Genomic DNA, 57,671 nt, shown 5'->3' on the forward strand with positions numbered 1-57,671 from the left:
CGCGCCGCAGACCCGGCCCGTCGCACCGCCGCAGCGGATCCCTCCGGCTCCGCAGCCCGGCGCGGGCGCGTCGGCCGGCGGCCCGGCTCGGCCCGATCGACGGCTGATCGTGCTCGGCGCGGCGGCCGTGGCGGTGATCGCGCTGATCGGGGTGATCGTGGCGCTGGTCACGATGTCCGGCGACGACTCTCCCGAGGCTCAGGTGCGCAGCGCCATCACCAGCTACACCGACGCGCTGAAGAGCGGCGATCTGGACGCGCTGCGCTCCACCACGTGCGGTCCGCTGCACGACTTCTATCAGGGCATTCCGAGCGACCAGTTCGCCGGCGTGCACAAGTTGTCGATGGAACGCAAGAACATCCCGGTGGTGGACAGCATCGACGCCATCCGCATCACCGACGGCACCGCCATCGCGCAGGCCACGGTCTACACCGAGGCCGACCCGGCGAAGCGGTCGGCACGCACCTTCGACCTGCAGCACACCGACGACGGATGGAAGGTCTGCGACCCGCCCTCGAGCACCCAGTAACCGCGCCGCATTGTGATAGCGGGCACGCATCGATGCCGGTCACGCACGTCACACCCACCTGGTCAATGGTCCGGTCCGGCAGTAGCATGGCCCGGATCATGAGCAGGGAGCAGACGATGGCGCGGCCGGAAATCGATGTCGTCCCGGTGACGCCGATCGGACAGCGTTTCCGGGTGCGTGACCACTACGAGGTCGGCCGGGAGAAGGTCAGGGAATTCGCCCGCGCGGTACAGAACCACCACGCGGCGCACCAGCGCGAAGCCGACGCACGCGCGCTCGGGTACTCCGGGCTGATCGCGCCGCCGACCTTCGCCTCGGTGATCGGGATGAGCGGGACGAGGGCGCTGCTCGACTCGGTGCTCACCGAGTACGACCTCTCGCAGTTCCTGCAGACCGATCAGGTCTTCGAGATCTACCGGCCCATCCTGGCCGGCGACCGGGTGCGCAGCGAGATCATCATCGAATCGATCCGGCAATTCGGCGACAACGACTTCATCCTGGTGCGCTTCTCGCTGAGCAACCAGCACGGCGAGGTCGCCATCGTCGGGTCGACCACGATCGTCGCGCGCCGCGGCGCCGATGTCGGCGCCACGCTCGACGACGTGGTGGAGAACATCATGATGCACGGCCGCCCGGTCGAATCCCGCAGCGCCGACTTCGCGCACAACGACGCGCTGGTGTCGCTCGGCGTCAGCCCGCTGGTGGAGCCGGAGCGGCACGAGTCCACACCCGTGCACACGCTGCCCGCCTTCGACGACCTCGCCGCGGGCGATCGGTTGCCCGACGGCGCGTTCCGGCTGACCCGCGGTGACCTGGCGAACTACGCGGGCGTGTCCGGCGACGCCAATCCCATTCACTTCAGCGACCACGCCGCGCAGCTGGCCGGGCTGCCGACGGTGGTCGCGCACGGCATGCTGACCATGGGCTTGGCCGGCGGCTACCTCACCTCCTGGCTGGGCGATCCCACCGCGATCCAGAAGTTCAGCGTGCGGTTCTCCGGCTTCGTCCCGGTCGCCGCCGACGCGGCTGGCACGGTCGAGTTCACCGGACGGATCAAGTCGCTGGACTCCGCCGCGCGCACCGCGACCATCCTGCTCGGCGGCACCTCCGAGGGGCGCAAGTTGTTCGGCCGCGCGCTGGCCGAGGTCCGGCTGCGCTGACCGGAGCGGATCACTCGCCGACGGCCGAGTGCATCAGGTAGACGTTGTAGTCGCTCCAGGTCGACATGGTGAAGTAGAGATCGGAGCCCGACGACCACGGGTGGATGAAGCCGCCGTACAACTCCGGATAGCTCAGCGCCGACACCGTCGGCGTGCTGTCGGACCACACCCCCTGCGGTGCGTCCGCCTCCCGGACGACGAGCGCGGCCTTCGTCGTGTCCAGGTAGCTCATCTGCCAGACGTCGCGGGCGGCGTCGTAGCGGACCGACAGTTCACCGACGGGGCCGTCCACGATCGGCGTGGCCGAGCCGAAGCCGCCGACAGGGGTCCAGGCGCCGTCTCGCCAGTACTGATAGGCGGTGGTGTTGAGCAGCTGGTCTTCCGGCACCCTGGCCAGGCCGACCGCGCCGAGGCGGGTATTGGGCGTGCCGAACATGTAGACGTAACCCCCGTGCGGCACCATCGCGCTGACCTGGAAGTTCGCCAGCCCGAAGATGTTGTCCCAGCGGGCGTGCGGATCCTTCGTCCAGGTCTGGCCGTGGTCGTCGGAGTAGGCGATGCCGCCGTAGTTGGTGAAGAACGTGCCCGGCAGGCTGTTCCAGGTCCGAATGGACATGTAGCTGAGGTACTGTCGCCCGCCCAGCGCGAAACCCGAGGTGGGAATGGTGGTGACCTCGACGTTGTCGAGCTTGCGGCTGGAGAGCACCTCGGCCGCGTGGCAGCGGTCGTCGGTGACCATCCGGTCGAAGCTCACCCCGTCGGCGAGATCGCGGTCGGTGCTGAAAGCCAGCACGTTGCTGCGCCAATCCAGCCCCATACCGCCGGGCGGATGGAAGCCGCGCCCGACGGTGTCGCCGAACGCCGTCGCGATCTCGCCGGGTGCGCTCTCCCACATGATGCCGAGATCGGTGCCGTCCACCTGCCAGCGTTTGTCGGTGCGGTTCACCGAGTTCGCGCCGGTCAGCTTCGCCACCTCGCGGGCCGGACTCAGGCGCGGGGCCGGGCGGGCGGGTGACTGCGCCGCGGGTTCGACCGGCGGCTGCACCGGCGGTGGTGGAGGCGGCACCTGGCCGGGATCGGGACCGGGGCCCGGGATCGCGAAGTGGAACGGTTTGGGATTGAGCAGGATCTCCGGAATGCCGAGCTGTGCGGCGAGACTCGGTGAGGGTGCGGGCAGATCGGTGAGATCGGGGCAGGGATTGGCGCAGGGGTCCGGCGGGAGTTCCATCCGCGTTCGCTTCGGCGCGGGTTCGGGCAGCTGCGCCGGGAGCACGGTGACCACCGGATAGGGAATCGGCACCTCCAGCGTCTTCGGCACCAAAGGCTCGTGAGTCGCCACCGGGTCGGTCGCGCACGGCCCGACTCCCGCGAGCGGGCCTGCCGCTTCGGGCTCGGCGGCGGCAGACCCGTCGGTGTACACGAGCATTCCCGCGCCGACCACGATCGCGCCGATCGCGGCGAACATTCGCATCGCCATTGCAAACCCCTCGAAATCCATTGCGGACACGAACCTTGCGAAGACGAACCAGGGGAACGACCCTACCCCGTTCGCCTTTCGAAAAGGGGCAGACCGACACGCCCAATAAAGAGGATGAATCTGCTTCATTTCCACGGCGAAGCGTCCCTGATTTGCTAGCGTCCATTTCGCGGCAACTCCAGTCGGGGAGAGCGGCCGTCGGAGCGCGTCTGCGCGCCTGAATTCGAAACCGTTTGCGCCGAGCGTGTTCCATCATGCGCGGCCCCGACCAAGAACGGATCACATGAAGAACGCACTCCTGCGCGCCTTGCTCGGCATCGGCTCCGCCGGTCTGCTCGCCACCGCCGTCGTCACCTTCGGGTCGCCCGTCGCCGCGGCAGATCCACTCACCGACCTGCTCTGCGGCTCCGGGTCCGCGCAGTTCTGCCCACCGCAGGCGGCGCCGCCTCAGGCCCCTCCGCAGCCGGGTAATCCACCGGCCCCGAACAACCCACGGCAGCCGAACAATCCGCCGCCGCAAGCGCCACCGAGCCCGTACTACAAGAACTGCACGGAAGTCCGCAACGCCGGTAAGGCTCCGCTGTTGCGCGGACAGCCGGGTTACGCCCCGCACCTGGACCGCGACAACGACGGAATCGCCTGCGAATAGGGCGCACCGGCCGATCCGGGAGCAGGATGGAGGACGTGACCAAGTCAGTTCTCCGCGTCGCACCCGCGATCGCGGCGGCGCTGCTGGCGGCGGGAGCGAGCGCGCTCGTGCCGTCGGTGGCGTCCGCCGCCGCGCCCCCGGCTGTCGCGATCGCCGGACCGCACGACGACCACCCGATCCCGCACAACCGGACCGGGCCGAAGGGCGACAGCGCGCGACCCGAGGAACCCGCCGAGCGGTCCCCCGAGATCTACACCGACTGCGACCAGGTGCGCGCCGAGGGCGCCGGGCCGCTGTACCGCGGGCAACCCGGCTTCAACGCGCACCTGGACCGGGATGGCAACGGCATCGCCTGCGACTAGTGCAGCGCCTGGAAGGTCAGGATCGTCCCGCCGATCCTGATCCGGTCGCCGTCGGCGAGCAGCACGCCGCTGTCGATCGCGTCGTCGTTGACGAACACGCCGTTGGCCGAATGCAGATCCTTGATGAGCAGACCGGAGCGACTCGGCATGATGTGCGCGTGGTAGCGGCTGGCTCGCGGATCCTCCAGCACCAAGTCGTTGTCGGTCATCCGGCCGATCCGCAGGCCGCCCTGCGCGATCGCCACCACGCGACCGTCCGGCATCCGCAGCTGGCCGGAGCGGACGGCGCGCGGCACCTCGGTGACCGTCTCGGTCATCGCCGCGGCCAGGCGTTCCACTTGCCGTAGTTCGACCGTGCTCAGCGGCTCCTGCCGCAGCACGCGCTGCTCCAGATCGATCAGCGCCGGTCCCGGATCGATGCCGAGCTCGTCGGCGAGCACGCCGCGCACCTTCCGGCACGCCTCCAGCGCGTCCGCCTGCCGGCCGGACAGATACAGCGCGGTGATCAACTGCCCCCACAGCGGTTCCCGCAGCGGGTGCTCGTTGGTCATCGCGACCAGCTCGCCGATCACCGAAGACGCTCGCCCGCAAGCGATCTCGGCGTCGATCCGGGCCGAAGCGGCCAGCAGCCGCTCCTCGTCCATGGCGGTGGCGAATCCGTCGGCGAACTGCAACCCGGCCAGATCGGCCAGCGCCCGGCCGCTCCACTCGCGCAGCGCGGAGCCGAACAGCTGCGCCGCCCCGGCGTGATCGCCCGCCTCGGCGGCGCGGGCGCCCGCCTCCCGCGCCGCCTGGAAACGGCCCAGATCACACGCGGTCTCGTCGATCTCCAGCCGGTAGCCCGACGACTCGGTGCGCAGCACCGCCGCCGGGTCGACGCCGGAATTGCGCAGCGCCTTGCGGATGTTCGAGACGAAGACCTGCAGACTGGCGGCGTAGGCGTCGGGCGGTTCCTCGTTCCACACCAGATCGGCGAGCGCGGCCGACGACACCGCGCGCCGCCGATTCACCGTGAGCGCGGCGAGCAGAGCTCGCGGTTTGGGCCCGCCGACGGCCACCGGCTCACCACCGACGAGCAGCCGAACGGGCCCGAGCACGCGCACATCCAAACTCATGTGCACCAAGCTGGGTGTATCAGGATCAGGCGCTGATCGAGCGTCCAGCCGACTTGAGATCGTTGCACGCCTCCACCACGCGCGCCGCCATCGCCGCCTCGGCCTTCTTCAGGTAGCTGCGCGGGTCGTAGGTCTTCTTGTTGCCCACTTCGCCGTCGATCTTCAGCACGCCGTCGTAGTTGGCGAACATGTGGCCGGCCACCGGCCGGGTGAACGCGTACTGGGTGTCGGTGTCGACGTTCATCTTCACCACGCCGAAGCGCAGCGAGTCCTCGATCTCGGACTTCAGCGAGCCGGAACCGCCGTGGAAGACGAAGTCGAACGGCTGCGCGTCGGCGCCGAGGCCGAGCTTGGCCGCCGCGACGCGCTGGCCCTCGGCGAGCACTTCCGGCTTGAGCACCACGTTGCCCGGCTTGTACACGCCGTGCACGTTGCCGAAGGTCGCCGCGAGCAGGTACTTGCCGTTCTCACCCGCGCCGAGTGCGTCGATGGTCTTCTCGAAGTCCTCCGGGGAGGTGTAGAGCTTCTCGTTGATCTCGGCCTCGACACCGTCCTCCTCGCCGCCGACGACGCCGATCTCGACCTCGAGAATGATGTTCGCGGCGTGAGTGGCCTTCAACAGCTCCTTGGCGATCTCGAGGTTCTCGTCGATCGGGATCGCGGAACCGTCCCACATGTGCGACTGGAACAGCGGGTTGCGGCCCGCGTTGACCCGCTCCTGGGAGATCGCCAGCAGCGGACGGACGAACGTGTCCAGCTTGTCCTTCGGGCAGTGGTCGGTGTGCAGCGCGATGGTCACGTCGTACTTGGCCGCCACCACGTGCGCGAACTCGGCCAGCGCCACCGCGCCCGTGACCATGTCCTTCACACCCTGGCCCGAGCCGAATTCCGCCCCGCCGGTGGAGAACTGGATGATGCCGTCGCTGCCTGCGTCGGCGAAGCCCTTGATGGCCGCGTTGATGGTCTCCGACGACGTGCAGTTGATGGCCGGGAAGGCGAAGGAATTGGCTTTGGCCCGACCGAGCATCTCGGCGTAGACCTCCGGAGTCGCGATGGGCACTGTAAGACCTCCGTGTTGTGCGGCAAAGACCTATTTTGTCAGCCTTCACCCTAAGGCAGCGGTGTTTCGCCTGGTATGCAGGGAGGCGGTGCGCAGTTGACGCACCGGTAATTTTGCGCACAGCACGAGCATTCTCAGGCGGAGCCGGTACTGTGGGGCCGGTAATTTGCGCTGGCAGCTTCCGACGCGGTGGCAAGCGATGCAGGCCAGCCGTATCGGGACAGGAGGCCACGTGATTCTGCAGGCAGCGACAGAATCGGTGACGAGCAACCTCGCGCTGACCGAGTTGCTCGATCCGATGCACCTGCTCACGGAAACGTGGCTGAAGGACGCGGTGCTGCCGGCCATCCTGGTCATCGTCTTCATCGAGACCGGCCTGCTGTTCCCGATCCTGCCCGGCGACTCGCTGCTGTTCACCGGCGGCCTGCTCGCCGCGCAGCCGAATCCGCCGGTGTCGATCTGGGTGCTGGTGCCCGCCGTCGTGCTGATCGCGTTCGCCGGGGACCAGTGCGCGTATTGGATCGGCCGGGCGATCGGGCCCGCGCTGTTCCACAAAGAGGACACCCGGTTCTTCAAGAAGCACTACGTCACGCAGACGCACGAGTTCTTCGAAAAGCACGGGCCGAAGACGATCATCCTGGCCCGCTTCGTGCCCATCGTGCGCACCTTCATGCCGGTGCTGGCCGGCGTCTCCAAGATGGACTACCGCAAGTTCGTCGCGTTCGACATCGTCGGCGCGCTGCTGTGGGGCGGCGGTGTCACGGTTCTCGGCTACTTCCTGGGCAATGTCGCGTTCATCCGGGACCACGTGGAGGCGATCTTCTTGCTCATCGTCTTCGTGTCGATCCTGCCCGGCATCACCGCGGTGGCGAAGAAGCTGCTCGGCCGCAATGCCACGGCACAGGAGCAGACCGAGGCGGAACTGACCGCTTCGACCAGCGAATCCACCCGCTGAAGCCGGTGACGACGGAATCGTCGCCCCTAGCCGTGGGCAGTTTCGATCCACTACTGTCGGCGGGCCCCGCGCTCGTCTGGACGGTGGTGCTGACCTTCGTTTTCCTCGAATGCGCGGTGATCCTCGGGCTGTTCCTGCCCGGTGACTCGATGCTCATCACCGCGGGCATCGTGATGGCCTCGCACGCCTCGGGGGAGGCGCACGTCTGGGCGCTGTCGGTGGGCGCGATGGTCGCGGCCATCGCGGGCAACCAGGTGGGCTACGTCATCGGACACCGGACCGGACGGCATCTCGTGGCCCGCAAGAACGGCAGATACATCAACGTCCGCAATCTGCAACGGGTCGCGGAGCTGCTGCATCGGCACGGATTCGTCGCGGTGCTGATCGCCCGGTGGATCCCGTGGGTGCGCACCCTGTGCCCCTCGGTCGCCGGCGCCGCTCGGATGGACCATCGCAAGTTCACCATCGCCAGCACCATCGGCGCGATCGTCTGGGCGCCGGTGCTGTTGCTCATCGGGTACTACGCGGGCAATTTCCTGCAGCGCGTGGAATGGCTGATGCCGATCGTGATCGGCACGCTGGTGGTCGGCCTGGTCATCGGCACGGCGCTCGGCGTGCGGCACTACCGGCAGGAAATGTCCCAGCCCGCCGAGGACTTCGCGCTGGAAACGGCTCCGAGCGCCGTGCTGGAGCCGGAAGGCTGATCCGCGGTCACAGCCCCGCGGCGCTGACCTGGTAAGCCGCCTCCATGAGCAGCCAGCCCGACAACTGCACCGACATGTCGCGCCCCGGCACCTTCGACGAGGTGACCGAGCCGCCGGAGGTGAAGTAACCGGCTCCCGCGCTGCCGCCGGGCAACTGCGCGGGCTTGCTCCAGTCGTGCCCGAACAGTGGCTCGCCCTCGACCTGCAGCCGGTTGGCCCATGCCGCCTTCGCCGACGCGGTGACGATCGCGGCGGCCGCACGGCGATCGGCGACCTGCTGCGCGTCCTCACCCGGCAGCATCACCGCGACCAGCGCCAGGTACCGGGCCAGGATGCCGTTGAACAGCCCGCCGTCACCGCCCCCGCCGCCGTTGACCACGCCATTGGTGGTCATGTGCTCCTCGACCGCCGCGAGCAGCCGGTGCACGCGCTCGGTGTGCCTCGCTTCGCCGGTCTGCACGGCCAGTTCCGTCTCCAGGCCGAGCACCACGCCCTGGCAGTACGTGAACACCGGACGCTCGATCTCGCCGGAGGGCAGGTGGATGCCGTCGAGGATCAACCCTGTCTCCGGATCGCGCAGCGTCGCGTCCAACCAGTCGGACATCTCCTGCGCGCGCTGGACGCGCCCGAGACGCAGCAGCGCGATCGCGGCGGGACCGTTCGCCGGTGCGTTGAAGTAGTCCGAGCCGATGCGCCACGGCAGGCCGCCGCCGACCTCCGGTTGCCAGCCGTCGTGCAAACGCTTCTCCAGCGCGACCAGCGCGCTTCGCACGTCGGCCCCTTGGGTTCGCTCGGCGCGTTCCAGCGCGATGGCCAGCCAGGCCATGTCGTCGTAGTATCGGTTGGTCCAGCCGGTGATGTTGCGGAAGCGGTGCGAGCGCGCCAGCGCGGCGATTCGCCTGCGGCGCAACGGCGTCGGCGCCCGGTTCGCGGCGTCGATCGCGCACTCGATCAGGTGCGCCTGCCACCAGTAGTGCCATGCGCCGAAGATTCGCTCGCGCTTGGTCGCAGGCCAGCCGACCACGCCGAGTTCGGTGCCGGGCAGCGCCCACAGCGCGCGCAGATGCCGGGAGACGATCGACGATTCGGCCATGTCGGCCCGTTCGGACCACAGCGTCGCGGGCGCGACGGGTTCCCGGCCCGCCGGTGCACGGCCGGCCGGCGGACGCGGTGCCGCGGAGCCCGTCTCGGCGTGCTCCACGCTCGGCACCTCGATATCGTCGCTCCGCGAGGTCATGGGTCAATGGTGCCAGGCCAGAACGCATTCATGCGCCCGATTTGTTACGAAAGCGATGTGCAATCGTGCCGGTGGGCTTCGGTGATCGAAGATCGCCTGCTCAGGGGATCGAACGCGGCCAGGAACTCACCATGCGGTCGTCAGATCGGCGTGTTGCCGGATCCAGGCGTGCATCGCGATTCCCGCGGCGACTCCCGCGTTGATGCTGCGGGTGGAGCCGAACTGCGCGATCGACACCGTCATCACGGCGGCCTGCTTGGCGTGGTCGGTGACACCCGGGCCTTCCTGGCCGAACAGCAGCAGGCACGCGCGCGGCAGCGTGACGGTCTCCAGCGGCACCGAGCCGGGCACGTTGTCGACGGCGACCACGGTCAGTCCGGCCTGCTCGCTGAACGCCAGCAGTTCGCCGATGTCGGCGTGGTGGCGGATGTGCTGGTAGCGGTCGGTCACCATGGCGCCGCGCCGATTCCACCGCCGTCGCCCGACGATGTGCACGGCCGCGGCGGCGAAAGCGTTCGCCGTGCGGACCACCGTGCCGATGTTCGCGTCGTGCCCGAAATTCTCGATCGCGACGTGGAACGGATGCCTGCGCCGGTCGATGTCGGCCACGATCGCCTCGCGGCTCCAGTACCGGTAGGCGTCGACCACATTGCGGCGGTCGCCGCCGGCCAGCAGTTCGGGATCCAGGCGCGGGTCATCCGGCGGCGGCTCGGCGTGCTCGCTAGCCCACGGACCGACGCCGTTCGGGTGCTCGCCCCATTCCGTCGGGCCCGGTAGATCCTGCTCCGCCGCGTCCGGCACTGGGTGACTCACCCCAACGATGCTAATTCCGGCCATCGTGCCCGCGGCCGGTGGCTCAGTAGCTGGACGAACTCCCCGCGAACGCGCCTGCCAAGGCGAGCACCAACATCAACAGCAGGAACAGCAGGCTCAATGCCATCAGCGCGGTCGCGATGATGCCGCAGATGTATCCGGCGTTGACATTCCCCCGGCCACCGATGGTCCCACCGGAGGCGTCGATCTCGTTGAGCGCCCGCTTGCCCATCACCCACGCGAAAGGCCCCATGAGCTGGCAAAGCACGAGACTCAGGATGCCCAGGATCAAGATCGTGGTGGATTGCGGATGGTCCGGTGCTCCGTAGGCCCCATAGGCTGGATAACCGTACGGCGGCGGCTGCGGCGGGTAGCTCATCAGCAGGATCGTAATGGGTGCCGGTGGGGGTGCGCACACACCACTTTCGACGGGCAGCTTCCCTCCGCCGCCGCGTCCTGGCGGTATTACGACTCGAGAGCCGACGTCGCTGTGGTTTGTCGGCCTGGTGTGCCAAACTGGCCCCAACGCGGTATCCGTGCGGGGAGGGGAGGAAGCGATGACCGTCGAAGTGAACTGGCCTGATCATCTGCTGACCCTGGAGGACTGGATCGCGCTGCCGGAGGACAGCAGCCGAAATTACGAGCTTGTCGAGGGGGTTCTGGTCGTGTCACCGAGGCCGGTCGTGCGTCATCAATTCGCGGTCTGGCAGCTCGCGGCGCAAATCCACCCTCAACTACCGAAAGAGCTCGCTGCGGTAGGTGAAGCCGAGTTGGTTGTCGATCCGGCGCAACCCCCTACGGTGCGCGTGCCGGACGTCTTGGTCATCCGCCGCAAAGCGCTCACCGACGATCTCGCACGCGTGCATCCGGAGGATGTGAAACTCGCCGTCGAAATTCTGTCGGCTGGTTCCCGGCGAACCGATCGTGTCACCAAGTTCTTCGAATACGCCGAAGTCGGCATCGAGCACTATTGGCTCATCGATCTCGATGAACCGGCCAGCCTCAGCGCCTACCGACTGATCGACAGCGACTACGAGCTGGTCGCCGAGCGGTCGGGCTCGGTGACAGTCGATCTGGCGGGAACGCCGGTCACGATCGACCTTGTCGCCCTGTCGAGCGATTATCTCGGCGAATAGGTCAGCACCGCCGAAGGTGTGCGGGCCTATCCTGGAGGTCTGGCACTCGGGGTGGAGGCTGGTATGGATCACGAGCGGATACTGCGCACGGTGCTCGGGGTGACCGCCGGGTATCTGATCCTGCTGGCGCTGTGGTTGGGGTGGGTGGTGCACCGGACGCCGTCGGGAACCGTGCCGTATCAGATCGTGGCGCTGGTCGGGTTGTTCGGCTCGTGCCTCGGCGTCGGGATGATGCTTGCCGGGCGGCCGTCCAAGGCGGATCGTCAACTGTGGCGGCACGGCCTGGAAGGGTGGGCGACGGTCGAGGGCGTGCACCCGCTGGAGCGCACCGATCATCACACCGAACTCACCGAGCTGGATCTCGAACTCACCGTCCCCGGCTCCGAAAGTTACCGTGGCACGGTGGTTTTCGACGCCACACCGGCCGACAAACCCCGACTCGCGGTCGGTGAGATCCTCTCGATCCGCGTCGACCCGGCGAACCGGGATCGCATCATTCTGGTGCTGTGAGCACCGGCTTCACATGCGCCTTCGGATCGGCGAGCAGGTACTGCGCGGCCGCGTAGGTCGCCAGGATCACGCCTTCGGTCACCCGGCGCGCCCGCTCACCGCGAGCGAACAACCGCCGCACCACGATGAGTCCGTCCGACACGGTGAACAGCAGCGCGCCGAGGCCGAGGCGACTGCGCGGATCCATGCCGGGAACGTTCACGCCCGCAATGTTTTTCGTGGCGGGGGCCAGCGCGGGGTCCGACGCGAGCACGGCTGCGGCGCCCAAGGTGACGCCATAGGCGGTCAGCGGAGCGGCCACCGTGGGAGCTTTCTTCCGCAGCACCCCGGCCACCCCCAGCCAGGCGGCCACCCGTGGTACGGCCGCCCCTGCGGTGGGCCTGCCACCCATCCGCCACCACAGCGTGGTGTACCCGGCCTGCATCACCGCGAACGACGACGCGCCCGCGATCAGCCTGCGGTCGTCATCCGGATCTATGAGCAGGATGTCGCCGACCGTCGCCGCGCCGAGCGACCCGATCAGCACCGTGCGCTCGGTGGACGGCAGCTGCCCGCCTTCGGTCGCCACATCCGCCGCGAGCAGCGGCATCAGCAGCGGCTTGGCGATCCACTGCGCCTTCTCCCGCCCGGTGACCGCGCCGTAGACGGTGAGCGCCGCCGCCGCGAGATACCCGGCTCGAAAAGGCCGCATGCTCAGAAGCTCGGCTCGGCGGGTGCGGGCGGCAGCGTGACGACCTGGCCCGCGTAACTCAGGCCGGCGCCGAAGCCGAGCAGCAACGCCGTCTGCCCGCCCTTGGCCTTGCCGGTGACCAGCATCTCCTCGATCGCGAGCGGAATGGACGCGGCCGAGGTGTTGCCGGTGTTCTCGATGTCGTTGGCCATCGGGATCTCGTCGGCGAGCCCGAGGTTCTTCTTCATCAGCTCGTTGATCCGTGCGTTGGCCTGATGCGGGACGAAGACCTCGATGTCCTCCTTGGCCACGCCGGAGACCTCGAGCGCGGTGGACAGGGCGCGCGGCAGCGTGACCGCGGCCCACCGGAAGACCCGAGGGCCTTCCATCCGCAGCGACATCCGGCCGACCGGATCCACGGCCGGGTCGAGACCTTGCATGGCCTGGGCGCGCTGCATGTATTCCAGGAAATCGATGTCCTGCATGATCGCGGCGGCGTTCTCACCGTCGCTGCCCCAGACGGTGGGCGAGATGCCGTTCTCGTCGCTCGGGCCGACCACGACCGCGCCCGCGCCGTCACCGAAGATCATCGCGGTGCCGCGGTCGGTGGGGTCGAGCCCGACGGTCATCGTCTCGGCGCCGATGAGCAGCACGTACTCGGCGGAACCGGACCGGATCATGTCGGCGGCCACGCCGAGGCCGTATCCGAAGCCACCGCAGCCGGAGGTCAGGTCGAAGGCGGGCACGCCGTTCATGCCGATGTCGTAGGCCACCTGCGGCGCGCCGTGCGGGGTGAGGGTCAGCCAGCTGGAGGTCGCCAGGATCACGGCGCCGATCTTCGAGCGGTCGACGCCGCTGTTGACGATCGCGCGTTCGCCCGCCGCCGCCGCGATCGACCGCAGCGTCTCGTCGCCGCTGATCCAGCGCCGGTTGCGGACACCGGTGCGCTCGTAGATCCACTCGTCGGTGGAATCCAGCACCTCGCAGACCTCGGCGTTGCTGACCAGGCGTTTGGGTCGGTAAGCGCCGATTCCGAGCATCGCCACGTTCTCGCGGCTCCTGTTGACTGCAATGCTCACCACTGGTGACTCACACGACCCTTCACCTTCGAAGACTTAGACCATCGTCCAGGCTATCCCAGGGCGAGATCCTTCAAGCCGAGGATCGACCGGTACTCCAGGCCTTCCGCGGCGATCACCTGGTCGGCGCCGGTTTCCCGGTCGACGACGGTGGCGACGCCGACCACGGTAGCGCCCGCGTCGCGCAGCGCGCGCACCGCGGTCAGGGGTGAATTGCCGGTGGTGGTGGTGTCCTCGACGACCAGCACCCGCTTGCCGGCGACATCCGGGCCTTCGATCTGGCGCTGCATGCCGTGCGACTTCGCGGCCTTGCGCACCACGAAGGCGTCGATCGGGCGGCCGGGCGCGTGCAGCACGGCCAGCGCCACCGGGTCGGCGCCCATGGTCAGGCCGCCGACGGCGTCGAAGTCCCAGTCCGCGACGAGTTCGCGCAGCAGTTTGCCGATCAGCGGGCCCGCACTGTGGTGCAGGGTGGCGCGGCGCAGGTCGACGTAGTAGTCGGCCTCCTTGCCCGAGGACAGGGTCACCCGGCCGTGCACGACGGCGAGCTCGCGCACCAGCGCGGCCAGCCGGTCCCTGTCGTTGGTAATCACGTCGATCATGTCAAGTCCTTCCGCGTGCGTCGAACAGCCCGCGATCGAGCCGGGCCCCCAGGGTTCGCGGGATCATTCCGGCGACGGTGGTGAGCGCTTTGTACTGCATACCGGGCACGCTGAGCACCCGGTCCTTCTCCAGATCACGCAGTGAGCCGGCGACTACCTGCTCGACGCTCAGCCACAACGCTTTCGGCAGCGAGGGCATCGCGATGCCTGCTCGCCGGTGGAATTCCGTACGGACGAATCCCGGGCACAGGGCTTGGACCCGGACTCCGGTCCCGGCCAGTGCTCGCGCCAACCCTTCGGTGAAGGATACGACGTAGGCCTTGGACGCCGAGTACGTCGACCCTCGTCCTGGAATCAGGCCCGCCACGCTGGCCACGTTGACGACGCGGCCGTTGGCCGCCGCGATCATCGGCGGCAGCGCCGCCCTGGTGAGCCGCATCACCGAGGTGACGTTGACGTCCAACTGCGCCTGCAATCGCTCGGGCGGCAACGTCCAGAACTCCCCGGACTGCCCGAAACCCGCGTTGTTGACCAGGAATTCGACGCCGTCGGCCAGCCGCGCCGCGACCCGCTCGCGGTCGTCGGCGGCGGCGAGGTCGGCGACGATCAGCTCCGAGCGGGTGGCGAAGCGGTGCTCCATCTCGGTCGCGATGGCGGTGAGCCGCTGCTCGTCCCGAGCCACGAGCACCAGGTCGTAGCCGAGCGAGGCCAGCCTGGTCGCGTAACCGCGGCCGATACCGGAGGTAGGTCCGGTGATCAGAGCCACAGGACGGGTGGCGCCGGGCAGCCGGGGATGCTCGGTCATGACGGCGCGATCGATCGCAGCCGCTGCGGCCCGGCCGCGGTGGGCGCGCGGCCGGTCACTTCGGCACGGGTCCCTGGTAAGGGCGGAAGCCGGGATGGAACGGTCCACCGGGCGGGTCGGTCGGCCGCTGCCGCGATTCGGGGTCGTTCCGGCTCTCGGCGTCGCGCTCCTCGCGCGGCCGGGGCTTCTCCTCGTCGCGCACGCGGGCGCGCGTGTTCGGCACGACGGCGAGCGACGGGCGGCGCGCCGGTTCCGGTCGCTCGGCGTCGTCGGAGTCGTCTTCGGACCGTTCGTCGTCGGCCTCGGGGCGGTCGCCCGCTTCACCCTCGGCGTCCCGGTCGCCCCGCTGACGGGCGCGGGGGCGCGCCGGTTCGGGTCCGCCGTCGTCGAAGCGCGGCTCGCTGACCGGCGGCAGCACGTGCAGCAGGCCGGACAGGCGCAGCACCGCGTCGATCGCGCCTTCCCAGTCCTTCGGGGTGGTGCCGACCAGCAGCATGCCCAGCGTCCAGTTGCCCTCGCTCCAGAGCATCTGCACGGTGTCGGGCAGGTTCTCGATAAACGCGACCATGCGCTGATCGACAGCGTGCCTGGCGATTTCGGGATTGGTCGCGAAGACCACGCGGTCACCGATGGCGCCGAGCAGTTCCAGATCGTGGTCCTTGGGCGGGGCGGCGGTCTTCAGCCGCATGTCCACGTCGATGTCCGAACCGATCTGACGGCGCACCGCGACCAGCGTCGCGGAGTCCTCCAGGTCGAACAGCACGAACTTCTCGCCCTTGCGGATGCCGGAGACCACGTCGACCGCGGAGAGATAGCCCAGTTTGGTCAACGCGCCGCGCCGCCACGTGGACGGCAGCGCGGGTTCCACGGACACGTAGGTATAGCCCTGCGACTTCGCCCAGACCTGTCGCGCGTGACCGGTCCGCTGCCGCTGGAGCCGATCGAAATACAGCAGCACGATCGCGCCCACGAGCGCGATCGCCGCCAACCCGAACCACATTGCCGTCATCGCCGCCTAGCCTAATGGTCCCGGCCGGACATGGTCCGTCATTACCCCCGGCGCTTCGCGCCCCCGGCGTCCGGCGCGGCTCATCGCCCGCCGCCGGGCAGCGAGGTGCCGATGATGACCTTCGCCTGGATCGACCCGTCCGCTGCCTTGTCCCCCTGGATCAGCACCAGCTCACCGGTGGCCAGATCGGAGACTCTGGTCCCGGACAGCGCGATCACCTGGGTGTTCGCGTCGGTGCGCACCGTAATGGTGTTGCCCATCACCGAACTCACCGTCAGGGTGCCCCCGTCGTTGGCGGTGATGGTGCCCATGGTCGCGCCGAGGCCGTCGACATCGCCGAGGCCGGGCACACTGGGCAAACCGCTCGGCGGGGTGGGCTGCGCGGTCCTGGTTCCCGGCGAGGGTCTCGTCGTGACGCGCGTCGTGGAGGCCGCCGCGGTGTCGGCCGAGCCGGAATCGCCCGACCCGAGCAGCACGCCCGCGACCACCCCGATCGCACCGATCAGCAGAACCACGCCGAGACCGAGGGCGATCCACAGGCCGGTGTTGCGCCGCGGCGGCGGTGGTCCCGGCGGCGCCGCACCGGGCGGCATCGCGCCGCCGGGCGGACCCGCCGCACCCGGGACGGTGTCGGGATAGGCGGCCCACTGGGGGTCGTAGGCCGGGAACTCACGTGTCGCGTTCGCCCCGGGCGGGCCCCAGGCTCCGTAATGCTCCGTCGGGGGATATTCCGACGGAGCCCCGGTGCCGTACGCGTCGAGGTACTCCGTGGTGTGCGCGGGGCCACCGTATCCGGACTTGCCCGGCGGACCCAGGTGTTCGGTCGGCGCATCCTCCGGCCGCTGTCCCCAGGGATCGTTCGGGTTGGTCATGGCTTCCAGCGTAGGCCGCGTACGTTCGCGCGCACCCGTACCACGTGGACCGGTGCGCCTGCGGCTCGGTGGGCGTTCGTTCCGGCATCGATCTCACCGTGCTGACGGTGGGGCGAAACACCTTGTGCGCGAGCGAGCTTCGACGAAAGGCGAGCGGCCTCGTCCGCGACGAGGCCGCTCACTCACTCACCTGCCGACGATCAGGCCGTCCCCGCCGGGGCTGACGGACACCTTGACGCTGTCGCCGTCGGCGATCTCGCCCGCGAGCAGTTCCTTGGCGAGGGAGTCGCCGATGGCCTGCTGGATCAGCCTGCGCAGCGGACGCGCGCCGTAGCTGGGGTCGTAGCCGCGCACCGCGAGCCAGAACCGCGCCGAATCGCTGACCTCCAGCTTCAGCCTGCGCTGCGCCAGCCGCTTCTGCAGCTGCTCGAGCTGGATGTCGACGATCTGCTCGAGCTGCTCCTCGTCGAGCGCGTGGAACATGACCACGTCGTCGAGGCGGTTGAGGAACTCCGGCTTGAAGGCCGAGCGCACCGCGTTCATGACGAACTCCTTGTCACCGCCCGCGCCCAGGTTCGAGGTCAGGATGAGGATGGTGTTGCGGAAATCCACCGTGCGGCCCTGGCTGTCGGTGAGCCTGCCCTCGTCGAGCACTTGCAGCAGGATGTCGAACACATCCGGGTGCGCCTTCTCGATCTCGTCGAACAGCACCACCGTGTAGGGCCTGCGCCGCACCGCCTCGGTGAGCTGACCGCCCTGGTCGTAACCGACGTAACCGGGCGGAGCGCCGACCAGCCTGGCGACCGAGTGCTTCTCGCTGTACTCGCTCATGTCGATGCGGACCATGGCGCGCTCGTCGTCGAACAGGAAGTCCGCCAGCGCTTTCGCCAGCTCGGTCTTGCCGACGCCGGTGGGGCCGACGAACATGAACGACCCGGTCGGGCGGTTCGGGTCGGCGACACCGGCGCGGGCCCGGCGCACCGCGTCGGACACCGCCTGCACCGCCTCGGGCTGACCGACCACGCGGCGGCCGAGCTCGTCCTCCATGCGCAGCAGCTTCTGGGTCTCGCCCTCCAGCATCCGGCCCACCGGAATGCCGGTCCAGGAGGACACCACCTCGGCGATGTCGTCCGGGCCGACCTCTTCCTTCAGCATGACCTCGCCGTCGCCCGCGGTGGCCGAGGCCTGCTCGGCCTGGGCGAGCTGCTTCTCCAGCGCGGGGATCCGGCCGTAGCGCAGTTCGGCCGCCTTGCCCAGGTCGCCGTCGCGCTCGGCGCGCTCGGATTCACCGCGCAGCGCTTCCAGCTCCTCCTTGAGCGTGCGCACCTGGTCGATCGCGTTCTTCTCGTTCTGCCAGCGCGTGGTCAGCTGATTGAGCTTCTCGCGGTCGTCGGCGAGTTCGCCGCGCAGTTTCTCCAGCCGCTGCTTGGACGCCTCGTCGGTCTCCTTCGCGAGGGCGACCTCTTCGATCTCCAGGCGGCGCACCGCGCGCTCCACCTCGTCGATCTCCACCGGGCGGGAGTCGATCTCCATGCGCAGCCGCGAGGCCGACTCGTCGACCAGGTCGATCGCCTTGTCGGGCAGGAACCGGGAGGTGATGTAGCGGTCCGACAGCGTGGCCGCGGCGACCAGCGCGGAGTCGGTGATGCGCACGCCGTGGTGCACTTCGTAGCGCTCCTTGATGCCGCGCAGGATGCCGATGGTGTCCTCCACCGACGGCTCGCCGACCAGCACCTGCTGGAAGCGCCGCTCCAAGGCGGCGTCCTTCTCGATGTGCTGGCGGTATTCCTCCAGCGTGGTGGCGCCGACCAGGCGCAGCTCGCCGCGGGCCAGCATCGGCTTGATCATGTTGCCCGCGTCCATCGCCGATTCACCGGTGGCGCCGGCGCCGACGATGGTGTGCAGCTCGTCGATGAACGTGATGATCTGGCCCGCGCTGTTCTTGATGTCCTCCAGCACGGCCTTGAGCCGTTCCTCGAACTCACCGCGGTACTTCGCGCCCGCGACCATCGCGCCGAGGTCGAGCGCCACGACGGACTTGCCGCGCAGCGACTCGGGGACGTCGCCAGCCACGATGCGCTGGGCGAGGCCCTCGACGATGGCGGTCTTGCCGACGCCGGGCTCGCCGATCAGCACCGGGTTGTTCTTGGTGCGCCGGCTCAGCACCTGCACCACCCGGCGGATCTCGGTGTCCCGGCCGATGACCGGATCGAGCTTGCCGTGGCGGGCGGCATCGGTGAGGTCGGTGGAGTACTTCTCCAGCGCCTGGTAGCTGCCCTCCGGATCGGGGCTGGTCACCCTGGCGCTGCCGCGGACGGCGGTGAACGCGGCACGCAGCGCGTCGGCGGTGGCGCCGTACTTGGTGAGCACCATCGTGACATCGGAGTCGCCCTCGGCGAGACCGACCATCACGTGCTCGGTGGAGACGTACTCGTCACCGAGTTCCGTGGCCAGGCGCTGCGCCGCGGTGATCGCGGCGAGCGCCTCGCGGCCGAGCTGCGGTGTGGTGGTGGCGCCGGTCGCCCGCGGCAGCCGGTCCACGATGTCCTGTGCCTCGCGGCGCACGGTCGCCGGATCCGTTCCGACGGCCTTCAGCAAGGGCGCGGCGATGCCGTCGGTCTGGTCGAGCAACGCCACCAGCAAGTGCGCAGGACGGATCTCCGGGTTGCCCGCGGCGGAGGCCGCCTGCAGGGCGGCGGTCAGCGCCGCCTGGGTCTTGGTGGTGGGATTGAACGAGTCCACGAGTCACCTTCCTACTGGTCGAGTCGATTCGCACGGCGCCGAGCGCGTTCGCCGAAGCTGTCGCTGTCGTCCCGCTCCGCCTTCGGCTCGGCGCCGTTCTACCCGTCCAACGTTCTAAAGGTTGAGTCTGTTCCGCTCAAGTTTGGAATTCTCCGCCGCGCCGCAGGCGATCCACCGGATGTGTCGAACGCTACGCTCCGGCACCGGCGAATGCGACGCCCCGCCACACCGCCCATGCGGTGATTCCGCACGTCGGCGGCTTTCGGACGCCTACGATGACCTCGGCCGTCAGTTGTTGCAGCACTCTTCACCCCGACTCGAGGAGCGAATGGATGCGCGCGATCGTGGTACGGAAGTTCGGAGCGAAGCCGGAACTAGCCGAAATGCCGATGCCCGAGCCGGGGCCGGGCACCGTGCGGGTGCAACTCCAGGCGGCCGGGGTGAACCCCTTCGACCGTAAAGTGGCCTCCGGCCTCCTGGACGGCAAACTGCCGCACGACTTTCCGATGATCCTCGGGGTGGACGGGGCCGGCACGGTCGCCACGGTCGGCGCTGGCGTCAGCCGTTTCGCCGTCGGGGACCGGGTGGTCGGCAAGTTCCTCACACCGCCGGTGGGCCACGGCAGCTTCGCCGAGTACGCGGTGCTCCCTGAGGGCGGCACCCTGGTGCCGATTCCGCCCGGGGTGCCCACGGTCGCGGCCGCGGCGCTGCCGACCGCGGGGGTGACCGCGCAGGACCTCGTGGACGCCACCCACATCCAGCCGGGCCAGACCGTGCTGATCGTGGGCGCGACCGGTGGCGTCGGCTCCTTCCTGGTGCAGCTGGCCAATATCGCGGGCGCGCACGTCATCGCCACGGCGCGGGGCGACTCCGCCGATCAGATGACCCGCCTGGGCGCGGCCGAGACGGTGGACTACACCGCGGGACCGGTGCGCGACCAGGTCGCCGCCGCCCATCCGGACGGCATCGACGTCCTGTTCGATCTGGTGAGCCCGCCGGAGGCGCTGGCGGAGCTGACCACGCTGGTCCGCGACGGCGGCACGGTCTACTCCACCACTTTCGCCGCCGACGAGGACGCGTTGCGCGCACGATCGCTGCGGGGCGGCAACATCGAATCCAAGGGCAGCGCACCGGAACTGGCCCGCCTGATCCAGCGGGTGGCCGCGGGCGACGTGGTCGTGCCGATCGACGCGACCGTCCCGCTCGCGGAGGGACCAGCGGTCATCGGAGCGCCAGGAGCACGCGGCAAGACCGTGCTCGCCATCTGATCCGTACCGGCCCACCGCGCCGGGTCGGCGTCCCGCGCGACCACCAGGAGGTGTGTGATGAGGACCCGACCGCCCCAATTCGGCCTGTTCCTGATCCCCGAGGCCGACGACTTCCGCAGGCTCGCCGAGCTGAGCGCGTACGCCGACGTGGCGGGGCTCGACCTGATCGGCATCCAGGACCATCCCTATCAGCGCAGGTTCCTCGACACCTGGACGCTGATCACCGCGCTCGCCGCGCGAACCGAGCGGATCACCTTCTTCCCCGACGTGGCCAACCTGCCGCTGCGCCACCCCGCTTTGCTGGCGAAGTCGGTCGCGTCGCTCGACATCGTCAGTGACGGCCGCATCCAGCTCGGCCTCGGCGCCGGCGCGTTCTGGGACGCCGTCGCCGGGATGGGCGGACCGCGCCGCACCGGAGGCGAGGCGGTGCGCGCCCTGGAGGAGGCGATCACGGTGATCCGCGCCTTGTGGAGCGACGCGCGATCGGTCCGGGTGCCTGGCTCCTTCTACTCCCTGGCGGGCGCGCATCCCGGCCCGCTCCCGCGACACCGGCCCGGCATCTGGCTCGGCGCGCGCGGGCCGCGCATGCTCGAACTCACCGGCCGCGCCGCCGACGGCTGGGTGCCGTCGGCCGCTTGGGCGCCGCCGGAGTTCCTCGCCGAAGCCGGCAGGCGGATCGATGACGCCGCCGCCGCGGCAGGCCGGGACCCGCTGACGGTGCGGCGGGTGCTGAACGTGTCGGGGACCATCACCGCCGACGGGGCCGATCGCGGCTTCCTGGAAGGCCCGCCCCAGCGCTGGGTGGACGACCTGCTGGCCTTGCACCGCGACCAGCGGATCGACGGATTCGTCTTCTGGCCGACCGAGGGGGAACCGGTCGAGCAGATCCGTCGTTATACCGAGCAGGTCGTGCCCGCGGTGCGTACCGGCGCCGGGAGCTGACCGGCCGGAGACCGCATCCGCCGGTACCGCATCGGCGCGGAAATCCGGCCCGGCCCGCCCGTGGCCTCGGTACCGGACGGGTCAGCGGCATCCGCCGTTTGCCCACCGATTACCGTTTGCCCGGGTCTTGGGACTGATAGCCACACGACCACGGCATTTTCGGGGATACTTGTCGGCGGGAGACCGCCGGTAACGGGTATGTCCCCGGGCAGAACTGAGGGAAAGGAAGCTCCACGTCGTGGATGCGCGTTCGGCTGCGCTGGTCCGCGCCAATTTTCGTTCGGTGATCGAGTCGCCGAATGGACCCGAGCGGTTGGTCAGTGCGTTCTACGGACATTTGTTCGCCGAGAACCCACGGTTGCGCGAGTTGTTCCCACCGGCCATGGAGATGCAGGCCAAGCGCATCGCCACGGCCATCCAGTACGTCCTCGATCACCTGGAGGACTGGGACCGGGCGCAGAAGTTCCTGGAGCAACTCGCTCGCGACCATCGCAAGTACGGCGTGGAGGCCGCGCACTACGACATGGCGGGCCGCGCGCTGCTGGCGGCGTTCCGCGTCTACAACGGCGCGGCCTGGGACCGGAGCCTGGAAGAGGGCTGGCGCGACATCACCATCCTGATCTCCGCGTCCATGGCCATCGGCGCCAACTCCGACAAGTCGCAGCCGGTGTGGGAGGCCACCGTGGTCGGTCATCGCCGCGTGCTGGATGACCTGGCCATCGTGCGGCTGCAGTCCGACGGGCCGGTGCCCTACCAGGCCGGGCAGTACGTGCCGGTCACCATTCCGCAGCGGCCCAAGATGTGGCGGTATTTCTCCCCGGCCATCCCGTCCAACCCGTACGGCGAGATCGAGTTCCACGTGCGCAAGATCCGCGGCGGCTGGGTCAGCCCCGCGATCGTCAACGAGACCAGGGTGGGTGACCGCTGGCGCATCGCGGGCCCGCTCGGCGGACTACACGTCGACCGGGACAGCGGCCGCGACGTGCTCATGATCGGCGCGGGCACCGGCATCGCCCCGTTGCGCGCCCAGCTGATCGAGATGGGCCAGCGCGGCATCAACCCGCGGGTGCACTTCTTCATCGGCGGCCGCTATCCCTGCGACCTGTACGACGTGGAGAACATGTGGCAGCTCTCGCAGAGCAACCCGTGGCTGACCATCGTTCCGGTGTGCGAGCAGAAGAGCAATCCGTGGTGGTATCCGCATCCGCCGCAGGACGCACCGTACGGGATGCACCGGCGCCTGATCGGTAACCTTGGCGCCGTGGTCGCGAGCTTCGGCGCGTGGGCCGATCGCCAGATCCAGATCGCCGGATCGGCTCGGATGATCGCCGACACCCGGCGCGCGCTCCTCGCGGTCGGCACGCCGGAGCAGAACATCAGCTGCGACCCTGTGTAGAAGAAGGAGGCCCCGTTGGGGGATCCGAGCATGCTCGGTAACGGTCATCAGGCGCCGGAGTGGACTTCGACCGTGGTCGGTCATCATCGCCTGCGCCACGATCTCGCGGTGATCCGCCTGATCGGTGAGTTCGTGCCGTTCGCCGCCGGACAGTCGGTCGAGGTACGGGTGCCGCAGCATCCCGGCGTGCGCCGCAGGCTGTCGCCCGCGCTGCCACCGTCACTGGACGGCAAGCTGGAGTTCCACGTGCGCACGGTGCCGGGCGGCTGGTGCAGCGGCGCGATCGTCGCCGACACCCAGCCCGGCGACGAGTGGCGGATCGGCGCTCCCGCCGGCGGGTTCTGGGTGGACCCGGACGGCGACGAGGTGGTGATGATCGCGGGCGGCACGGGATTGGCGCCCATGCGCGCCCAGATCCTCGAGCTGGCCCGCAAGCCGTCGCCGCCGCCCACCTACCTCTTCGTCGGCGGGCGGTCACCCCGCGACCTGTACGCCTCGGACATGCTCTACCTGCTGGCCGCCGAATTGCCCTGGCTCACCGTGATTCCGGTGGTGGAGAACCCGCACGACCCGAACTGGGTCGACGAGTGGTACGAGCAGTCCCGCGTCGACATCGGCTTCGCACCCGACGACCTGCTCTACGGCACCCTCGCCGACGTCCTCGGCTCGCACGGCGCGTTCGCCGAACACCAAGTCCTGGTCTGCGGCTCCCCCGCCATGGTCCAGACCACCGTCGACCGCCTCCTCGAAACCGGAACCCCCCCGCAGCGAATCCAATTCGAGGGGCTCTAACCGAACCGTGAACCTGAGCCGAGTGAACTACTCGGCCAGGGCAACGGCACACCGTTGGAGCCGACTGCCCGAACCCACGCAACCACACTGGTGGATCACCGGTCTCGAGCAAAGCGCCCATCAAGCATCCGAAGCGGTTCCATCAGCGACGACCCCGGAACCCCACGGCAACGAGGGAACCCCTGGTTAGCGCGATCACCACTGACGCAACCAAACCAGCTCAACCACCGGTTTCGAGCGAAGCGAGACCGAGCATCCGCCGTTCGCAGCGCCGCAGGCGCTGCAAATCGAACACAGCAGGCGCTGGACTAATAGAGCGGATCGTGGCGGATGTTCTTCGCGAGCGTGCCCGCTGCCATGAGGCGGAACTTGGTGGTCTGCACCATCGACGGTGAACCGACGATCTGCACGTCACGGTCGGACCAGGCGCCGTAACTGGCGACCACCTTGCCGATCTGGCCGGTGACCCGTGGTTCCACGCCGGGCCATGTGGTGCGCGGTTCCTCCGGTTCGGCGTACCACCAGGGGTTCTCGTCGTGTTCGCTCACCGGCGTGACCGTGAGCCAGCGGTTGGCCATGGCCAGCTTGCTCAAGGTTTCCAGGTCGTAGAGGTCGCACGGGTGGTGGCCGCCGACGAACAGGTGCACCTTCGGGTTGGTCCGCCGCATCGCCATCGCCATCAGCTGCGCACGCAGCGGCGCGATGCCGGTGCCGCAGCCGACCATCAGCATCTTGCGTTTGGCGTTGCGCGGAACGCCCAAGCCGCCCAGCGGTGAGCCGAGCAGCCACTGGTCGCCGACGGCGGTCTGGCCGACGATGGCGGAGCTGACCCAGCCGCCCAGCACGCTGCGGACGTGGAATTCGATCTCACCGTTGGCATTCGCGGGCACGGCGGGCGAGAGGTAGCGCCACATGCGCGGCCGTGACGGGATCTGCACGCTCAGGTACTGGCCCGCGGCGTAGCGCATCGGCTGATCCAGTTGCAGCCGGACGACGACCAGGTTGCGCAGCACCTCGCGGCGTTCGATCACCGTTCCGGTCCACGCCGACGGCGTGGTCTCCTTCTCCGCGGCGCCGATCATGGTGTCGGAGATGATCTTCAGGCCCTCGTCCCAGGCCCGGTCCACCTCGTCGGTCCACATCTCGGTGCCGGCGAACACCTTCACGGCGGTCTTCAGCGCCGTGGAGACGGCGGCATAGTGCGCGGGCTGCACACCGTACTTGCGGTGGTCCCTGCCGAGCTGGGACAGGAAGGGCAGCAGCTTGTCGGGCTCTTCCAACCGGTCCAGCGCGTAGGAGATCGCCTTGACCAGCCGGTCGCGCTGGAGGTCCATCGCGGCGGGAAAGAAATCGCGGACGTGCGGGTAGTCGGTGAACAAGATCGCGTAGAACGATCTCGCCAGTTTCTCCGGCCCCCCATCCTCCGCAGCAACCGCCTTGAAAGTAGTTCTGATCAAAGCGACAGCGCGTGAATCCATCGGTATCACAACCCCATTTCGCACTCGTTCACGAACCATGCCGGCGAGTGAGGTGCTGCGGGGCCACTCGACAGCAGCCGATGGAAAGGAGTGTAGGCGAGGTTTGCCAGCAACGGAATCTTTCGAAGGAACATCCCGCTCGGAATTTCGTCGAAACGAGGATATTCCGGGAGACACGCCAGAGAAACCGACTGAGAGACCGTAGATTCCACAGGTAATTGGTCTTCCACACCCCGGATCGACAAGGGACACTTAGGAAATTACGTCCCGACTGGTCTGTTCTAGCGACTTCGGGGCAACACCACAACTGGCGCAGATGGATCGAATCGGGCAAACCGATACGGTTGCGTAAGCGAGTCTATGGTAGAAATTCCCAGTTGATTCGACAACGAAATGACCTATGTCTAGCCGCTTCTGTCGAACATGTTCTGGTTTATTCTCAGCAAATCTGTGACACACAGGGCGCGAACGACGAAGGCCCCGGCGCCGGATCGCGAAGTGCGACCGAGGCCGGGGCCGTCGTCGTTTCGGTTATCGTCTGCGCTGGCCGTCTTCGCGACGGTGCCGCGGCTGCCAGACGACCAGCGCGGTACTGCGCTGCTGCGGAACGAGATCCGGGCGGTAGGCCGCCCGCGTCCGCTCCAGCTCGGCCGACAGTTCCGCCACCTGCCGACGCAGCTCCTCCACCTGATTGGTCAGTTCGATGATGCGCTTGATGCCCGCCAGGTTGACGCCCTCGTCCTGGGACAGCCGCTGCACCTCGCGCAGCAGCTCCACGTCCCGGGCCGAGTAGCGCCGACCACCGCCCGAAGTACGTTGCGGCGTGACCAGTCCCAGACGGTCATACGTGCGCAGCGTCTGCGCGTGCATGCCGGCCAGCTGGGCCGCCACCGAGATCATGAAGAACTCGGCCCGCGACCCGCCGGACGCGTTCTTCGGTTCCGAGGACATCACGCACCTGCCCATCCCGCACGTGGATCGAAGCCGCCCGCTCGCTCCGCCTCCTGATAGCGCTTCAGCGCCTCGATGGCGTTGTCGTCCAGCTTCTGCGGCACGGCGACCTTCACCGTGACCAGCAGATCGCCCGCGCCACCACCGCGCTTGGGCACGCCGCGGCCGCGTACCCGCAGGGTACGGCCGTCCGCGGTGCCCGGAGGCACCTTGACGCCGACCCGCCCGTCCAGCGTGGGCACCGAAACCGTGGTGCCGAGGACCAATTCACTGTAACTGACCGGAAGCACCAGGGTCAGGTCGTCGCCGTTGCGGCCGAAGACCTTGTCCTGGCTGACGTGCACGGTGACATACAGGTCGCCCGAAGGCGCCCCGCGCAGCCCCGCCTCGCCCTGACCGGCCAGGCGGATGCGTTGCCCGTCACCGACTCCGGGCGGAATCCGCACCGTGATGGTGCGCGTGCGGTTCTGGATGCCGCTGCCCTGGCAGTCGAGGCACGGGTCGTCGATGATCGACCCGCTGCCACGGCACTCGTCGCACGGCTCGCTGAAGCCGAACGCGCCCTGGTTGCGGCTGACGATGCCGGTCCCGTTGCAGATCGGGCACACTCGCGGACTCGTGCCCGGTTTGGCTCCGCTGCCGTGACACGTGGTGCACGGCGACGGGCTGGTCATCCGCAGCGGAACCGTGACGCCCTGAGCCGCCTCCCGGAAACCGAGCGTGGTCTCGGTCTCCACGTCGGCGCCGCGGCGGGGGCGGCTCGAGGTCCGCGTGCCGCCGCCCCGGTTGAACAGACCGCCGAGCAGGTCGCCGAGGCCACCTTCGGCGGCACCCGCGGCGCCGCCGAAGAGGTCCCCGAGGTTGAACTCCTGCGAGAAGCCGCCGCCCGCGCCGGACCCGAACCCACCGCGACCGTAGCCGCCACCCGCGAAGAGCTTGCGGGTGTCGTCGTACTCCTTGCGCTTGGCCGGATCCGACAGGACGGCGTGCGCCTCGCTGACGGCCTTGAACCGCTCCTCGGCTTTGGTGTCACCGGGGTTGGCGTCCGGGTGCAAGTCGCGGGCGAGCTTGCGATAGGCCTTCTTGATCTCGTCCTGCGAGGCGCCGGAGGAAACACCCAGCTCCTTGTAGAAGTCCTTTTCGATCCACTCCCGTTGGCTCACCGAGCATCTCCTCCTCTCGCGTCCTTATTGTTCGTTCGCGCCGGCATCAACATCCGATGCCTCTTCAGTCGGTGGAACAGCGTTTTCCTTCACATCGGCCACGCCGTCGGTTACCCCGACGAGCGCGTGCCGAAGCACCCTATCGCCGAAGCGATAGCCCTTGCGCATCACAATGCCGATCACCGGGTCGTGGCCGGAGCCCTCGTGCTGCACGGCCTCGTGCAGGGTCGGGTCGAAAGGCTCGCCCTCCGAACCGAACTCCTCGAGACCCTGCTTGAGCAGCGCGGCCGACAGCTTGTCGGCCACCGACTTCAGCGGGCCCGCCTCCAGGTCACCGTGCGCCCGCGCGCGGTCGAGATCGTCGAGCACGCCGAGCAGCTCGGTGACCACCGACGCCTTGGCGGCATCGATCGCGGCCTTGCGGTCGCGCTCGACCCGCCGCCGGTAGTTGGCGTACTCCGCGGTCAGCCGCTGCAGGTCGGCGGTGCGCTCGGCGAGCTCGCCGCTGATGGTGTCGGCGAGGGCGTCGCCGTTGCCGGTTTCCACGCCCTCGTCCGCCTGCGGGGCCTGCGCGGCCGCGGCGCCGTTGTCCGCGGCCTGCTGCCGGACGTCACCGGTCTCCGGATCGATCTTCCGGTTGTCGACGAAGGTGATCGGCTCCTTCTCGGAGTTGGCCTCGGTCACTTCTTCTCCGTGTCGACCGGCTCGTCCACGACCTCGGCGTCCACGACCTGGTCATCCGACGCGGCGCTGGACGCGCCGTTGCCCTGCGCGGCGGCGTCCGCCGCGGAGGCCTCGTAGATGGCCTGGCCGAGCGCCTGCGACTCGGTCGCCAGCTTCTCCACCGCCGCCTTGACCGCGGCGATGTCGGTGCCCTTCAGCGCCTCGTTCGCCTCGGCGATGGCCGCCTCGACCTTGGTCTTGACGTCCGCGGGGACCTTGTCCTCGTTCTCCTTGATGAACTTCTCGGTCTGGTGGACCAGCGACTCGGCCTGGTTGCGGGTCTCCGCCTCCTCGCGACGCGCCTTGTCCTCGGCCGCGTGCGCCTCGGCGTCCTTGATCATCCGGTCGATCTCCTCCTTGGACAGGCCGGAGCCGTCCTGGATCTTGATCGTGTTCTCCTTGCCGGTGCCCTTGTCCTTCGCGGTGACGTGCACGATGCCGTTGGCGTCGATGTCGAAGGTGACCTCGATCTGCGGCACGCCGCGCGGGGCCGGCGGGATGCCGGTCAGCTCGAAGGAGCCGAGCAGCTTGTTGTGCGAGGCGATCTCGCGCTCACCCTGGAACACCTGGATCTGCACCGACGGCTGGTTGTCGTCGGCCGTGGTGAAGGTCTCCGAGCGCTTGGTCGGAATGGTCGTGTTGCGCTCGATGAGCTTGGTCATCACGCCGCCCTTGGTCTCGATGCCCAGCGACAGCGGGGTCACGTCGAGCAGCAGGACGTCCTTGACCTCACCCTTGAGCACACCGGCCTGAAGGGCGGCGCCGACGGCGACGACCTCGTCCGGGTTCACGCCCTTGTTGGGCTCCTTGCCGCCGGTCAGTTCCTTGACCAGATCGGAGACGGCGGGCATACGGGTGGAGCCGCCGACGAGCACCACGTGGTCGATGTCGGACACCTTGATGCCCGCGTCCTTGATCACGGACTGGAACGGCGCGCGGGTGCGGTCGAGCAGGTCCGAGGTGATCTTCTGGAACTCGGCGCGGGTCAGCTGCTCGTCGAGGAACAGCGGGTTCTTGTCCGCGTCGACGGTGATGTAGGGCAGGTTGATCGAGGTGCTCTGCGAGGAGCTCAGCTCGATCTTGGCCTTCTCGGCGGCCTCACGCAGCCGCTGCATGGCCATCTTGTCCTTGGTCAGGTCGATGCCCGAGCTGGCCTTGAACTTGTCGACCAGCCACTGCACGACCCGCTCGTCCCAGTCGTCGCCACCGAGGTGGTTGTCGCCGGAGGTGGCGCGGACCTCGACGACGCCCTCGCCGATTTCCAGCAGCGAGACGTCGAAGGTGCCGCCACCGAGGTCGAAGACCAGAATGGTCTGTTCCTTGTCGCCCTTGTCCAGGCCGTAGGCCAGCGCCGCCGCGGTGGGCTCGTTGACGATGCGCAGGACGTTCAGGCCCGCGATCTGGCCTGCTTCCTTCGTGGCCTGCCGCTGGGCGTCCTCGAAGTAGGCGGGCACGGTGATGACCGCGTCGGTGATCTCCTCACCGAGGTAGGCCTCCGCGTCGCGCTTCAGCTTCATCAGCGTGCGGGCGCTGATCTCCTGCGGCGTGTACTTCTTGCCATCGATCTCGACGGTCCAGTCGGTGCCGATGTGCCGCTTGACGGAGCGAATGGTGCGGTCGACGTTGGTGACAGCCTGGTTCTTGGCCGGCTGGCCGACCAGTACCTCGCCGTTCTTCGCGAACGCGACGATCGACGGGGTGGTGCGCGATCCTTCCGAGTTGGCGACGACGACCGGCTCGCCGCCTTCGAGAACGGCGACGACCGAGTTCGTGGTCCCGAGGTCGATTCCGACCGCACGAGCCATGGTGGTTCCTCCTAATTGACGTACCAATGTGTGTCGGTGCCGGGCGAAAACCGCCCTGTGACGCCGCGAAGGACGCCGCGAGACCTCGCCCCTAGCACCTCACGGAGCACGGCCCCAGCAACACTGAGCGTGGTCGGCTCAATCCTGCCCCGCAGGAGTCTCGGAGTCAACCGAAACTTGAGTCCTGCACGCTCAATCTTGTCGAATAGCTCAACGGGCGAGTCGCGCGTTTAATTCCCCGGAGGCGGCACGTAGCTGTGATCTGCGTCATAAATCGAGGGCGCTGGACGGCCCCCTGAGCGAGTGCGGCCGGGATCGTGGCCGCAGTAGGGTGACGGCGGGGCACCCCATCCGTGCGCCGTCGATCCGAGGAGTCGCCATGAGGGCCGCCGTCGTCACCGCCGCCGAATTCGAGGTCACGGAGGTGCCGACGCCACGGCCCGGTCCGGGGCAACTGCTGATCGACGTGGCGCGCTGCGGTATCTGCGGCTCCGACCTGCATGCCCGCACCCATGCCGACGAACTGGCCGACCTGGCCGTGGCCACGGGCTACGACCACTTCATGCGTTCGGATCAGAGCGTGGTGCTCGGCCACGAATTCAGCGGCACCGTGGTCGACTACGGGCCGGAGTGCAGGAAGCGGTGGAAGACGGGAACGCCGGTGGTGGCCCTGCCGATCGTCCGGCACGGCGGGCAACCCCACCTGGTCGGACTGTCGACCGCGGCGCCCGGCGGTTACGCCGAACAGGTGGTGGTCCAGGAATCGATGACCATGCCGGTGCCCAACGGGTTGTCCGCCGAGCACGCCGCGTTGACCGAGCCGATGGCGGTGGCCTGGCACGCCGTGCGCAGGGGCCGGGTCGGCAAGGGGCAGACCGCCTTCGTCATCGGTTGCGGGCCGATCGGCCTCGCGGTGATCAGCATGCTGAAGGCCGCGGGCGTGCGCACCGTGGTGGCCAGCGACTTCTCCCCGCGCCGACGGGAACTGGCCACGGCGTGCGGCGCCGACGTCGTGGTGGATCCGGCGACCGAGTCACCCTGGACGGCCGCACCGAAGAAGGGACGGATCAACGGCGTCACCGACATCCTCGGACTCGGGTTCGACACCATGGAACGCTTGCGGCGGGTGCCGAATCTGCCGTGGTGGTACGTCTTCCGCCTCGCTCACACGGTGAACGCGGGACCCGCCGGTCCGGTCGTCTTCGAATGCGTGGGCGTACCCGGGATCATCGATCAGATCCTCGCCGCCGCGCCTCCGCTGTCACGCGTTGTCGTGGTCGGGGTCTGCATGGAGACCGACCGCTTCCATCCCGCCATGGCGATCAACAAGGAGATCGAACTGCGGTTCGTGCTCGGCTACGACCCCGGCGAGTTCCGCGACACCCTGCACATGCTCGCCGAGGGAAAGGTCGACCCGAGCCCGCTGATCACCGGGACCGTCGGGCTGGACGGCGTCGCGGACGCCTTCGCCGCGCTCGGCAACCCGCAGCGGCACGCGAAGATCCTGATCGACCCGCGCGCAGCGGGCGCCGCCACCGCCTGAGCTCGATCAGGGCGCGGCGGCCAAGACCTCGTCGGCGATCTTCTCGTCCAGCGTCACCCGCACCAGCGCGGCGGCGAGTTCGGCGGTGTGGTGATCCGGCGCCAGCCGCGCCAGCCGGTCGGGATCCTCCGGCAACTGGACGCGCTTGGCGCCGCGCAGAGCGCGTTCGTCGAAGTGCGGCCGGACCCAGGTCCAGATGTCCTGGATCTCGCGCAGGAAAATATGGGCTCCGGTCGGACCGATCCCGTCGAACTCTTGCAGCAGTTCCGCGGCGCGCTGCGGGTCGTTGTCCGCTTTCTTCGCCAGTTCCCGCAGGTCACCGTGGTAGCGATCGAGCAGGCGCAACGCATTGTGGTGCAGTCGCGTCGCGGTGCTCTCGTCGTAGCGGCGGTAGTTCCCTCGCCCCAGCGCGTCGACCAACTCCTGCCACTGCGCGTCCGCGACCCGGTGCGGCGTCCGGTAGCCGCTGCTGATCAGTTCTCGCGTGGCCCCGATCGCGATCTCCGCGGAGATACGGGCGCTGAGCAGCTGGGAAAGCATGAGCAACTGGAAAAGTGCGGCCGGTTTGTCGTCGAGGGTGATGCCCGCTTCCTCGGCATATCCTGTGCCCGCACGGACGAGCAATTCGTGTACGACGTCCTCTTGGCTCATCGTTACCTCCTCTCGCTACCACGGCGCATACCCGGCCCCACGGCGACTACACCGGCGGCGGTGAGCGGGGAATACGCCCGTCGCCGCAGGTCACGGCGCTTCGGAGGCGGTATTCACCGGCCGATCATTCCGGCAGCACGCTCAGCGTGCCTTCCGCGCTGCGAGCGGCGGTCAGGCACGCCGTGGCGGTGAATTGGTCGGCGAGCGGGTGACGCGCCCGCGCGCGCCATTTCCGCACCGCGGCCATCGCCTGGGCGCGCTGCGCCGGCAGCGGCGCGTCGGCGGGGAGACCCAGGCGCAGATGCGGTGCGATCCCGGAGCCGCCGATGAGGCGGTGCAGCTCGGCGAGAACGTCGGCGGGCAGCGCCAGTTCGTCGGTGCGCAGGCGGCCGAGCAGGCGCAGCTCGGCGAAACCGTGTACGTCCGCGAGCAAGGTGCGCACCCTGGGCAGCAGGCGATCGGCCTGGGTGCCTCGGTAGGCGGTCAGCACCCGGGCCAGCGCGGTCAGCGCGGAGTGCGCCTTGAGCTGATCGGCGCGCTGACCGAACTGCACGTCCAGCACCGAGCGCAGTTCGTCCACGCCGCTGCGACTGGTCAATTCGGCGGCAAGGGTGGCCGAGTCGCGCACGCCGAGCCGAATCAGCGTGACCGCCATCCGGATGCCGAACAACCCGAACCGCTCGGCGAGCTGGGCGCGCAGCTCCGGCGGGACCGGAAGCGGCACGTCGGCGCGCGCGAAACGGTCCGCCGAGAGCAACGCGGCGCTCAGGTCGTCGACCGGGACCCGCGCCAGCGCCTCGAAAGCCGCGAACTCCTGCTGACGCAGCGTCGCCGCGGCGAACGCGAGCAGCCCGGCGACCGGGATCACGGCCTGGCACAAGCCCGTCCGTTCCAATTCCCCGGCGAAACGCGCGGCGACCTCACGCGCCGAGTGCAGCGCGTCGATGCGGCCGGCGCCGATCTCGTCGGCCCGCGAGACCACCCCGACAATGCCCAGCGGACCCGGCGCGCCCGGTCCGCCGTTGGCGGCGGCGGTGCCCGCGCCGACGCGCTCGAGGAACTGCACGTCCGTCGCGTCCAACCGGCGCAGCAGATAGACCACCGCGTCGGCGCCCGGAATGGCGATGCTCTGCTCGGACCGCTCCTCGTCCGCGCCGGGGGTCAGCAGACGCGCGGTGCGCCGCGAGACCTCGCGCGACAGCGACGAGGTGCCGGGAGTGTCGATGATGGTGGTGTGCGCGAGCGTCGCGGCGGGCCACTCGACTTCGAGATGGTCGACCTCGCGCGGGGCCGGGGCGTTCCAGTTCAGTCGGTCCAGGTCGAAGGTCAGCCCGTGCGTCCCGCTGCCGCGGCGGACCACTACGTGCGCGCGGGCGCCGTCGGGGGCGTAGGCGGTCACGCTGGGCGTGGAACCGTACCGGTACCAGGTGACCACCCTGGTGCACTCGGTCGCGTCGGTGGGAGCGATGTCCTGTCCGACAAGCGAATTCAGCAGGGTGGATTTGCCCGCCTTGATCGAACCGGCGAGCGCGACCCGCAGCGGCTGATCCAATCTGCGGGCGCAGTCGGCCAGCAGGGCGCGCGGCCGCGGCTCCCCCGCGAGCGCTGCCTGCGCCGCCCCGACCAGCCGATGCGCCTCGGCGACGATTCCCGGCACCGCGTCACCATCACGTCTCACGGGGTTACCGTACCGGCGGGTCCCATCGGTAGTGCGGTCTGCATGGCATCGGCGTAGCGGCGCAGTTCGGCGACCACGCGCAGCTGCTGTTCCAGCTGCGCACCGCGTTCGGCGCGGCGGGTGGCCACCATGTTCGCCGCCTCCTGCGCGGCCCGCAGCGACTCGTCGATCGAGCGCAGACTGCGTTCGGCGACGCCGGCGTAGTGGTCGCGCAGGGCGCGGTGGATCCGGTGCAGCCGATCCTTCGACTCCTTGCCCGCCTGGAACGCCACATCGTCGACGAAACGGCGCACCGCCGCCTTCGCTTCGTTGCGCCGCTTGGCCAGCCTGGCCTGCTTGTCGTCGCGGAACGCCTTGCCGCCCACGATCAATCCCGCGCCGATCGAGATCGGGTTGAGCATCGCGAGGCCGGCGAAGGTGCTGGCGAGCCCGACCATGAGCACGCCGCCGTAGGAGCCGCGCATGCCGACGAGCAGCTTGCTGCCGAAACCGATGTCCGGCTCGAGATCGGCGAGCGTGCCGGTGACGGCGCGGCCGGTGTCGGCGCCGGCGCCGGGGCGCACGTCCGGCAGGTCGACGGCGCCCAGTTCGGCGAAGTGCTCGGCGACGCGCTCGGCGAGCTGGATCGCGCGCGCGTGGGTCCACAGCAGGTTGTCGCCGAGCGCGGTGTCGACGGTGCCGGTGAGGTGTTCGGCGATGCGGTCCCAGTGCCGGCCTGGATCGTGCTCGTCGATCCATTCCTCGGTGGTGCGCGCGAGATTGCGCAGGCGGTCGCGCAGATCGTGGTCGACGTCCCCGGCCAGGTCGGTGATGCCGTCGGCGAGCGTCTGCTGCCAGGCGGCGGTCCTGCGGTGCAGTTCCTCCGCCGCGGAACGGGCGGATTGCAGCTCGCGTACCGCCGCCGCGCCCTGCGCCGGATCGCGGACCGCGACCAATTCACTGCCGAGAGCCAGCGCGAGATGCTCGGCGGCGGACCGGATGTCGCGGGCGACGGCGGTGCGAGTGGCCAGCTGATCGCGCGCGACCACCTGGTCGCGCAGGAAGGTGTACAGCACGCCGAAGCCGGATTCGACACCCAACTGCGGGTCCTGCAACCGCATGGCGTGACTGCGCAGCAGCGACGACACCGGGATCATCGGCACGTCCAGGCGGGCGCGCGCGAGATGGCCCAGATCGGCTTCGTGCACCTGACGCCAGTGCGGGTACAAGTCGGTCTTGGTGAGCAGCAGCGCCACCGTCGGGCACAGTTCCCGCACCTGCCGCAGGAACGCCAGCTCGGGTTCGGTGAGTTCGGTCGAGGCGTCCGAGAGCACCAGCACCGCGTCCGCGGCGGGCACCAATCCGAGCACGCCTGCCGCGTGGGCATTGCCGTGGCCGCCGACGCCCGGGGTGTCGATCAGCACGATGCCATCGGCCAGCAGCGCGTTGGGGATCTGCACCTCGAGGCGCACGATCCGCCGCCCCTGCGCGATCGGGGCGCGCTGGTCGATCGCGCCGATCTCCGCGATCGGCACCGCCACCCTGGTCTCCGCGCCGCTGGAGTCGCCGTGCGCCGCGAGCACCAGCTCCGCGCGCGGCTCGGGACCGTGCGCGAGCAGCATCGGGACCGCCGTGGTCGCGTCGTCGCCGACCGGGCAGATGTCCAGGTTCAGCAGCGCGTTGACGAAACGGCTCTTGCCCTGGTCGAGCTGCCCGGCGACGACGATGCGCCGCCGCGGGTCGCGGACCCGGTCGGCCGCCACTTCCAGGCGGCCGACCAGATCGTTGCGGCCGGCGGCGCGGGCCGCCGCGATGGTTTCACCGAGTACCGACAGCAGCGGTACCGCCGGTGGAGTGGCGTTCGGCGCGGGTGTCCCCATCGCGGTATGGACCTCTTTCCGTATTACCGGGCAACTGTCAGTGCAGGAATGTATCGCCACCCAGCTCGGCGCCCGCCGAACCGCTGAACTCCGTGCCCGCGTGGCTCTCGCCGAACAGGCCCGCGTCGGCCTGGCCGCTGGCGGAGCTGTCCAGGCCGGAACCGAAAGCGCTCGACACGTCCAGCGAGGACCAGGTGTGCGCGGTCGAGCCGACGCTGCCGCCGAGACCGGCGCCGGTGTCCACCGCACCGTGCGCCGCGCCGCCGGCCGAGCCAGCCAGCCCGGCGCCCGCGTCCGCCGCGCCGCTCACGCTCGAGTGCGCCGCACCGCCGAGTCCGCCCGTGGCGTCGAGACCCGAGGACAGGCCAGAGCTCGCGTGCGAGCCGACGCCGCCGTCCAAACTCGAACCGAGATGCGCTCCCGCGCTCGACGCGCCCTCGAGACCACTCGACAGACCCGCGCCCACATTGCCCGCGCCGCCGAGGCCGGTTTCCAGACCCGAACCGGCCGCGCCCTGGATGCCGGTGGAGAGGCTGGAACCCGCGTGCGAGCCGACGCCGCCGTCCAAACTCGAACCGAAGTGCGCTCCCGCGCTCGAGGCTCCTTCGAGGCCACTCGACAGACCCGCGCCCGCGTTACCCGCAGCGCCGAGTCCAGTCTCCAAGCCCGAACCGAGATGCGCTCCCGCACTCGACGCGCCATCGAGACCACTCGACAGACCCGCACCCACGTTGCCCGCAGCGCCGAGTCCGGTCTCCAGACCCGAACCGGCCGCGCCTTGAATTCCGGCGGCAAGTCCTGCACCGGCTTCCGCACCCGCGCCCAGTCCAGTCGACAGGCCCGAAGCGAGCCCGGCCGAGAGGCCCGAACCCGCCTGAGCGCCGGCATCGATGGCGCCGGTCAGCCCGGTTCCGAGGCCCGTACCGGCCTGTACCGCGCCGCCCACGCCGGTGGACAGGCCCGTTTCCAGGCCGCTGGCACCGTGCGGCCCCGCATCGAACGCGCCACCGAGCCCGCTCTGCAAGCCCCCGCCGACCTGCCCACCGGTGTGCAGCGAGCTGTCCAGTCCACCGCCGAGTTCCGCGCCGGTGTTCACGGCCGCGCCGAGACCCGTCGCGAGCCCGGTCTCCAGACCCGCCGTCGCCTGTGTTCCGAGGTTTCCGGCACCGCCGACGGCGGAGGAGAAGTTGCCTCCGAGCCCCGCGGCCGCGTTACCGGAACCCTGGGCCGCGGAACCGATTCCGCCGGTGAGCCCGGTGGCCGCCTGCCCGCCGGAATCGAGCGCGCCGCCAAGGCCTGCCTCCAGACCGGACCCGATCTGCGCACCCGCGTCGGCCGCCCCGTGCAATCCGGTGGACGCTCCAGCGCCGAGACCGGCACCCGCCTGCGCGCCGCCTCCCAGCGCCGCGTCCAGACCGGTGGTCACCTCACCGGCGCCGTTCAGCGCACCTTCCAGACCCGCTCCGGCGCCGAGGTCACCCGCCGCACCCGCAGCGCCGCCGAGCCCCGCACCAAGACCGGCGGCCAAGTCCGTCGCGGCACCCGCAGAACCATCCACAACCCCTCCCAGGCTCGTCCCCAGACCGGTCGACGCATCAACCGCACCCCCGAGCCCAGCCTGCACACCGGTGCCAACGCCCGCGGCCGCATCCGCAGCGCCACCGAGATTCGCACCGAGACCAGCGGTCAAGTCCATCGCAGCACCGGCCGAACCATCCACAGCCCCACCAACATTCGACCCCAAACCGGTCGACGCATCAACCGCGCCCTCCAGCCCAGCCTGCACACCGGCACCGATACCCGTCGCCGAATTCGCGGCGCCGCCCAGCCCCGCATCGACACCGGCGGAACTATCCACAACCCCTCCCAGGTTCGCGCCCAGGCCGGTTGTCGCGTCCACGGCTCCTCCGAGGCCCGCACCGAGGCCCGTGGTGACATCAGCCGCGCCGTCTAGCCCCGCACCGAGACCGGCATCGACAGCACCCGTGATGCCCGCGCCGAGATCGGTTGTCGCGTCGACGGCCCCTTCGAGTCCCGTACCCACACCGGTGCCGAGGTTCGCCACCCCGCCAATCGCGCTGTCGATACCCGCCGTGAGATCGGTCGCCGCACCCGCGGCTCCACCGAGTCCCGCACCCAGGCCTGTGCCGACGTCAGCCGCACCACCCAAGTTCGCGCCGAGGCCGGTCGTCGCGTCGACGGCGCCTTCCAGACCAGCGCCAGCCCCCAGCGCCGCATCCAAACCCGTGGCCAGGCCACCCGCGGCGGCGCCTCCGACACCCGCGCCGACATCAGCGGCACCATCCAAGCCGGCACCGAGCCCGGTCGTCGCATCGATGGCGCCTTCCAGGCCGCCACCTACCTGGGCACCAGCTCCCAGCGCCGCATCCACGCCTGTAGCAAGGCCGCCCGCCGCATCGACAGCTCCGCCGAGACCCGCGCCGAGGCCGGTCGACGCGTCGGCAGCACCCTCCAGGCCCGCGCCGAGACCTGCGGTCAGATCAGTGGCCGCACCCGCGGCCCCGCCCAGACCCGCACCGAGACCCGTGGTGACATCAGTCGCGGCGTTCAGACCGGCACCGAGTCCCGTCGTCGCGTCCACAACGCCTTCCAGTCCAGCGCCGACACCGGTGCCGAGCCCCGCGGTCACATCGGTGGCCGCGCCGAGGCCGGTTTCGAGGCCCGCGCCGATACCGGTGGTGAGGTCCACCGCGCCACCGACCGTGCTATCCAGACCAGCTCCGAGGCCGGTCGTCGCGTCCACAGCGCCCTCGAGACCCGCGCCGAGGCCCGAGGTCACGTCGGTCGCCGCGCCGAGACCACCTTCCAGCCCCGCGTTCAATCCCGCGGAGATGTCCGTGGCGCCCTGCACAGCACCCTCCAGACCTGCGCCGACACCCGTGGTGATGTCCGCCGCGCCACCGATGGCGGTTTCCAGGCCTGCGCCGAGGCCGGTCGTCGCGTCGACGGCACCTCCGATACCGGCGCCCAGACCTGCCCCGAGGTCAGCGCCCGTCTGCACAGCGCCGCCGAGGCCTGCGGTCAGATCGCCCGCGGCGCCCGCCGCGCCTTCCAGACCCGCGCCGAGCCCGGTCGTCAAACCGGTCGTCGCGTCGATCACCCCGCCGAGGCCCGCGCCCAGATCTGCGCCCGCCTGCGCACCGGCGCCCAGAGCGCCTTCCGGGCCCGTGGTCAGACCGGTCGCGGCGTCCACCGCGCCTTCCAGCCCAGCGCCCAAGCCCGCCGCCACGTCCGCCGCGCCTTCCAGGCCCGCGCCGAGGCCCGCACCCGCGCCGATCGCCGCGTCGATACTGGTGGAGAGGCCGGTCCCCAGTCCGGCGGCGATGTCTCCCGCCCCTTCGGCGTCCAGATCGAGGCCCGCGCCGATGCCGCTGATCACCTGGGCGCCCGCGCCGAGCAGGCCGCCGACGGCGGCGGACAGGTCGGCGCCCGCGTTCACCACGGTGTCGAGGCCCGCGGCCAACCCGGCGCCCAGACCCGCGCCGATCTCCAGCCCGGTGTCGATCGCGGTGTTCAGTCCGCCACCGACGTCGACGCCCGTACCGACACCGAGGTCGACATCGAGGCCGCCACCCGCACCGCCGCCCAGATCCACGCCGAGATCGGCGCCCAGGTCGACTCCGGCATCCGCCACCGCCGCCGCGCCAACGGTGCCCGCCGCGCCGATCGCGGCGGCCGTGCCGGTCTGCGCGCCCGCCGCCACGATGGACTGCAACTGGGAGCCGCCGGTGACCAGCGCCGACTCCGCGACCATCGGGGCGCAGAGGGCGATGTCCTCGGGGGTCACCGCGCTCAGGCCCGCGGCGGCCAGCGCCTGGGTCGGGTTGGCGCAGTACGCGACCGCGGCTTCTTGGTTCCGCAGCAGACCGAGGATGAACTCCAGAATCGCGTTGGGTGTCATGAGAATCTTCTCCTGAGTCCCGGCGGACCTCGCTGATCCGCAGTCGTTGGAATGCAAATCACGCTAGGAGCGCATCGCGTTACGCCGAAACGGGGCGAACCCCTACTACCGGCCGTGGCCACCCGATAGGGGTAAGAGCGAAATTAGGGGAAATTCCCTAAACGTGCCCCTAACGAAGTAACGGCGGATGGCCAGCAACCGACAGAACGGTTGCGTCGGCAACTACAACGCCCAGCGCACCAGCTCGATACACAGCAGCGACACCGGACCTGACAGCTTCTCGAACGGGGTTCTCGAATGACACAGCGCCTGGCGCTCGGCATCACTGTCGGGGCGTCGAATTCGGTCGCCGTGGCGGCTACGGAGGATGGCGACGACGGCCTCGGCCCGTCCGGCGGCGGCTTTCTACGCTCGCATCCGAGCGTGCTGCGACTCTCGCCGGACATGGCGCCCACGCTCGGCGCGGGCGCTCGCTCCGCCGGCCGCCATTCCAGCGACGTTCTGCTGGAGGGCTTCCTCGCCAGGGTCGGCGACCCGGTGGGCATCCTCGCCGAGGACGGGTCGTCCTATTCCGCCCCCGACCTGGTAGCGACCTCGATCGGCTGCCTGGTCGACGAGATCGCCGCCGAGACCGGGCGCGGCGGCGTCCAGGCGACGGTCGCCTGCCACCCGGCCTGGTGGTCGCGGCACACCGTCGACATCCAGCGCGACGCGCTCGAGCGGGCCGGGCTCGGCGAGGTGACGCTGGTGCCGGAGCCGACCGCCGCGATCCGCTGGCTCGACGCCGCGCACGGCAGGACCGGCGACGGCGCGGTGATCGTCCTGGATCTCGGCGCCTCGGGCTCGACGGTTTCGGTGGTACGCACCGGTGAGCACGCCAGCCTGCTCGGCACACCGTTGCGCAGCACCGACGTCGCCGGCGCGGAATTCGATCTACTGACCATGCGCTATGTCCTGGCTAACGCGGTGCTCGCCGCCGATTTCGATCCGTTCGATCCGATGGTGGAACGCGAATTATCGGCTTTGCGGGAACGCTGCAGGAAAGCGAAAGAAGAGCTTTCCATAAATACCGCGACCGTTGTTCCGGTGCGGTTGGACCCCGCGGATCCGCACGGCAGCACCGTGCGGCTGGTGCGCGGGGAACTGGAAGATCTGCTGCGCGGACCGCTGCTGAGCGCGATGGACCTGATCCGCGACGCGGTGCACCGGGCCGGGCTCGACATCGGCGATGTCGGCCGCGTCCTGCTCACCGGAGGAGGCGGCGCTGTCCCGCTGGTCGCCGAGCTCGTCTCCTCCGAGTTCGGACTGCCCGTCGTGGCCGCTCCCGACCCCGAGCACACCACGGCGCGCGGGGCTGCGCTGCTGGCCGCCGATCTGCTCGCCGCCGAGACCGACCAGCTTCCCTTGGTCGCTCCGGTGGCCGAGGAAGAGACCGTGCCGCAGCCACGCGCCCTTCCCTCGGCGGGACTCGCGGCGCTGCCAGATGAGCCACCGGCGCGCAGGCGCGCACTGATCAGCCGACCGCGCATGGCGGTGGTGGCCGGTGTCGTGGTCGCCATCGGCCTGCTGGCCACCGGGACGCTCGCGATCGGCACCGGCATCCAATCCGGGCCGGACAATCCCGCCTCGACCGAGCGGTCCACCACCGGCGCCGCCCAAGTCGCCGCGACCTCGGGAGCGCAGCCGGTCGACCCCTCCGCTCCGTCCGGCGTCGCCGCGACGGACTCGGCGAGCGCCACCGGCCGACCGAAGACCGGCACCGAAGCGACGCAGGCCGGTTCCCCTTCGTCGGCGGCTGCGGGCACCACCGTGGCCGTGGTGAACAGCGAGCAGAATCCCGATCAACCCGCCCCAGCGCCTGCGGACGCCCCGGCGCAGCAATCCGCCCCGCAGCCGCAACCCCAACAGCCTTCCCCCGCCCCCGCGCCCGCACCTGCGCCGACCAACCCGCCCGCGCCGACCCAGCAGCAGCCACGGCCCACGGTGCCGAGCGCACCGAGCCTGCCGACCGGCGTGCTGGGCGACACCCTCGGCACGGTGCTACGCGCTCCCGGAGAGATCCTGGGAGGCTCCGGTGGCTGATACCGCCTTCGACACCCTTCCCTGCGCCCGGGACCTGTTCCGCGACCTGGATTCCGCCGACGACCAACCGGTGGTCTACCTGATCCGCGGCCGGTCCCAGACCGGCAAGTCGACGCTGCTCGGGGAGATCCGCGCTCGGCTGCGCGCCCGCGGCGTCCCGTTGCAGGACGACATCGCCGCGCTCCAGCACGCGCACGCGCGCAACGGAGCCCACCCGGTGACGCGCACGCCGAACCCGGGCGGCACGGCAGGCGTGACGACCGACACCGCCCGCCCGGCCCTGATCATCGACAACGCCCACACACTGAGCCAGATCGATCTCGAATATCTCTGCAACGCGGTGGAATCCGGGTCGCGCACGATGGTGATCGCCACCCAGCCGCGCCCGCACGATCCGCGGCTGCGGATGCTCGCCGACGCGGTCTCCCGGCGCGGTCGCGTCGTCGACCTGCGCCCGCTCGGCGTCGCGGACATGGCACCGTTCGCCAGGGAACTCGGCATGATGGTGCCGCGCCAAGTCGCGCAGCACATCCATGTGCAGACCGCGGGTATTCGCGGCGGCGTGGTCGCCGCGCTCACGGCCGCCTGCTCGGCGCGTCTGGACGCGGGCATCGCCGCCGTCGACACGGCCGTCGCCACGTGGGCGCGCGGGTTGCTGGAGAACCTGGAGCCCGACCTGCTGGAGACCCTGGTGGTCGCCACCACTGGCACCGGCCTGGACTCCAGCGAGCTCACCGAGGTGCTCGGCGTCGAGCAGGCCGTCGCGCAGGAACTGATCGACCGAGCCAGGGCCAGCGCCCTGGTGACCGATGCCGACCTGCTGCTGGAACCCGCCGTCGCCCCACTGCGCACGCTGCTGGGCGACCGCAGGTTCGTCGCGGTCGAGCGCCGGCTGCTCGGCGCCCGGCTGGAGGCGGGCCTGCTGCGCGACCGCACCGCGCTGCAACTGGCCGAGTCCGGCGTCCGCGATCCTCGGCTGGCCGACTTCCTCGTCGGCGCCGCCGAGCAGGCGGGTCGCGACGCGGTTCGCTATTACGCCGCCGCGGCCGCCGCGGGCGCCGAACTGGATCTGATCGCGCTGCGCTGGGCCGAGGCGGCCGCGAGGACCGGTGACGGCGACACCGCCATGCGGCTGGCCGAGCCGATGCTGGCGCGCTCGGGCAGCACCGGTGCGGAACTGGCGACGGCGGTGCGGATCTGCGCGGCGGTGCTCACCCGCCGCGGGCTGGTCGGGCGCGCGGCGCAGCTGTACACGTGGCTCGGCGGGCACCGGGTGGGCCCGGACTGGGCGGTCGGCGCCACGGTGTTGTGCCTGGCGGGCGACGTGGCGGGCGCGCACGAGATGTCCGCGTCGGCGCCGAAGTGGCCGCCCACCGAAGCGGGCGCGCACGCGCGCTTGATCGCGACCGCGCTCGCGGACACCGTCGAACCGGGCAACAACACCGCGGCGGCGGTATCGGCGCTGGTCCAGGCCGCACACGCGGACGCGGGCGTGGACCGCTTCCTGCCGTGCACGGCGGCGTCGATCGCCACGCTGCTCTCCCTCGGCACCGGCGAGCCCCGGCGTGCCCAGGACGCGCTGCGGCGGGCCACCGCGAGCGGGCTGCGCTGCCATCAACTCGACGTGCTCGCGGCCTGGACGGCGATGCTCGGCGGCGACGAGCGCGCCGCCGCCGCCACCGTCGCCGCGCTCGACCACGACCGGCTGGACATGCGCGACCGCTTGCTGGCGCACGGCGTCGCGGTCGGCCTCGCCCGGCGCAGCGGCGATCACACCGCGCTGGCTCGCGCATGGCAGGCGGCATATCCGCTGTTCGACGACGTGCAGGCCGATCTGCTCGCGCTGCTGCCGATCGGGGAACTGTGGCTGGCCGCCATCCGGATGCGCGACGAACGCCGGATCACGCCCCTGGTGGATGCCGCGCTCGAGCTGCTGCGCCGCCTGAACGATCCGCCCGCGTGGTCCAACGCCTTCCATTGGTACGGCGTGCAGGCCGCGATCGCGCACGAGAGTCCCGAGGAGCTGCTGCCGCACGCCCGCGCGTTGAAGGCCGCGGCCGAGGCGGGCGACCGGCACGCCGCCGTGCTGGCCGACGCGGGCCGCACCTGGGTGCTGGTGCTGCGCGGTCAGGTCGTCAGCGCACCGGTGCACGCGGCGGTCGCCGCGCTCACCGAGATCGGCATGACGTGGGACGCCGCCCGGCTGGCCAGCGAGGCGGCGCTCGCGACGCCCGACTCGGCGACCGCCACCGCGCTGCTCAAGCTGGCCCGCACGGTGCGCGCCGAGGCCCGCCCGCAGGAGCCGCAGACTCGTCCGGCGGCACCGGCCGCGCACAACGGCGCCGCCCCGCCGCCGCCCGTGCCGCCGCAGGCCGCGATCCTCAGCGAACGGGAACGCGAAGTGGCGGAACTGGTTCTGCTCGGGCTCACCTATCGCGAGATCGGTGCGCGCCTGTACATTTCGGCGAAGACGGTCGAGCACCACGTCGCGCGCATCCGACGCCGGGTCGGTGCCCGTTCCCGTTCGGAGTTATTGTCGATGCTCCGCGCCATGGGACACGGTTCGCTTCTGGTGTGACCGGGTGCGGTTCCGTCAGCGGGAACGCCGAAGCGAGGTAGGTGAGGATGGCCACTGGGGTTGGCCTGCGCGTCGCCGACGACGAGTGCACGGCGGTCATCGTCACCGACGGTGACGAGCAGCCGAGGTACATCGTCCGTGACTCGGTGCTGCACATGTCCGACGACGGTGACGCCGAACTGGGTGGTCCCCCTCCCACCGGCGATGCCCACTCGATCAGCGGCTTCGTGGCCGCCGTCGGCGACCCGGCGGGCATCCCGGTCGACGACGGCGAGGCCTACCGCGCCGAAGACCTCGTCGCGACCGCCTTGTTCTGCCTGATCAACCTGGCCGCCGAACATCTCAGCGGAGCCGCCGAGTTCTACGCGACGCATCCGGCGGATTGGCCGGCCGAGCAGGTGCGTTCGCTGCGGGACGCGCTGGACTACCTGGGTCTGCGCTCGGTGCTGCTGGTCAGCGAGGGTGAGCTGCCGAGCGCGGCGACCGGAGCCGACGGCAGGTCCTTCGCCCACGACGCGGCCAGAGGGGCGCTGGCGGCCGTGCTCGCCACCCCGGCCGGGGCCACCCCGCCGGACCCGACCACCGCGGAGAACTCGACGGTGGACACCATCGTCATCCCCGCCGTGCCCGCCGCCGACGCGCCGCCGCAGGCGTATTCGGCGGCCATCCCGGTCGCCGAGACGCTCGTGGCCGCGGAGCCGGAGCAGGCCCAGAAGCAGCCGCCGCCAGTGGTTCCCGCGCCGCGCTCGAAGCGCATGCCGCTGCTGATCGCGGGCGCGGCGGTGATCGGCCTCGTGCTCGGCGGCATCGTGGTGGCCCTGCTGTTCCGCGACGGCGGGGAGACGCCGGTGCCGCCGCTGCCCGACGCCAAGTCCGAGACGACCTCGGTGGTGCCCGCCCCGCCGCCGGTCGTGACCAGCACGACCACCACGACCACCGAGCCGCCCGAGCCGCCGGTGGTGATCACCGAGACCACGACGCCGGAGCCGACCACCACCCCGCCGACCACCACCAGCCAGCCGCCGACCACGACGACGCCGAGCACCACCACGCGCACCTCGACGACGCGGACCACGCCGTCGACCAACCCGTTCGGTCAGCAGTTGCCGCAGATCCCCACCATCCCCGGGATGGGAATACCGGGTAGTCGGTGATTAGTAGCGTCCTTCTCGGGTTTGTGGCTTAGAGTGTTGCGCTGACCGGGTTGTCGGATGAATTCCCTCACACCGGTCGGTTGCTGGACGAAGACTGTGTGCCAACGGATTCTGCCCGTGGCCACGGATTTAGCTGGCACGTGCGTGCCGACGAAGGGACTTCATGCGCAAGTTGGTGGCGCGTCGCGCCGCGGTCAAAGCTGTCGCCATCGCATCGACCGTTCTCCTGGCTCCCTTGTTCGGCACGACCACCGCCTCGGCGGTTCCCGATGCCCCCGCGCAGCTCGCCGCGGACAATCTCCCACCGGAACTCGTGCAGGCCATCGCACGCGATCTGAAGATGACCCCCACCGAGTACCTGGACCGCGCCGCGCGCGCCCAGCAGCTGCGCGACTACGCGCGCGAGTTCCGTTCGGAGCGGCCGGATTCCTACGCGGGCGCCTGGATCGGCACCGACGGCAAGCCCGTCATGGCGGTCACCTCGCTGGATGCCGCCAAGATCGCCGCGGCCGACGGTTACCAGACCCGGCTCGCCCCCGTGTCGGCGGACAGCCTGGAAAGTTCGCTGGTGCAGCTCAACCAGTGGATCACCGGCCTGCCGCGCGAGATCTCGCAGGCGATCAACTCCGTGGCCATCGACTTCTTGAACAGCCAATTGGTGCTCAGCGTCGCCAACACCCCCGCGGGCCACATGCTCAACCTGCCGACGCTCCTGGCCAACATCAAGGTCATCCTGTCGCCGAACAGCGGCGGCCCGGTCGAACGCAGGCCGATGGGCGGTGACACCTACATCAGCGCGCCCGGTTCGCTCCAGGACTCCTCCCTGCGCGCCGTCGACGTGTGCTCGTTCGGGTTCAACAGCGTCGACGCCTCCGGCAACGCGCTGAACATCAGTGCGGGCCACTGCGATCCGAACCTGGGCAAGGGCAACCAGGAGGCCGGCGTCTACCTGCCGAACGTCCGGGACATCCCGGCCAGCCCCGAACTGGGCACCTTCGTGCGCGCCTCGCTGGGCGGCCAGTCCGCGCTGGACTACTCGGTGATCAAGCTGAACGAGCGCGCGGTGCGGGCGGGCATGGACCAGCCCTCGGTGCGCGGCGCCAACGGCACCACGCTGGCGATCACCGGCACCGCCGACCCGATCACCGGAGCACCGGTCTGCAAGTCCGGTCAGTCGTCCACCTTCACCTGTGGCTTCGTCGTGGCCGACCGGGTGGAGACCCAGCTCTACACCGCCGAGGGCGAGAGCAAGACCGTGCGCGGGTTCGCCAGCTCGGCCTGCACGCTCGGCGGCGACAGCGGCGGCGCCATCGTGTCCGGCACGCTGGCGCTCGGCATCACCAGTGGTTCGAACGCGGCGGACGCGCCGAACTGCAACGAGGCCAACATCGCGCTGGCGCAGTACGGCGGCACCGCCTCGCTGGGCATTCCGATCCGGGCGATCCTGGCCGACATCGACGCCTCTTCCGGCGGCGGAATCGGCAGCGGCATCACCGTGCGCACCCGGCCGAACGCGAGCTGAGCGCACGCCGCGTGGTGTGTCGATCGACATATCGCCGGTCGGCGGGCTATGAGGGAGTCGGGAACCACAACATGAGTAGGCATACCGCGTCGAACCCCATATAGTCTGCTCATGCTCCTGCCACGTATAGGACCTCCCCGCTCGACTGCGCGACAGACCGTAATCCGAAAGACAGTGATCGCCGCCTCGGCGGCGATACTGCTGTTCGGGCCCACCGCGGCAGTGGCGACGGCTCAACCCGACCAGGCTCCCGGTCTGCCCGCCGAGCTGGTCGCCGCGGTGACCCGCGATCTGAAGATCTCGCCCGACGAGTACCTGCATCGTGCGGAGCTGGCGCAGCAGGTGGCCGCGTTCGCCACCACCGCACAGCGGCAGTACCCGGCCGTGTTCGGCGGCTCCTGGCTGGATGACGCGGGCAAGGCGGTCGTGGCGCTGGCGCAGGGCCCCGGCGCGGACGAGGCGAAGAAGGCCGCCGAGTCGGCCGGTTTCGAGGTCCGCAACGTCGCCAAGAGCGAAGCGACCCTGCGTGGCGAGAAGAGCGCGTTCGAGCGCTGGCTGGACGGCCAGCCGGAGGCGGTGCGTTCGCTGGTGCGTGGCGCGGTGGTGGACACCGTCAACAACGCGATCGCGGTCCGCGTGGATCAGGCGGGCCTGCCGATGCCGAACTTCATCGACCCGGCGCGCGTCATCGTGATGGCCCCGCCGGTGGCCGGCGAGCAGGGCACCTTGCAGGCCGGTGACATCGCCGGCGACGCGCGCGGCGCGCTCGCGGGCGGCGACGGCTACGCCTCGGTCGCCGGACGCAGCTCGCTGCGCTGCTCGCTCGGCTTCAACGGCACCGACCGCAACGGCAACACGGTGAACATCACCGCGGGCCACTGCAACCCGGACATCCCGTCCGCGGGCAGCGGCAACGCCGCAGGCGTCTACGAGATGAACGGCGACCGCCTCGGCGCGCAGCTGGGCGTCTTCCAGAAGTCGGTGCTCGGCGAGCAGGACTACTCGATCATCCGGGTCAACGACCAGGCCAAGGACCGCTTCGCCAACAACGGCGTCCGCGCGCCCGGCGCGGCCCCGATCCCGGTCGAAGGCGTGGCCACCCCGGTGGTCGGCGCTCCGGTGTGCAAGTCCGGCGCCCGCACCGGCTTCAGTTGCGGCATCGTCAACGCCGTCGACCAGACCGTGCAGGTCGGCGACCGCGAGCTCACCCAGAGCTTCTCGGCCAACATCTGCGCGCTGCCCGGCGACAGCGGCGGCCCGATCGTGACCGGCCGGTTGGCGCTCGGCATCTCCAGCGCGTCGTCGGTGGCCGACTACCCGATCTGCGAGATCCCGAACCTGATCGGCGCGCTCACCGGTAACGTGCCGCAGCTGTTCGCGCAGCCGGTGCACGTGGTGCTCTCGGACAACCCGGGTCTGCGCATCCGCACCAACTGACCGCGGGAACACGCGAAAGGCCGGCAGCGTCGAGCTGCCGGCCTTTCGCCGTCTCAGGGGCTTTCCGCTGCCCTTACGTGGCCCGCGCGGGGCAACGCCGCATGGCGTGCGGCAGCGGTCCGGCATCCTGGACCGCATGTGTTTGGTGTTGATCGGCTGGCGCGCGCATCCGGAGTACCGGTTGATCGTGGCCGCCAACCGGGACGAGTTCTACACCCGTCCGACCGAGTCCATGCGCTGGTGGCCGGAAGCGCCGGGTCTGCTCGCCGGACGCGACACCGGGGCCACCGGCCGGGCGGAGGGCGAGCCGCCGGGAACCTGGCTCGGCCTGAGCACGCATCCGCACGGTGACAATCGTTTCGCCGCCGTCACGAACGTGCGCGACCCCGCCGATCAACGATTCGATGCCCGTTCTCGTGGCGCGCTGCTGATGGACTTCCTGCGCGGCGCCGCCGATCGCGGCCGGGCGGGCGAGTTCCCGGGACCGGAGAAGTACGTGCTCGACGTCGCCGCCGCTCCCGACGACTACAACGGCTACAACCTGGTCGTCTCCGACCTGCGCACGCTGTGGTGGCACTCCAACCGCAGCGCCGCGGAACCACGCGAACTCGCGGCGGGCTTCCACGGGCTCTCCAACGGCACATTCGTCACCTCGACCGGCCCGGACCTAGGGGAAGCCGATCTGATCGCGCCACAGCCCATCTGGCCCAAGATACGGGCGGGCGTGGACGGGCTGCGCGAGGTCGTGCGCACCGAGCCGGGAGCGGTGGACCGCTACTTCGAAGTGCTGGCCGACCGCACCGAAGCCGCCGACGACGAGTTGCCGCACACCGGCGTCCCTTACGAGATGGAGCGGGCGCTGTCGGCCAGGTTCGTCGCGCACACCGTGCACGGCACCCGAGCGAGCACGGTGCTGATCGTCCGCGAGGACGGGACGTTCGAGATGGTCGAGCGCTCGTTCGGCCCGCTGGGCGAGGAACGGGGCGAGAACGTCGTGCGCGGCCTGCTGGATCTGACGGGATGAACGACGACGGCCCGCCCTCCGATGAGAGCGGGCCGCCGAGGATCTGACGAGCGGGTGGGACCGAAGGCCTACTTCGGCTTGTCCGCCCACTTGGTGGTGCCTTCCGGCGCCTGCAGCGTGTTCACCAGGTCGATGCCCGCGACGAGCAGAGCGGGACCGCCGATGGCGACCGTGCCGAGGATGCCGCCGATGCCGGCGCCCGCGATCGCGGCCGGGATGCAGCCGACGCCGAGGAACGGCAGACCGAGGATGCAGCCGATCACCGCGCCACCGATGACGCCGATGGCGGTGCCGAGGAAGCCGCCGACGGCGGTCGCGATGCCGAACTGGCTGGCGAACTCGTTCTGCGCGCGCTGGTTCTCGATCGGCGACGCGATCGGCTGCGCGACGACGTTCACCGCGTTGAGCGGCTTGTCCTTGGGCACGTTGACGTTGACGCCCTGCTCAGGCGTCAGCTCGAGCACCGTGTTGTCTTCCTTCACGACCGGCTTCACCGGGACGACGGTGTCGGCGACCTTGAAGGCGATCGGCAGCGTGAGGACCGCGTTGCCCTCCGAGTCCTTGATCCGGTAGACGTCGTCTTCCTTGACGTCCTCGGAGGACTTGGCCAGCTCGAACGTTCCCCCCTTGAGCGTCGTCACGACGGTCTTCTCCACCAGCTTGACCGAGTACCGGATCGGGTCGGGCGTAGCAGCGGCCGGCTCGGCATGGGCGGTCCCCAATCCGATGGTCATCGCACCGATGACCATCGCGGCCGCCGCGGTGGTTCTGCGGAGATTCAATTCAGTTTCCAATCCATCATCAGGTCGTACGTCACCACTGGTCTTCAGCACGCGAGAGCTCTGTACAGCAAATCCGGGTGGTCGGCTCCGGATCCTCCCCGAGCAGTGTGAAGACGGTCGCGGCAATCAGAACGTCGTGAGCCTAATAGAACGCCGCGTTTTAAGCGAGATCCCTTATCAGGACTGGGGACTAAGCCAATCCTTACCGACTGTACGGAATGCTTCGCCGTTTACGGTGGTGGTCGACCACTCGGCAGCGTGATCGGCAGAATTTACTGTGACATTGATCACAGGTAAATAGACGGTCAAGCCCCAGCATATGGGGCTATAGCCGAAAAGCCGATCGTACGATGGACATAGTTGTTACTGGCGGGTAACTTACTGCCGGTTAGGATACGAGCGAACCGAGACGGTAGCGGAACGAGCCGCACTCGGGTGCCTCTAAAGAAAGGTCGCGACATGAATGCCCTGACAGTGACGCTGGGCACGATTGGGGCGGCGCTCAGCCTCTTGTGTTGGGCGTCGTTCATCGGCGGCGTCCGCAATATCGCGCGCGCCATCATGGTCGGACAGCCTGCGCCGGACCGCTGGCGGCCCTTCTTCCCGCGCTTCAAGCAGATGCTCGTGGAGTTCATCGCGCACACGCGGATGAACAAGTTCCGCACCGTCGGCTGGGCGCACTGGCTGGTGATGATCGGCTTCATCGGCGGAGCCATGCTGTGGTTCGAGGCGTACGGGCAGACCTTCGACCCGGCGTTCCACTGGCCGATCATCGGCAACCTGGCGATCTACCACCTGTGGGACGAGATCCTCGGCATCGGCACCGTGGTCGGCATCCTGACGCTGATCGTCCTGCGCCAGCTCAACCACCCACGGGTGCCGGAGCGGTTGTCCCGGTTCAGCGGTTCCAAGTTCGGCCCGGCCTACGTCATCGAGGCGATCGTCCTGCTCGAGGGCCTCGGCATGATCTTCGTGAAGGCGGGCAAGATCGCCGCCTACGGCCACTCCGACCCGGCCACCGACTTCTTCACCATGCAGGTGGCCAAGCTGCTGCCCGCGAACACCACCATGGTTGCGCTGTTCGCCTTCGTGAAGCTGATGTCCGGCATGGCGTTCCTGTACTACGTCGGCCGCAACGTCACCTGGGGCGTTGCCTGGCACCGCTTCTCGGCGTTCTTCAACATCTACTTCAAGCGTGAGGAAGACGGCGGCGTCGCGCTGGGCGCGGCCAAGCCGATGATGTCCAAGGGCAAGCCGGTCGACATGGAGACCGCCGACCCGGACACCGACACCTTCGGCGCCGGCCGGATCGAGGACTTCTCCTGGAAGGGCTGGCTGGACTTCACCACCTGCACCGAGTGCGGTCGCTGCCAGTCGCAGTGCCCGGCCTGGAACACCGGCAAGCCGCTGTCGCCGAAGCTGCTGATCATGTCGCTGCGCGACCACGGGTACGCCAAGGCCCCCTACCTGCTGGCCGGTGGCCGCAAGGACCTGGGCGGCGAGGAGATCGGCCTGGTCGACGCCGAGGGCAACCCGAACGAGGCGAAGCTGGCCAAGATCTCCGAGGCCGCCAAGGCCGAGGCCGAGCGGCCGCTGGTCGGCGGCGCCGACGTCAACGGCATCATCGATCCCGAGGTGCTGTGGAGCTGCACCACCTGCGGCGCGTGCGTCGAGCAGTGCCCGGTGGACATCGAGCACGTCGACCACATCATCGACATGCGCCGCTACCAGGTGCTCATCGAGTCGGAGTTCCCCTCCGAGCTGGCGGGCCTGTTCAAGAACCTGGAGAACAAGGGCAACCCCTGGGGTCAGAACGCCAAGGACCGGCTCAACTGGATCAACGAGCTCGATTTCCAGATCCCGGTCTTCGGCCAGGACGCCGACAGCTTCGACGGCTACGAGTACCTGTTCTGGGTCGGCTGCGCGGGCGCCTACGAGGACCGCGCCAAGAAGACCACCAAGGCCGTCGCCGAGCTGCTGGCCACCGCCGGCGTGAAGTTCATGGTGCTCGGCGCCGAGGAGACCTGCACCGGCGACTCGGCTCGCCGCGCGGGCAACGAGTTCCTGTTCCAGCAGCTGGCCCAGCAGAACATCGAGCTGCTGAACTCGGTGTTCGACGGCGTCGATGACCGCAAGAAGAAGATCGTCGTCACCTGCGCGCACTGCTTCAACGCGCTGAACAACGAGTACCCGCAGGTCGGCGGCAGCTACGAGGTCGTGCACCACACCCAGCTGCTCAACCGCCTGGTGCGGCAGAAGCAGCTGATCCCGGTGAACTCGGTGTCGCAGAAGGTCACCTACCACGACCCCTGCTACCTGGGCCGCCACAACAAGATCTACAACGCGCCGCGTGAGCTGATGGCCGCGTCCGGCTCCAACCTGGTCGAGATGCCCCGCCACGGCGAGCGCTCGATGTGCTGCGGCGCCGGTGGCGCGCGGATGTGGATGGAAGAGCAGCTCGGCAAGCGCGTCAACATCGACCGCGTGGACGAGGCGCTGACCACCTCCCCGGCGAAGATCGCGACGGGCTGCCCGTTCTGCCGCGTGATGCTCACCGACGGCGTCACCGCGCGTCAGGAGAAGGGCGAGGGCGAAGGCGTCGAGGTGGTTGACGTCGCCCAGTTGATGCTGGACGCCATCGAACGCGTCGAGCCCGCGGTGCTCACCGAGAACCTGACCGTCATCCAGGAGCCCAAGGCGCCCGAGGCGGAGCCCGAGCCGGAACCCGAGCCCGAACCGGCCCCGGCCGCCGAGGCTCCCGCGCCGGCGAAGGCCGCGCCGAGCGGCGGCGGCCTGGCGATGAAGGGCCCCGCCAAGGCACCCGGTGGCGGCGGTCTTGCCATGAAGGGCCCGGCGAAGGCCCCCGGTGGCCTGGGCATGAAAGGCGCGGCCAAGGCGCCCGGCGCCAAGGCTCCCGCCGCCGAATCGGCGGAGACCGAAGCCACGCCGGCTCCCGCCGCTCCGGCCAAGGGTCTCGCCATGAAGGGTCCGGCGAAGGCGCCCGGTGGTCTGGGGATGAAGGGCGGAGCAAAGGCACCCGGTGCCAAGGCCACCGCTTCCCCCGCCGCCGAAGCTCCGGCCGAGGCTCCCGCAACCGAGGCTGCCGAGGCCAAGCCGGTCAAGGGCTTGGGTATGAAGGGCGGCGCGAAGGCGCCCGGTGGTGGTCTCGCCATGAAGGGCGCGGCCAAGGCACCTGGCGCGAAGGCTACGGCGGCTCCTGCGGCCGAGGCCGCGCCCGCCGAAGCGGCTGCGGAACCAGCCGAGGCGAAGTCGGCCGAAGCGGTTACGGAAACGGCCGAAACCGGCCCGACCGAGACCAAGCCGACGGTGCCCGCCAAGGGTCTGGCCATGAAGTCCGGCTTCAAGCGGCCCGGCCCCAAGGCCCCCGGCAAGGCGGCAGCGGCCCCGAAGGACGCGGCTCCCGCCGAACCGGCTCCCGCGGAGCAGGCTCCCGTCGCGGAAGCTTCCGCCACGCAGCCCGGACCCGCCGCCGAACCGGAGCAGTCCAACGGCGCGAGCGGCAACGGCGCACCCGAAGTCGCGCCGCCCACCGCCAAGCCGGGCGGTCTCGGCTTCAAGGCCGGTGCGAAGGCTCCGGGCCGCAAAAGCTGAGCCAGGATAGCGGAGAAGAGCCCGGGTACTCGAGGAGTACCCGGGCTCTTTCGTTCGCGCCGTATCCGGCGACCGGCACAGCTCATCGACGCGGGGTGCGCTACTCGCCTATCGCCGGAGGCGTCCAATCCCACAATCTGGCCGACTTCCGTCCGGCCACGCCGCGTCCGGCGAGGCGGGTCAGGCCGGTCGCCAGTCCGTAGACGAGGGCATTGGTGGACAGACTTATCGCGGGATCCTGGCGTGCCATGCGCTGCACCTGCTGTCCGCGTGGGCGGCGCAGCTGGTCGAAGCGGGCCAGCGCCGCCGGAACCGGGCCGTCGCGCAGCTCAGCGGCGAGCGCGGTCGCATCTTCGAGCGCCTGGCACGCGCCTTGGGCGAGGAATGGCGTCATCGCGTGCGCGGCGTCGCCGAGCAGCGCCACCCGGCCCTGGGCGAACGACGGCAAAGGATCGAGATCGAAGATGTCATGACACAGAATCGCCTCCGGTGGCGTCGCGGCCAGCAGAGCAGGGATCGGGTTGTGCCAGCTGCCCACCCGCCGACGCAGTTCCGCGAGATCGTTCCCGTAGCGGATCCCTGGTTCGGACTGCCGAACGGTGAGAAACCAGAACACCCGCCGATCGGTCAGCGGGTGGGCGCCGAAACGCGCACCTCGTCCCCAAGTCTGGAATCCTTCGATCGGCCATACCGAGCCCGGCTCGGTCACCCCGCGCCAACACAGAATGCGCTGAAAGACCGGATCGGAGTCGGCAAACAGGCCGCGTCGCACCCCGCTGTGGATGCCGTCCGCTCCCACGAGGACGTCCGCGGCGGCTCGGTGCGTTCCTTCCTCCGTCCGGTAGGTCACCGACACCTCTGATCCGGACTGCTCGAACCCGATGACCTCGGCTCCGGCACGTACGACGCCGGTGGGCAGATGGCCGAGCAACGCGCTGTGCAGATCAGCGCGATGATTGGCCAGCAGCGCGACGTCGCGCCCCGCCTCGTATCGCATCAGGTATCGGCCGGACGGAGTCCGCAGGGTCGCTCCGGCCTGCGTCGGCACCGAGACGGCGCGGAAGTCCGCTCCGACACCCAGCGCGTCCGCCGCACGCACGGCGTTCGGAGCGAACGACCAGCCCGCGCCGATCTCTCCCGCTCGCGCTCTCCGCTCCAGAACGGTCACCGCCCATCCGGACCGGTGTAGTCCGACGGCCGCGGCGAGTCCGCCGATCCCGCCTCCGGCGACGATCGCCGATCGGCCCTGCCCCGTCACCGGTCGCCGCTCTCGCGCGAAGGCAGCGGTTGTTCGCTCAACCGCTTCGCCATCCAGTCGTAGACGTCGTGCGCCGCCCGTAACCGCTCGGCCCGCGCGCTGCCGGGCCCCGCCAGTTCCATGCCCTGCGCGGCGACGTCGCGAAACAAGTGCAGACCCGCCACCCGCCGCTGCAGGACGGTGCTCCACGCGTCGTCGTCCATCCGGTAGAAGTGCGTGCGCTCACCGGGTTTCGTGCGCCGTCGTACGAAACCGGCATCGATGAGCACCCGCATGTTCGTGGCCAGCGACGCCCGGCTCGCTCCGATGGCCGCACCGATTTCGTCCGCCGATTGCTCGGCCGGATCACAGATCATCAACCATCCGAGGATGCGCCCCGAGATCGGCGGGATGCCGTATTCCGCCGTGCAGAACATCGCCACCCGCTCGACCCACTCCAGCACCTGCTCGTGGCCGGGGTCCCGATTCGCCATACTCACTCCGATTCACACATGTCTAGTTGATTCAGTATTTACTGAAACATATGGACATGGCAAGGCGCGGCCGAGCACGAGACCGGACGATGCGCGGGGCCGATAGCGACCCGCGCGCGCCGTCGTGCGACTATGGCCGGGTCAGTGCGGCGTAGCGTGCGAGATGTTCGTCCGTCGAGCCGAATTCGTGCTCGATCGCGGTAAGCCGCTTGAAGTAGTGGCCGATGGCCAGCTCTTCGGTCATGCCCATCGCGCCGTGCAGTTGCACGGCGTTCTGCCCGATGAAACGCGCCGCCCGCGCGACGGTGACCTTCGCCGCCGAGACGGCGCGGGCCCGGTCGTCGGCGGAGGCGCGCAGGGAATGGACGGCCAGGTGGACCGCCGCGATGGCCTGCTCCAGTTCGATGTACATGTCCACCATGCGATGCTGCAGCGCCTGGAAGCTGCCGATCGGCTGACCGAACTGCTCGCGCTGTTTGGCGTAGTCGATGGTGTCGGCCAGCACTTTGCGCATGCAGCCGACCGCTTCCGCGCAGATCGCGGCGGTCGCCTCCGCGACGGTCGGCTCGATGACGCTCCAACCGTCCGACTCCGTGCCCAGCAGCGCGTCGGCGGGCAGTCGCAAGTCGGTGAACACCAGATCGGCGGCCGTCCGGTCGTCGATGGTGCGGTAGGCGTGCACCTCGACGCCCGCGGGGGGAGCGCTCGCGTCGAATTCCAGCCGGAACAGCGAGATGCCCGCCTCGTCGCGGCGATCGCCGGACGTGCGCGCGGTGATCAGCAGATCGGTGGCCAGCGGCGCGCTGGTCACCACGGTCTTCTCGCCGTCGAGCACCCAGGCGTCGCCGTCGCGGCGGGCGGTGGTCGACACGTCGTGCAGCGTGGCTCCCGACGTCGGTTCCAGCGCGGCGAACGCGACGCGCGCGTCACCGGACACGATCCGGCGCAGCACGGCATCGGCCTGCTCGCCGCCGGAGCGCTCGAGCAATCCGGCGCCGAGCACCACCGTGTCCACGAACGGCTCGACCACCAGCGCGCGGCCGAGTTCCTCGGCGATCACCATGAGTTCGACGGGACCGCCGCCGGTGCCGTCCACCCGCTCGGGCAGGGTCGCGCCGAGAATGCCGAGTTCGTCGGCGAAGCCGCGCCAGACGGCGGGCTGCCAGCCCGCGTCCGATTTCGCCGCCGCACGGCTCTTCTCCAGGTCGTAGCGGGCGCCGAGGTATCCGGCGATCGCGGAGCGGAGCATTTCCTGCTCGTCTGTAAGCGTGAAGTCCATCAGAGTCCCAATGCTGCTTTGGCGAGGATGTTTCGCTGAATCTCGTTGCTGCCCGCGTAGATCGAGCCCGCTCGGTCGTTGAAGTACTTCAGCGGCGCGACGGCCTGCCAGTCCGCGCCGCTGTGGTAGCCGTCGGCGGGCGGCGTGTACTGGGCGATCGGGCCGCCCGGCTTGGTGGCGTGCGGCTGGTAGACGCGACCGCGCGGTCCCGCGACCTCCAGCGCCAACTCGGTGAGCTTCTGGCTGAGTTCGGTGCCGAGGATCTTGAGTGTGGAGGAGGCGGGGCCCGGGTTCTTCCCCTGCGCCATCGCGGAGATGGTGCGGTACTCCAGGATTTCCAGCACCTCGGTGCGGATCCGCAGATCGGCGAGCTTGGCCGCGAACACGCGGTCCTCGATCAGCGGGTTGCCGTCCGGGCCTGGCTGCCGCGCCGCGTTGGCGGCGATGTCCTGCGCCATGACCTGCAACCACGGCGCGGCCGCGCCACCTCGCTCGTGCACGAGCAGGTACTTCGCGACGGTCCACCCGTCGTCGATCCGGCCGAGCACATTGGCCTTCGGCACCCGCACGTTGTCGAAGAAGACCTGGTTCTGCACCTGCTCACCCGAGGTCATCACCAGCGGCCTGATCTCGATGCCCGGCGCGGTCATGTCGATCAGCAGGAACGTGATGCCCTGCTGTTTCTTACCCGTGCGCGAGGTGCGCACGAGGCAGAAGATCCAGTTGGCCTCGGTGGCGTGGGTGGTCCAGATCTTGCTGCCGGTGCACACGAAGTCCTCGCCGTCGTCGACGGCGGCCATGGTCAGCGCGGCC

47 protein-coding genes (2 of these 47 running past the window's edge) are annotated in these 57,671 nt (G+C 69.8%); 20 read left to right on the top strand and 27 right to left on the bottom strand.

The window, feature by feature from the left end:
• Positions 1-529, top strand: partial view of an Rv0361 family membrane protein gene (locus U3653_RS00550; RefSeq protein ID WP_323124690.1) — the 3' portion only. It extends 437 nt beyond the left edge of the window; 529 of the gene's 966 nt are visible here — the last part of the coding sequence; its start codon lies off the left edge, out of view; its stop codon occupies positions 527-529.
• A 98-nt stretch (positions 530-627) separates the two neighbouring features.
• Complete coding sequence (locus tag U3653_RS00555; RefSeq protein ID WP_195080829.1) at positions 628-1,689, top strand: fused (3R)-hydroxyacyl-ACP dehydratase subunits HadA/HadB; 1,062 nt, start codon at positions 628-630, stop codon at positions 1,687-1,689.
• A gap of 10 nt (positions 1,690-1,699) precedes the next feature.
• On the opposite strand, the gene U3653_RS00560 is transcribed toward U3653_RS00555, so the two are convergent.
• Complete coding sequence (locus tag U3653_RS00560) at positions 1,700-3,166, bottom strand: glycoside hydrolase family 183 protein (RefSeq protein WP_195080830.1); 1,467 nt, start codon at positions 3,164-3,166, stop codon at positions 1,700-1,702.
• Positions 3,167-3,449: 283 nt separating this feature from the next.
• Between U3653_RS00560 and U3653_RS00565 the strand changes: the two genes are divergently transcribed.
• Entirely contained in the window at positions 3,450-3,815 is a 366-nt protein-coding gene (locus U3653_RS00565; protein WP_195080831.1) for an excalibur calcium-binding domain-containing protein, read from the top strand.
• A 35-nt stretch (positions 3,816-3,850) separates the two neighbouring features.
• Positions 3,851-4,177, top strand: a complete 327-nt coding sequence (locus tag U3653_RS00570; protein WP_323124689.1) for an excalibur calcium-binding domain-containing protein — start codon at positions 3,851-3,853, stop codon at positions 4,175-4,177.
• Here the strand turns inward: U3653_RS00570 and U3653_RS00575 are convergent.
• Both U3653_RS00575 and fbaA read right to left on the bottom strand, forming a co-directional pair.
• The gene (locus tag U3653_RS00575; RefSeq protein WP_195080833.1) at positions 4,174-5,292 is read right to left on the bottom strand and encodes a BTAD domain-containing putative transcriptional regulator; all 1,119 of its coding nucleotides are present in this window, start codon (positions 5,290-5,292) and stop codon (positions 4,174-4,176) included. The two genes, U3653_RS00570 and U3653_RS00575, sit on opposite strands and share 4 nt — an antisense overlap.
• A gap of 25 nt (positions 5,293-5,317) precedes the next feature.
• Positions 5,318-6,352, bottom strand: coding sequence for a class II fructose-bisphosphate aldolase (gene fbaA, locus U3653_RS00580; RefSeq protein WP_195080834.1), 1,035 nt, complete (start codon positions 6,350-6,352; stop codon positions 5,318-5,320).
• 298 nt (positions 6,353-6,650) lie between these two features.
• On the opposite strand from fbaA, the gene U3653_RS00585 reads away from it, so the two are divergent.
• Both U3653_RS00585 and U3653_RS00590 read left to right on the top strand, forming a co-directional pair.
• Positions 6,651-7,307, top strand: coding sequence for a DedA family protein (locus U3653_RS00585; RefSeq protein WP_323124692.1), 657 nt, complete (start codon positions 6,651-6,653; stop codon positions 7,305-7,307).
• A gap of 5 nt (positions 7,308-7,312) precedes the next feature.
• A complete protein-coding gene (locus U3653_RS00590) occupies positions 7,313-8,011 on the top strand; it encodes a DedA family protein (protein WP_323124688.1) in 699 nt (232 codons plus the stop codon).
• A gap of 7 nt (positions 8,012-8,018) precedes the next feature.
• Here U3653_RS00590 and U3653_RS00595 read toward each other — a convergent pair whose 3' ends face one another.
• From U3653_RS00595 to U3653_RS00605, 3 genes are all read right to left on the bottom strand, one after another.
• Complete coding sequence (locus U3653_RS00595) at positions 8,019-9,104, bottom strand: glycoside hydrolase family 76 protein (protein WP_195081041.1); 1,086 nt, start codon at positions 9,102-9,104, stop codon at positions 8,019-8,021.
• A gap of 270 nt (positions 9,105-9,374) precedes the next feature.
• Positions 9,375-10,085 carry a TrmH family RNA methyltransferase gene (locus U3653_RS00600; protein WP_195045969.1) on the bottom strand — a complete coding sequence of 237 codons (711 nt, stop codon included), beginning with the start codon at positions 10,083-10,085 and terminating at the stop codon, positions 9,375-9,377.
• A 19-nt stretch (positions 10,086-10,104) separates the two neighbouring features.
• Positions 10,105-10,440, bottom strand: a complete 336-nt coding sequence (locus U3653_RS00605; RefSeq protein ID WP_067796688.1) for a DUF4190 domain-containing protein — start codon at positions 10,438-10,440, stop codon at positions 10,105-10,107.
• Positions 10,441-10,618: 178 nt separating this feature from the next.
• Here U3653_RS00605 and U3653_RS00610 point away from each other — a divergent pair, with 178 nt between their 5' ends.
• Both U3653_RS00610 and U3653_RS00615 read left to right on the top strand, forming a co-directional pair.
• Positions 10,619-11,197: a Uma2 family endonuclease gene (locus tag U3653_RS00610; protein WP_195080836.1), complete on the top strand. Its 579-nt coding sequence runs from the start codon at positions 10,619-10,621 to the stop codon at positions 11,195-11,197.
• A gap of 63 nt (positions 11,198-11,260) precedes the next feature.
• Positions 11,261-11,707: a DUF3592 domain-containing protein gene (locus U3653_RS00615; RefSeq protein ID WP_067796682.1), complete on the top strand. Its 447-nt coding sequence runs from the start codon at positions 11,261-11,263 to the stop codon at positions 11,705-11,707.
• On the opposite strand, the gene U3653_RS00620 is transcribed toward U3653_RS00615, so the two are convergent.
• From U3653_RS00620 to clpB, 7 genes are all read right to left on the bottom strand, one after another.
• On the bottom strand, positions 11,691-12,398 hold the full coding sequence (locus U3653_RS00620; RefSeq protein WP_195080837.1) for a lysoplasmalogenase family protein: 708 nt from the start codon (positions 12,396-12,398) through the stop codon (positions 11,691-11,693). The two genes, U3653_RS00615 and U3653_RS00620, sit on opposite strands and share 17 nt — an antisense overlap.
• Positions 12,399-12,400: 2 nt before the next feature.
• Positions 12,401-13,459 (bottom strand): beta-ketoacyl-ACP synthase 3, encoded by a 1,059-nt coding sequence (locus U3653_RS00625; protein WP_195080838.1) that lies wholly within the window; start codon positions 13,457-13,459, stop codon positions 12,401-12,403.
• Positions 13,460-13,509: 50 nt separating this feature from the next.
• Entirely contained in the window at positions 13,510-14,058 is a 549-nt protein-coding gene (gene pyrE, locus U3653_RS00630; protein ID WP_067796674.1) for an orotate phosphoribosyltransferase, read from the bottom strand.
• A gap of 1 nt (position 14,059) precedes the next feature.
• A complete protein-coding gene (locus tag U3653_RS00635; protein WP_195080839.1) occupies positions 14,060-14,863 on the bottom strand; it encodes an SDR family NAD(P)-dependent oxidoreductase in 804 nt (267 codons plus the stop codon).
• Positions 14,864-14,918: 55 nt separating this feature from the next.
• Positions 14,919-15,863 (bottom strand): TtfA family protein, encoded by a 945-nt coding sequence (locus U3653_RS00640; protein ID WP_195081042.1) that lies wholly within the window; start codon positions 15,861-15,863, stop codon positions 14,919-14,921.
• An 89-nt stretch (positions 15,864-15,952) separates the two neighbouring features.
• Positions 15,953-16,744, bottom strand: coding sequence for a DUF5666 domain-containing protein (locus U3653_RS00645; RefSeq protein WP_195080840.1), 792 nt, complete (start codon positions 16,742-16,744; stop codon positions 15,953-15,955).
• Positions 16,745-16,930: 186 nt separating this feature from the next.
• The gene (gene clpB, locus U3653_RS00650; RefSeq protein ID WP_195080841.1) at positions 16,931-19,486 is read right to left on the bottom strand and encodes an ATP-dependent chaperone ClpB; all 2,556 of its coding nucleotides are present in this window, start codon (positions 19,484-19,486) and stop codon (positions 16,931-16,933) included.
• A 332-nt stretch (positions 19,487-19,818) separates the two neighbouring features.
• Here clpB and U3653_RS00655 point away from each other — a divergent pair, with 332 nt between their 5' ends.
• The 4 genes from U3653_RS00655 (at position 19,819) to U3653_RS00670 (ending at position 23,884) form a co-directional block, all read left to right on the top strand.
• Positions 19,819-20,754, top strand: coding sequence for an NADP-dependent oxidoreductase (locus U3653_RS00655; protein ID WP_195080842.1), 936 nt, complete (start codon positions 19,819-19,821; stop codon positions 20,752-20,754).
• A 57-nt stretch (positions 20,755-20,811) separates the two neighbouring features.
• Positions 20,812-21,696, top strand: a complete 885-nt coding sequence (locus U3653_RS00660) for an LLM class flavin-dependent oxidoreductase (RefSeq protein WP_195080843.1) — start codon at positions 20,812-20,814, stop codon at positions 21,694-21,696.
• 238 nt (positions 21,697-21,934) lie between these two features.
• Positions 21,935-23,092: an FAD-binding oxidoreductase gene (locus tag U3653_RS00665; RefSeq protein WP_195080844.1), complete on the top strand. Its 1,158-nt coding sequence runs from the start codon at positions 21,935-21,937 to the stop codon at positions 23,090-23,092.
• A gap of 30 nt (positions 23,093-23,122) precedes the next feature.
• Positions 23,123-23,884 carry an FAD-binding oxidoreductase gene (locus U3653_RS00670; RefSeq protein WP_195081043.1) on the top strand — a complete coding sequence of 254 codons (762 nt, stop codon included), beginning with the start codon at positions 23,123-23,125 and terminating at the stop codon, positions 23,882-23,884.
• Between the two features lie 308 nt (positions 23,885-24,192).
• Here the strand turns inward: U3653_RS00670 and U3653_RS00675 are convergent, their stop codons facing one another.
• The 5 genes from U3653_RS00675 to dnaK form a co-directional block, all read right to left on the bottom strand.
• Positions 24,193-25,362, bottom strand: coding sequence for an FAD-binding oxidoreductase (locus U3653_RS00675; RefSeq protein ID WP_195080845.1), 1,170 nt, complete (start codon positions 25,360-25,362; stop codon positions 24,193-24,195).
• A gap of 531 nt (positions 25,363-25,893) precedes the next feature.
• Complete coding sequence (locus U3653_RS00680; protein WP_195080846.1) at positions 25,894-26,313, bottom strand: heat shock protein transcriptional repressor HspR; 420 nt, start codon at positions 26,311-26,313, stop codon at positions 25,894-25,896.
• Positions 26,313-27,476 carry a molecular chaperone DnaJ gene (dnaJ, locus tag U3653_RS00685; protein ID WP_195080847.1) on the bottom strand — a complete coding sequence of 388 codons (1,164 nt, stop codon included), beginning with the start codon at positions 27,474-27,476 and terminating at the stop codon, positions 26,313-26,315. The genes U3653_RS00680 and dnaJ overlap by 1 nt, the downstream gene beginning before the upstream one ends.
• 24 nt (positions 27,477-27,500) lie before the next feature.
• Positions 27,501-28,160, bottom strand: a complete 660-nt coding sequence (grpE, locus tag U3653_RS00690; RefSeq protein WP_195080848.1) for a nucleotide exchange factor GrpE — start codon at positions 28,158-28,160, stop codon at positions 27,501-27,503.
• A complete protein-coding gene (gene dnaK, locus U3653_RS00695; RefSeq protein ID WP_195080849.1) occupies positions 28,157-30,004 on the bottom strand; it encodes a molecular chaperone DnaK in 1,848 nt (615 codons plus the stop codon). Before dnaK ends, grpE begins: the two co-directional genes overlap by 4 nt.
• 379 nt (positions 30,005-30,383) lie before the next feature.
• Here dnaK and U3653_RS00700 point away from each other — a divergent pair, with 379 nt between their 5' ends.
• Entirely contained in the window at positions 30,384-31,547 is a 1,164-nt protein-coding gene (locus U3653_RS00700) for a zinc-binding dehydrogenase (RefSeq protein ID WP_195080850.1), read from the top strand.
• 6 nt (positions 31,548-31,553) lie between these two features.
• Here U3653_RS00700 and U3653_RS00705 read toward each other — a convergent pair whose 3' ends face one another.
• From U3653_RS00705 to U3653_RS00720, 4 genes are all read right to left on the bottom strand, one after another.
• Positions 31,554-32,198, bottom strand: coding sequence for an HhH-GDP family DNA glycosylase (locus tag U3653_RS00705; RefSeq protein WP_195080851.1), 645 nt, complete (start codon positions 32,196-32,198; stop codon positions 31,554-31,556).
• A gap of 124 nt (positions 32,199-32,322) precedes the next feature.
• The gene (locus U3653_RS00710) at positions 32,323-33,876 is read right to left on the bottom strand and encodes a dynamin family protein (RefSeq protein ID WP_195080852.1); all 1,554 of its coding nucleotides are present in this window, start codon (positions 33,874-33,876) and stop codon (positions 32,323-32,325) included.
• Positions 33,873-35,735 (bottom strand): dynamin family protein, encoded by a 1,863-nt coding sequence (locus U3653_RS00715; RefSeq protein WP_195080853.1) that lies wholly within the window; start codon positions 35,733-35,735, stop codon positions 33,873-33,875. The genes U3653_RS00710 and U3653_RS00715 overlap by 4 nt, the downstream gene beginning before the upstream one ends.
• A 37-nt stretch (positions 35,736-35,772) precedes the next feature.
• Positions 35,773-39,657, bottom strand: a complete 3,885-nt coding sequence (locus tag U3653_RS00720; RefSeq protein ID WP_195080854.1) for an IniB N-terminal domain-containing protein — start codon at positions 39,655-39,657, stop codon at positions 35,773-35,775.
• A 297-nt stretch (positions 39,658-39,954) separates the two neighbouring features.
• On the opposite strand from U3653_RS00720, the gene U3653_RS00725 reads away from it, so the two are divergent.
• From U3653_RS00725 to U3653_RS00750, 6 genes are all read left to right on the top strand, one after another.
• On the top strand, positions 39,955-41,739 hold the full coding sequence (locus U3653_RS00725; protein WP_195080855.1) for an Hsp70 family protein: 1,785 nt from the start codon (positions 39,955-39,957) through the stop codon (positions 41,737-41,739).
• Positions 41,732-44,317 (top strand): LuxR C-terminal-related transcriptional regulator, encoded by a 2,586-nt coding sequence (locus tag U3653_RS00730; protein WP_195080856.1) that lies wholly within the window; start codon positions 41,732-41,734, stop codon positions 44,315-44,317. The genes U3653_RS00725 and U3653_RS00730 overlap by 8 nt, the downstream gene beginning before the upstream one ends.
• A gap of 47 nt (positions 44,318-44,364) precedes the next feature.
• Complete coding sequence (locus tag U3653_RS00735) at positions 44,365-45,471, top strand: hypothetical protein (RefSeq protein WP_195080857.1); 1,107 nt, start codon at positions 44,365-44,367, stop codon at positions 45,469-45,471.
• Between the two features lie 163 nt (positions 45,472-45,634).
• Positions 45,635-46,993 carry a S1 family peptidase gene (locus U3653_RS00740; RefSeq protein WP_195080858.1) on the top strand — a complete coding sequence of 453 codons (1,359 nt, stop codon included), beginning with the start codon at positions 45,635-45,637 and terminating at the stop codon, positions 46,991-46,993.
• Positions 46,994-47,167: 174 nt separating this feature from the next.
• Positions 47,168-48,430, top strand: coding sequence for a S1 family peptidase (locus tag U3653_RS00745; RefSeq protein WP_323124686.1), 1,263 nt, complete (start codon positions 47,168-47,170; stop codon positions 48,428-48,430).
• A 136-nt stretch (positions 48,431-48,566) separates the two neighbouring features.
• A complete protein-coding gene (locus U3653_RS00750; RefSeq protein ID WP_195080860.1) occupies positions 48,567-49,454 on the top strand; it encodes an NRDE family protein in 888 nt (295 codons plus the stop codon).
• A 68-nt stretch (positions 49,455-49,522) separates the two neighbouring features.
• On the opposite strand, the gene U3653_RS00755 is transcribed toward U3653_RS00750, so the two are convergent.
• Entirely contained in the window at positions 49,523-50,236 is a 714-nt protein-coding gene (locus U3653_RS00755; RefSeq protein ID WP_195080861.1) for a DUF8020 domain-containing protein, read from the bottom strand.
• 459 nt (positions 50,237-50,695) lie between these two features.
• Between U3653_RS00755 and U3653_RS00760 the strand changes: the two genes are divergently transcribed.
• Positions 50,696-53,848: a (Fe-S)-binding protein gene (locus U3653_RS00760; RefSeq protein WP_195080862.1), complete on the top strand. Its 3,153-nt coding sequence runs from the start codon at positions 50,696-50,698 to the stop codon at positions 53,846-53,848.
• A 100-nt stretch (positions 53,849-53,948) separates the two neighbouring features.
• Here U3653_RS00760 and U3653_RS00765 read toward each other — a convergent pair whose 3' ends face one another.
• The 4 genes from U3653_RS00765 to U3653_RS00780 all read right to left on the bottom strand — a co-directional run.
• Entirely contained in the window at positions 53,949-55,106 is a 1,158-nt protein-coding gene (locus U3653_RS00765) for an FAD-dependent monooxygenase (RefSeq protein WP_195080863.1), read from the bottom strand.
• A complete protein-coding gene (locus tag U3653_RS00770; RefSeq protein WP_195080864.1) occupies positions 55,103-55,579 on the bottom strand; it encodes a GbsR/MarR family transcriptional regulator in 477 nt (158 codons plus the stop codon). The genes U3653_RS00765 and U3653_RS00770 overlap by 4 nt, the downstream gene beginning before the upstream one ends.
• A 130-nt stretch (positions 55,580-55,709) precedes the next feature.
• Positions 55,710-56,858 (bottom strand): acyl-CoA dehydrogenase family protein, encoded by a 1,149-nt coding sequence (locus U3653_RS00775; RefSeq protein WP_195080865.1) that lies wholly within the window; start codon positions 56,856-56,858, stop codon positions 55,710-55,712.
• On the bottom strand, positions 56,858-57,671 hold the 3' portion of the coding sequence (locus tag U3653_RS00780; RefSeq protein ID WP_195080866.1) for an acyl-CoA dehydrogenase family protein. The gene runs 416 nt beyond the window's last position; the window shows 814 of its 1,230 coding nt (coding positions 417-1,230); the start codon falls outside the window, past its right edge; the stop codon is at positions 56,858-56,860. The genes U3653_RS00775 and U3653_RS00780 overlap by 1 nt, the downstream gene beginning before the upstream one ends.

The sequence above is a fragment of the Nocardia implantans genome (assembly GCF_035544775.1).
GTDB classification, from domain to species: domain Bacteria; phylum Actinomycetota; class Actinomycetes; order Mycobacteriales; family Mycobacteriaceae; genus Nocardia; species Nocardia implantans.

Excerpts from the sequence above, each read along its gene's own strand:
- U3653_RS00555 (WP_195080829.1), top strand. The coding sequence starts at position 628 with ATGAGCAGGGAGCAGACGATGGCGCGGCCGGAAATCGATGTCGTCCCG.
- U3653_RS00560 (WP_195080830.1), bottom strand. The coding sequence starts at position 3,166 with ATGGCGATGCGAATGTTCGCCGCGATCGGCGCGATCGTGGTCGGCGCG.
- U3653_RS00565 (WP_195080831.1), top strand. The coding sequence starts at position 3,450 with ATGAAGAACGCACTCCTGCGCGCCTTGCTCGGCATCGGCTCCGCCGGT.
- U3653_RS00575 (WP_195080833.1), bottom strand. The coding sequence starts at position 5,292 with ATGAGTTTGGATGTGCGCGTGCTCGGGCCCGTTCGGCTGCTCGTCGGT.
- U3653_RS00585 (WP_323124692.1), top strand. The coding sequence starts at position 6,651 with ATGCACCTGCTCACGGAAACGTGGCTGAAGGACGCGGTGCTGCCGGCC.
- U3653_RS00595 (WP_195081041.1), bottom strand. The coding sequence starts at position 9,104 with ATGGCCGAATCGTCGATCGTCTCCCGGCATCTGCGCGCGCTGTGGGCG.
- U3653_RS00600 (WP_195045969.1), bottom strand. The coding sequence starts at position 10,085 with ATGGCCGGAATTAGCATCGTTGGGGTGAGTCACCCAGTGCCGGACGCG.
- U3653_RS00605 (WP_067796688.1), bottom strand. The coding sequence starts at position 10,440 with ATGAGCTACCCGCCGCAGCCGCCGCCGTACGGTTATCCAGCCTATGGG.
- U3653_RS00610 (WP_195080836.1), top strand. The coding sequence starts at position 10,619 with ATGACCGTCGAAGTGAACTGGCCTGATCATCTGCTGACCCTGGAGGAC.
- U3653_RS00615 (WP_067796682.1), top strand. The coding sequence starts at position 11,261 with ATGGATCACGAGCGGATACTGCGCACGGTGCTCGGGGTGACCGCCGGG.
- U3653_RS00620 (WP_195080837.1), bottom strand. The coding sequence starts at position 12,398 with ATGCGGCCTTTTCGAGCCGGGTATCTCGCGGCGGCGGCGCTCACCGTC.
- pyrE (WP_067796674.1), bottom strand. The coding sequence starts at position 14,058 with ATGATCGACGTGATTACCAACGACAGGGACCGGCTGGCCGCGCTGGTG.
- U3653_RS00635 (WP_195080839.1), bottom strand. The coding sequence starts at position 14,863 with ATGACCGAGCATCCCCGGCTGCCCGGCGCCACCCGTCCTGTGGCTCTG.
- U3653_RS00640 (WP_195081042.1), bottom strand. The coding sequence starts at position 15,863 with ATGTGGTTCGGGTTGGCGGCGATCGCGCTCGTGGGCGCGATCGTGCTG.
- U3653_RS00645 (WP_195080840.1), bottom strand. The coding sequence starts at position 16,744 with ATGACCAACCCGAACGATCCCTGGGGACAGCGGCCGGAGGATGCGCCG.
- U3653_RS00655 (WP_195080842.1), top strand. The coding sequence starts at position 19,819 with ATGCGCGCGATCGTGGTACGGAAGTTCGGAGCGAAGCCGGAACTAGCC.
- U3653_RS00660 (WP_195080843.1), top strand. The coding sequence starts at position 20,812 with ATGAGGACCCGACCGCCCCAATTCGGCCTGTTCCTGATCCCCGAGGCC.
- U3653_RS00670 (WP_195081043.1), top strand. The coding sequence starts at position 23,123 with ATGCTCGGTAACGGTCATCAGGCGCCGGAGTGGACTTCGACCGTGGTC.
- U3653_RS00675 (WP_195080845.1), bottom strand. The coding sequence starts at position 25,362 with ATGGATTCACGCGCTGTCGCTTTGATCAGAACTACTTTCAAGGCGGTT.
- U3653_RS00680 (WP_195080846.1), bottom strand. The coding sequence starts at position 26,313 with ATGTCCTCGGAACCGAAGAACGCGTCCGGCGGGTCGCGGGCCGAGTTC.
- dnaK (WP_195080849.1), bottom strand. The coding sequence starts at position 30,004 with ATGGCTCGTGCGGTCGGAATCGACCTCGGGACCACGAACTCGGTCGTC.
- U3653_RS00700 (WP_195080850.1), top strand. The coding sequence starts at position 30,384 with ATGAGGGCCGCCGTCGTCACCGCCGCCGAATTCGAGGTCACGGAGGTG.
- U3653_RS00705 (WP_195080851.1), bottom strand. The coding sequence starts at position 32,198 with ATGAGCCAAGAGGACGTCGTACACGAATTGCTCGTCCGTGCGGGCACA.
- U3653_RS00715 (WP_195080853.1), bottom strand. The coding sequence starts at position 35,735 with ATGGGGACACCCGCGCCGAACGCCACTCCACCGGCGGTACCGCTGCTG.
- U3653_RS00720 (WP_195080854.1), bottom strand. The coding sequence starts at position 39,657 with ATGACACCCAACGCGATTCTGGAGTTCATCCTCGGTCTGCTGCGGAAC.
- U3653_RS00725 (WP_195080855.1), top strand. The coding sequence starts at position 39,955 with ATGACACAGCGCCTGGCGCTCGGCATCACTGTCGGGGCGTCGAATTCG.
- U3653_RS00735 (WP_195080857.1), top strand. The coding sequence starts at position 44,365 with ATGGCCACTGGGGTTGGCCTGCGCGTCGCCGACGACGAGTGCACGGCG.
- U3653_RS00740 (WP_195080858.1), top strand. The coding sequence starts at position 45,635 with ATGCGCAAGTTGGTGGCGCGTCGCGCCGCGGTCAAAGCTGTCGCCATC.
- U3653_RS00750 (WP_195080860.1), top strand. The coding sequence starts at position 48,567 with ATGTGTTTGGTGTTGATCGGCTGGCGCGCGCATCCGGAGTACCGGTTG.
- U3653_RS00760 (WP_195080862.1), top strand. The coding sequence starts at position 50,696 with ATGAATGCCCTGACAGTGACGCTGGGCACGATTGGGGCGGCGCTCAGC.
- U3653_RS00770 (WP_195080864.1), bottom strand. The coding sequence starts at position 55,579 with ATGGCGAATCGGGACCCCGGCCACGAGCAGGTGCTGGAGTGGGTCGAG.
- U3653_RS00775 (WP_195080865.1), bottom strand. The coding sequence starts at position 56,858 with ATGGACTTCACGCTTACAGACGAGCAGGAAATGCTCCGCTCCGCGATC.